Below are 57,671 nucleotides of genomic sequence, written 5' to 3' on the forward strand. Positions count from 1 at the left end.
ACGACAACCGGAATCACAATCCGGGGCTCTACCAACTGAGCTACGCCCACCACAGAGAGTGCAATTACAAACTTCTTAAGTCTACCCGAATACTGACACCTTGTCAGTATTTCCTGCGAACTCACCGATGGCGCGTCCGGCAGGATTCGAACCTGCGACCCACGGCTTAGAAGGCCGTTGCTCTATCCAGCTGAGCTACGGACGCCCGACGAATCGAAGCTTGCAATAGTGGTCGGTGAGACAGGATTTGAACCTGCGACCCCTTGGACCCAAACCAAGTGCGCTACCAAACTGCGCCACTCACCGACTGTGTAAGGCAGTTAATGTTCCCTGCCGTTACGGGGTGCGAATACTATAGCCAACATCCCATCCCGTCAAACACTTTTTTCAATAAAAATTCTGACCGCTCAGATTACGCGCAATCGTCTGTTTTTTTGACCAATCCGCTGATCTTTTAAGCGCATTTTCACTTTGGCAAGGTGTTGTAAGTTGTGAAACAATATAAGGGTTAACGTAATGAAATGAGAAGAACACATTCATGAGTGCCCACCTGATTGATGGCAAAGTCATTGCCAAACAAGTTCGCCAGGACGTAGCAAGCTACGTTGAATCTTTAAAAGAAGCCGGAAAGCGTTGCCCCGGTCTGGCCGTTGTACTGGTAGGCAGTGATGCTGCCTCACAAGTATATGTGTCTAATAAACGTAAAGCCTGTGAAGAAGTCGGGTTTGTTTCCCGTTCTTTTGATTTACCGGCGAGCACCAGTGAAGAAGAATTACTGGCTGTGGTAGATCAACTCAATCAGGATCCTGAAATCGACGGTATTCTTGTGCAATTGCCGCTGCCTGCCGGTCTCAATGCTGAACGTGTACTGGAACGTATTGAGCCGCACAAAGATGTTGACGGCTTCCACCCTTACAATATTGGTCGCCTGGCGCAACGTATCCCTGCTCTGCGTCCTTGTACGCCTAAAGGTATCATGACCATGATTGCTGCCACAAAACGTCCTGTAAAAGGCCTGGACGCGGTTATTGTGGGTGCCAGTAATATCGTTGGTCGTCCTATGAGTCTTGAACTACTGCTTGCCGGCTGCACTGTGACAACCTGCCACAAGTTTACACAGGATTTAAAAGCCCACGTCAGCCGTGCAGACTTGCTGGTTGTGGCTGTGGGTAAACCCAACTTCATTCCCGGTGACTGGATTAAACCCGGTGCGATTGTGATTGATGTGGGTATCAACCGGGTGAACGACGGCTCTCTGGTAGGCGATGTTGATTTTGAAAACGCGAAGACCCGCGCTGGTTGGATCACGCCGGTACCTGGCGGCGTAGGCCCTATGACTGTTGCCAGCCTGATTGAAAACACGCTGGAAGCGTACGTTAAGTACCATTCATGACAGACAATCAGAGGGTGGCTGCCGCCACCCGCGACTGGGTAGAAAAAGTTGTGATAGGCTACAACTTTTGCCCTTTCGCCAAACCCGTTTTCACACCGGACCTGATCCGCTACGAAGTGGATGATTCCGGTAATCCTGCAGACATCCTTGAAACCGTTTATCAGGCCTGCCAGACGTTGCGTGACTCACCGGAAATAGCTACGACACTGGTTATTTTCTATCGCTGTGGTAATGATTTCGACGATTATCTCGACATTCTCGGCATGGCGGAGCGCCTTCTCGACGCATCTGGTTTCAGCGGCGAGTTTCAGCTGGCCAGCTTTCATCCTGATTATCTTTTCGAAGGAGAAGACCCGGATGATGCCAGCCATTACACGAACCGGAGTCCCTGGCCGGTGCTGCACATTATCCGTGAAAAGGATATTGAAGAGGCCATGAAGAACAAGGACGAATCATCCGCAATTTACGAGCGTAATATGCGTAAAGCGGCAAGCCTTGGCAGCCAGCACCTTGCACAGTTGCTGGCATCACTGCGTCAGGGTCAGGGCTGAAGCGTCCGGAATTTCAGATAGCGGATGTCAAATTTTCCAGCCCGGGCAGAAAAGCACGGGCCTGATATTCGGAAAGCTCAAATACCCATTCGGATATCCAGCGTGGTGAGTCCGGGGTATCAATCCACAATTGAAAACGTCCGCGCGGGTCCGGTGCTGAAAGATAAGCCATGACTTCACTGCCATCTTCCAGAGAAAAGATAACCTGACTGATCAGTGATACCTCACTCCACTTATGCTGCAGGAAGGGTTTGACTCCATCAAAGTCAAAGCGCAGCATCTTATCAACTGTCTGACCTACTATGGTTGGATATCTCAGTGCGGCAGTAGCCTCATCATAGCCTGCAATCTGCCAGCCGTCAGCGGTCTCTCCTTCACGGTTTAACTTCAGCAGGGGCTGCCCTTCAATTTCAACATCCACAGCACTGATATCTGAACTGTTAAAAGCGAAAATCTCACGGCTTAACCAGTCGCTGCGCTTTTCCGGTAACGGCAAAGTTTTGTTTACCAGCAGGCTGGTAGACGCTTCAGGCTGCCGCACATATGTACCGCGGTTACCACTGGCCGTCCTGCCCACGAGCAACGAAAAGGCTTCCTTTTCGCCGCCAATCTCAATCAGTAAAGAGCGGGCATCACTATCTCTGACACTTTCAACACCCAGACGGTGATAAAATTCCGGCTGTGATGTTTTAGGCTCCAGCACTTCCAGACTGTTCAGGGCATTAGCAAATTTCGCCAGCTTTTTCATGTCCACCGGAAAGGTCATAATGGTATCCAGGTGAGTTGCAATCCACCTGTCAGTATCTTTCACGGCGGCAAATACCACCCCTTCGTGAGTTTCAATTTTGATCCGCTGAATATCTTTTGCCGCTGTCGCCAGCTCGCTTTGCAATTCATGTTCTGCGGATGCTTCCCGGGAAGTGCGGTCGGAATGACTTTGTAACCAACCGGCAACACCGGCACTGACGGCGACTAGCCCCGATAAAATAAGAACGCGTAAATTCATGACTGAGTTTCTGTCCGGTATGCTTTTCCTGCTCTGCGTTTGAAGATAAACGCCAGTAACCATAACAAGCCCGTCAGCACAGCAGGTGCCAGGGCTATATTCACTATTTTCAGTTTATCGCCAAGACGGTCTATCTCGCGGTCAAGCTGATAGCGCACTTCGCGAAGTTCACGGCGAATTTCGACTCTGCGGGCAATATACTTATCTATTGCCTCCTGCTGCTGACCGGTAAAGACAATGGTACCGCCCTGCCCCTGTTGTCCCTGCAGCTCACGTAATTTTTGCTCCGTCTGGATCAGTTCTTCCTGCAACTGTTCTTCCTGCTCGCGGTATTTACCTTCCGCCGCCGTCTCCAGGGCCTTTACCCTTTCAAAGGGGCGCACATAGGTGCCACGGGAGCGGATACTGATAAGCGCATCGCTGCCGGTGAGGTTTTCAATTGCATTGACAATAAAGTCACCGTTATTCGCAAACGGCGTAAATACCGTATCTCCGAAGAACGCCGTTTGTTGCACCCAGTAACGGTCTGAGAGCATATCTGCGTCTGCCACCAGCACCAGATTCAGATTGTCAGTCTGCCCTTCATAGGTCGCCGCTTTAGCCGGATCTTTCGGTGCACTGAAATATGAGCGGGCTTTTCCACGGTAACGGGCAGCAACGGTGTAGGTTTCGGTGTTACCGCCGAATCCGCGGTGCAACGCCACCGGGTTAAGGGTCTGGGCATAGTTATCTGCATTGGTCAGCCCTGAGTTAACGGATGAACGTATGAGCGTATGCATAGACAAGCCGGCTTTTTTCACCGCTTCCAGCGCACCGAAGGACGCGCCGTTTACAGAGTCCAGATTGGCAGTGATCACATCATTACGATCGAGTTGAGCTGCAGTGAGCCCGAGAATGCCAAAATGCTTCACTATCGCGCCGTTTTCATTTCGCAGATCAAAAGCCAGCTGGGCATCAAGGACGATATTGGTTAAATCCGCCTTGATTCCCCAGGCCTTAAGCAACGGAAACGAAGACGCATTGGCACCCACTTGTTGCAACGAAGAAAGCGCATTTCCTTCGTAATGAGGATCAATAAAGGCCAGGATCCGGCCATTGTGCATAGCAAACTGATCTATGGCATACAGCAGGCCGTCCGACAGCGCTTGCGGATGCGCCAGCAACACCACATCGGTATCTTCCGGTAATCCATCAGCAGTACTGTTCACAATTCGAATGTTATACAACTGCGCCAGTTGCTGATAAAACACCATGGGACCGGTGTATCGCCCGGTCAGAGGATCTTGTCCGCCGGCAACCGGTAAATCAGTGACCAGCGCCAGCGTCAGCGTATCCGGATTACTCAGGCGATAAATCAGTTTACTGATTTCATATTCAAGAAACTGCTCGTTCTTAGGATCAAAGAACGGGATGGTGAACTGATCATCCAGTAAATTCGTGCCGGCAAGACCAAAGTAAATCTGTTCTCCCACATTACCCAGTGCCGCTCCTGTGAGACCGAACTGACTGGCTTTATCTTCGTTTTCCGAAAAAGGTACAGGGTCAACGATTTGCAGTTGAACTTTACCGCCGGACGCCTGTGCATATTCACGCAACAAACTTTCTACTCTGGCGGCATAGTTACGCATTTTTGTCATACCCGTCGTCGCCGAATCGGAGTAGAAGAAGTACAACGTGACCGGCTCATCCAGACTGGTGAGCACATTACGTGTTCCCTCTGACAACGAGAACACCTTGTCTTCTGTCAAATCAATGCGATATTTGCTTAACAATTGATTGTTAATGAAAACCAGCAATACAAACAGCACTGCCAGCAGGCCAAGACTTAATACAGATAACCATTTTTTCTTCATCATGATCACCCGGCCTTGTTCTGTTCAGTGATCACGGCGTTTGCGGTCAGCCACACAAAGATAACCAGCAGAAAATACACCACATCATTCGCAGCCAGCACACCTTTTGACATAGCTTCAAAATGTGTGAGGAAACTGAAAGAAGCAACGGTATCCACCACGAAATTAGGTGCCCAGTTTTTAAAAACATCGACCACGATTTCCGAACCGCTGACCAGAAAGAGAAAACACACCAGCACAGACATAACAAAGGCGATAACCTGATTATGTGTTAACGCAGACATACACTGACTGATGGCTAGAAAAGCGCCGGCCATTAACCAGCTGCCGGTATAAGCGGCAACGATGATTCCGTTATCCGGTGAGCCGAGATAATTAACGGTTAACCACAAGGGCGTGGTCATCAGCAGAGCCAGTCCGAGAATTCCCCAGCAGGCCAGAAATTTACCGGCTACAGCCTGCGTTTCTGACACCGGCAATGTCATTAATAATTCAATGGTGCCGGATTTCCTTTCTTCAGCCCAGCTACGCATGGCAATGGCTGGTACAAGGAACAAATAGAGCCAGGGATGAAAATTAAAAAATGGCAGTAAATCAGCCTGTCCTCTGGCGTAAAAATCTCCCATAAAGAAGGTGAACACGCTGCTCAGCACCAGGAACATTACCAGATAAACATACGCCACCGGTGTAGCAAAAAAGCTGCCGAACTCCCGTCGTGCAATGGTTAAACTTCTCATTACTGCACACGCTCCCCGGTAGTAATTTCACGGAATACATCATCAAGGCGACCGGTTTCAATGGTAAATTTGTCCACCGGCAGCCGGTAATGACTGACATGTTCGGTCACCGGCGTCATCAGCAACTTACCATCTTCAGGGAACAGCGTGACATCGCCGGTTTCGCGGTTAACCACCATTTCATCTACACCCTCAATTTCCGCCAGCCCGGAAATATCGGCTGCATAACTGAAATGCAGTGTGATGGCCTGGTGATAGCGGGAACGGTATTGCAGTTCCGTCGGCGTTCCATCGAACAACAGTTTGCCCTGAGAAATGATCATGGCGCGGTTACACACAGCGCTGACTTCTTCCAGGATGTGTGTGGAAATGATAACAATTTTGTCTTTCGACAACGCCTTAATAAGTTCCCTTACCTGATGTTTCTGATTCGGATCCAGTCCATCTGTAGGTTCATCCAGAATAAGAATATCCGGATCATGCATGATAGCCTGAGCCAGACCAATGCGATGGCGGAACCCTTTTGACAATTTATCTATCTGCCTGTTCAGCACGTCTCCCAACTCTACCTGCTCTATGACATGTTTGAGACGCTTCTGACGATGCTTACCTTTCAGTCCCCGTACACCGGCCACGAAATGTAAAAACTGAAACACTGTCATCTCACCATAAAGCGGTGCGCCTTCAGGCAGATAGCCAATACGCTCCTGCAATGCTTTCGCTTTGCCGGGCATATCCGCGCCGTCTATTTTTATTTTCCCTGATGAAGGGTCCAGAAAACCGGTAAGCATTTTCATGGTAGTGGACTTACCGGCGCCATTTGGCCCCAGAAATCCCACAATCTCGCCGGCTTTTATGGTGAAAGACAGGTTATCGACAGCGACAAGCTGGTTGAACCGTCGGGTCAGATTTTCTACAACTATCATAGCGTTCCGTCTGCTACTGCTGGTAATAAAGGAAAAAGCGGTGGTAAATCGTATCCGGCACCCGCGACGGTAAAACACTTTGCAGTGTCTTCATCGCAGGTCACCGTTCCGGTGCCGTAGTTTGACATATTCAGCAACACCATTCACTGCCTGATTGCTAAACCCGGGAAAAAAGAAACCCCGTTGCACGCAACGGGGTTAAAGGAACTGGGATCCAGGGAGACCGCAAGCTGCCCAGTCAGGCTTGTGGTGGTAAACAACGGAGCATACCTTAGCGGTATTTTATGAGATAATTATGACAATCAACCATTTATTTCAGGTAACCAGGTCGTGAGCTTTACTGAATCTGCCACTATTGAACCTGTTGGCATTATTCACACACCGTTCAGGCAAAAATTTGCTATTCCCCGCCAGCCGAACCTTGCCGGAGCTAAAGGTCAGATTGTCATGCAGACTGACTATGCCAACCCGCAGGCCTTTAAAGGTATAGAGGCGTTCAGTCATGTCTGGTTATTGTTCTATTTCCATGAAACCGCTGCCAGAGGCTGGAAACCCGCCGTCAAAGCGCCACGGCTGGGCGGTAATGCCACATTGGGCGTATTTGCCAGTCGCAGTACGCACCGGCCAAACAGCATTGGTATGTCAGTGGTTAAAAATGACGGTCTGTCAGTGGAAAGCGACCGTGTTGTGCTGAATGTGTCCGGCGTCGATTTACTTGATGGCACACCGGTCATTGATATTAAGCCGTATATTCCTTACGCCGACGCCGTGAATGAGGCAGATGATACGCTCACCTCAAGCTCCCCCATTCCCCGCCGCAATGTCATTTTTACCGCAGAAGCAGACAGACAATGCCACGCGCTTTCTGCCAGATGGCCGGATATCATCCCGCTGACGCAGGATATACTCAGCCAGGATCCCCGCCCCGCTTACCGGCATAAACTGGATGATGATGACAAAGTCTATAAAGTGAGTCTGTACGACGTGGATATCAGCTGGCAAATTATCAATAGTGACGTGGTGGTTTTATCACTCACACCGCTACCTGCCGGACAACGGCAAACTTAACCGGAAAAACGACTTTTGCGGCCTTTTCTATACTGCTAGAATGGCGCCGTTTTTATTTTTCTCTATAGGATGAACCACCGTAATGCGCACGAGCCAATATTTGTTGTCCACGCAAAAAGAAACACCTGCCGATGCTGAAGTTATCAGTCATCAGCTCATGCTGCGGGCAGGCATGATCCGCAAACTGGCTGCCGGTTTGTATACCTGGCTGCCGAGCGGTCTGCGTGTGCTGAACAAAATCGCAGATGTGGTGCGTGATGAAATGAATAAGGCCGGTGCAGTGGAAGTGTTAATGCCGGTGGTTCAGCCTGCTGACTTATGGGAAGAATCCGGTCGCTGGGAAGAATATGGTCCTGAGCTGCTGCGCATCAAAGATCGCCATCAGCGCGACTTTGTTTTAGGCCCGACTCACGAAGAAGTGATTACCGCACTGGTGCGTAACGAAATCAGCAGTTACAAACAATTACCGCTGAACCTGTATCAAATCCAGACAAAATTCCGTGACGAAGTTCGTCCCCGTTTCGGCATTATGCGCGGCCGTGAATTCACCATGAAGGATGCATACAGCTTCCATATGGATGAAGCGTCGCTGCAGGAAACTTACGATAAAATGTATCAGGCTTACAGCAATATCTTTACCCGCCTGGGTCTGGATTTCCGTGCTGTTATTGCCGACTCAGGTTCAATTGGTGGCGCGGTCTCTCACGAGTTCCACGTGCTGGCAGAGTCCGGTGAAGATGACATCGCGTTTTCGACAGAATCTGACTATGCAGCCAATGTGGAAATGGCTCAGGCTGTTGCACCTGCAACGAAAGCCGTGCCGTCAGGTGCTGAGGCAGAAGTTATTGACAAGCCAAAAGGGATCAGTGCAGAAAACTTCCTGAAAGAACAAAACACCGCACTAAAAGTCGTGCTGGTTAAAGGTCAGACTGAAGAAGATGCTCCCGAAAAGTGGGTGGCGCTGGTCTTACGTGACGAACACACTTTAAACGATATCAAAGCAGAGAAACTGCCACAGATTACATCACCGCTGGTTATTGCCTCTGAAGAACAGGCTAAAGACATTTTTGGTTGCTTCCCGTTGTACGCAAATCCACTGGCATCCGGTTTAGACGTTATTGTTGACCACAGCGCAGCGGCAGCAGCAGACTTTGTTTGCGGCGCAGGTGAAAATGGTAAATTCATCATTAATGGAAACTGGACCGGTGATATTCAAAGCGCTGATATCCGCGATGTGGTTGCCGGCGATCCTTCACCCTGCGGAAAAGGCACAATCGAAATCAAACGCGGTATCGAAGTAGGTCACATTTTCCAGTTAGGCGATAAATATTCTAAAGCCATGAACTGTGGTGTACTGGGTGAAACCGGTAAGCATCAAATACTGACTATGGGTTGCTATGGCATTGGTGTGTCACGCATTGTGGCAGCAGCCATTGAGCAGAACCACGACGAAAACGGTATCATCTGGCCTGACCCGGTTGCACCGTTTAAAGTGGCGCTTATCCCGATGAATATGCATAAGTCTCAGCGCATCAAAGACGTTGCAGAGTCGTTGTACGAAACATTGACTGCCGCCGGCATTGAAGTGTTATTTGACGACCGCAAAGAACGCCCGGGCGTCATGTTTAACGACATGGAACTGGTCGGTATTCCCCACAGCATCGTTGTGGGCGAGCGCAATCTGGATAACCGGCAGGTAGAATATAAAAATCGCCGCACCGGCGAAAAAACCTTACTCTCTATAGATAACGCCGGTGAATTTATTGCCGGTCTGTAAAACAGACAGAGATTAACACGGAAATTGCCGGGCTGCTGACGGCCCGGCGGCAATGCTGCAGGAGAAGGCATGCGAGTTACCTTTTATGGTGTCAGAGGGTCTATTCCCACGCCGGGCGCTGATTTCGTGCGTTATGGTGGTAATACGGCCTGTGTTCATGTTCAGTTGTCAGACGGCACAGATATCATTCTGGATGCCGGCACTGGGATCAGGGCGCTGGGAAACGAGCTCATAAAGAAAACAACGCCTGTTCATATCCTGCTTACTCATAATCACTGGGACCATATTCAAGGCTTCCCCTTCTTCGCCCCGATTTACCAGAAAGATCGCGAAATTAAAATCATTCCCGGCATGACTACTCTGCCCGAGCACGACCGGATCCTTACCCAGATGCAAGGCTCCGTGTTTCCCGTACCGGCCAGTGCGCTGGCTTCTGATGTGACGGTAACCCCCGTTCCGGAAGAGATTGACAGCTGGCGGTTAGGCAATGCGACAATTTCCCGGCTGCCTATGAACCACCCGGGAAAAGGCAGTGCTTATACGATCACTGAAAACGGTAAAAAGTTAACCTATCTCACAGATAACGAGCTCTATCCTCCCTATAAAAAAGAAACGGATTTTCTCAGTTTCGTGGACTTTGCCCGCGATGCTGACCTGGTTATCCACGACGCGCAGTATATGCTGTCAGATATGCCGGCTAAATCTGGCTGGGGACACTCTGTGGCTGAGGAAGCGGTGAAACTGGCGATGGCATCTAACGTTAAACAACTGGCATTGTACAGCCACGACCCGGACCGGACAGACGACGACATTGACAAGGTGGTTACTCACTGTCAGGAATACATTGAAATTGCGGAGTCGCCATTAGGTTTATTTGCGGCGGCAGAAGGCCAGACCCTCGATCTGTAAAGGATTATGCGATGAAAATTTGCCGTTACTCAGCTCTGCCCACTCTGTTACTGACAGCAGTATTATGCAAAGGTGCGTATGCGCAGGAGGAAGCGGATAAATCATCCACCGATGCGCAGAAAGATGCCCCAAGTATGCTCAGTTCACGTTTTGAGGCCGATCACCGGGCACTGGATAATTACTTTGCCATCACACAGTACCAGACCAACTATCTTTTACCTGTTACCTATGTGACCAACCCGAACTCCGCCGGTAATCAGGATCTCACTCCTGAAAATGTTGATAACAGCGAAGCCAAGTTTCAGTTAAGTGTAAAACTGCCCCTTTATCTGCGGGGCGATACGGCCGATGGTATGTATTTCGGATTCACCCTGACGTCCTTCTGGCAACTGTATAACAGCGAGGTATCGAAACCCTTTCGGGAAACCAATTATCAGCCTGAAGTGTTTTATCAGCAGGAAGCCGACATTACCCTGCTGGGATACGACTTTAACGCCTTTCAGGTAGGTTTTAATCATATGTCGAACGGACAGAGTGGCGAGCGCTCCCGCAGCTGGAACAGAATTTTTGCCTCGGTACTGTTCAGTGATTTTGATGACGTGTATTACCTGAAAACCTGGTATCGCATCCCCGAAGACACCAAAGTGGACGAAAACGATCCTGCCGGCGACGATAATCCGGACATCAATGATTATTACGGGCGCATGGAATTGGGTTACGGCACCCGTCTTGGCAACTTCAAGGTGCTCGCCCTGTTACGCAATAACCTGAATTTCGGACACAACAGAGGCAGTATTCAGCTAAACCTGACCTATCCCCTTTCAGACCGGTACGAATTGCTGCTGCAATACTTTAACGGTTACGGCGACTCCCTGATTGACTACAACCGTAGCCAGGAACGCATAGGTCTGGGCTTCCAGTTGACCTTCCTGTAGGTGATTTTACCGGATGACACCTGCCGCTTTGAACAGCTGCAGGTGTACATCTACCAGCGCAACGATATCACGCTGATAGCCTCCACCGATCACACAAGCTACCGGCAGCCCTTTTTGCTTACACATATCCAGCACCATTTTGTCTCTGGCCAGAACACCCGGTGTGGTGATATGCAGGTGCCCTAAATCATCATTGATGTGTACGTCGACGCCGGCATCGTAAATAATGAAGTCCGGTGAACACTGTCGAAACGCTAAGTGCAGCGTTTCATCAAGCGTCGTCAGGTACTCATCGTCCCCGGTGCCTTTCGCCAGCCCGATATCAATGTCTGAAGTTTGTTTGCGGTGGGGAAAGTTCTTCTCACCGTGCACTGATACGGTAAACACCGAGTCGTCATGCTCAGCCAGTTTGGCTGTACCGTCCCCCTGATGTACATCAAGATCGATGATCATCACCGTATCGCAATCATCACGGGCCTGTGCCCTCTTCGCTGCCAGATACAAATCGTTAAATAAGCAAAATCCCGAACCGAAATCAGCAAAAGCGTGGTGGTAACCACCGGTAAGATTAAGTGCCAGTCCGTGTTCCTGTGCCAGTGCGGCAGTCAGACAGGTCCCGCTGACAGCGGTGAGGGAACGGCGGATTAATTGCTCTGACCAGGGGAAACCTATTCTGCGCATGGCCTGGTGATCAAGGGTGCCGCCGCAAAGTGCGCTGACATAGTCTTGCTGGTAAATTGACGTCAGATCAGCGGTTGTCAGCGCTTCAGGGATTGTGAAATGGCCGGGCGGCACGCCGCGGGATACCAGCGCATCATGGATCCCCTGATATTTTTCGATGGGAAAGCGATGTCTGACCGGCAGGTCAAGCTGACTGTAAACAGGATGAAAAACTAACGGAGGATAGGGCAAATTCATAAGCGGCTGACTGCGTTTTCTTATACGTTAACATGAGCCGGCCGCTTTGTTGTAGTCCTGTTAATGCGTCAGTGACATCACCACCTGCTTCACATTTCCTTCCATTTCTCTCACGGCATCTGAAATATCGTTTCTGCGTGACAGGGCATGATACTTTTCTGACGATGTCACAGAATTATTGATAACCTGCTCAACCTGTTTAAGCACCGCTTCCTGTTCATCGGCGGCTTCATTCAGTACAACGACGACGCTGGCAGTTTCCTGTATATCTTTCACCACCAGATTCAATGTTTCCAGCGCCGCGGCCGCTTCTCTTGCATTCACATCTGCCAGTGATTTTCCGGATTGCATAGCCACTACCGCACCCTGCGCTTCAGACTCAAAGCTTGAAAGAATGCCGTTGATTTCCCGCGTTGACTGCTGGGTTTTGGCTGCCAGAGCCCGCACTTCGTCGGCAACCACGGCAAATCCTCTGCCATGCTCCCCTGCTCTTGCTGCTTCAATAGCCGCATTCAGAGCCAGCAAGTTGGTCTGATCGGCAATTTCATTGATGACATTAACGACTTTGAGGATGTTATTACTGCGGGATTGCAGGGCATCAACAATGTCACTGGACTGATTTACTGTCTCAGCAAGTTGCCTGAAGCCGTCGTTAGCTTTTGAAAAGGTGGCGTAACAGGCGGCTACATTGGTTTCAGAGCTGTTAGTGGCGACGGCCACCTGGTCGGTAATGGCAACCAGACTCTGTACAATTTCTTTCAGTTTATCGGTACTGCTGTCCAGCGACTGACTGGTCTGGTGCTGCTCTTCTGCGCCGGCCAGAATAGCCTGACTCACATCACTCAGCGTAATAACAGCGTGGGCAACCTGAGACTCAGCCTGTTTGAGTTGTTCAACGGAGCCCCGCAACTTGTCCTGTAACGAGCGTGCAGAATCCGCCAGCGAGCCCAGTTCGTGCCCGCTGCGGTAATCAAGCTTGTAGTCATACCGGCTTTTTGCCAGAGCAGCAATGCAGGCCGCGATTTGCTTAACCGGTTTAATGACCTGTTTACGTAAACGTTGAACTACATACCAGGTAGTCAGTGCCGATAACACCAGTGCAGCGATCAGGATCATCCATAATGTGCGGCGGGTATCCGTTCTCAGGTTTTCAAAAGCATTGAAAGACTGCTCAGCGATGTTTGTTGCCACCGCTTCAAGTAATTCAGCAGGTTTGCGGTCAATGCCTTTCACGTAGGCGTCTGCCACTTTAGCATCGTAACCCGCTGTCACAAACGCGTCGAAACCTTCACGGTACTTTTCTGCCATATGATTATGGGCATCCAGAAATTCACGGATAGTGCTTCTGGCTTCCGCACTTATCGCCTGATTCGTTAATAACTTGCGGAACCCCTCCTGCACGTCAGCTTCCCGTTGCTGAAACCGCTGCCAGTACTTTTCCCTGTTGTCATCGTCATAACCACGCAGCAAGGTGTTTTTCCATTCCTGTACCTGCGTTTTAAAGGTATTCAGGATAGCTGTTACATCACGCTCTGACTGAACCAGACTGTTTTCCAGTTCATCAAAATGGTTGAGTAAGGCAAAAGATTTATACAGTGATGAAGAGTTAAGCATCACTAAGATAATAAGAGCTGCCATCACGGGAGTCATGACAAGCCGGCTGATACTGGAATATTTCAACATGGGAACCTGGTAAAACGCTTTTCGGGTAAATGTAATACTGAATCATTTAGACGAAAGTATTAGATGATGTTTTTATGACAGCAACATGACAGCAGGTTGCGAATGTCAGTTGAGGGAGTATGAAAAAGGGATAGTCAGTATGTGCATTTATACGGAAGGTAGCGGCGAACCGGAACAATTCGCCGCCGGAAGTAATTGAATCTCAAGGTTATTCGGTATCGAACGGTGCCAGTACCAGTTTGCCGATGGCTGAACCACTTTCAAGGATTTGGTGGGCTCTGAACAGATTAGCGGCATTGACCGGGCCCAAATGCTGGCCGAGTGTGGTTTGAAGCTCCCCCGCAGTAAGCATTTTGCTCACATCGCTGAGGATTTCATGTTGTTTAAGAATGTCACTGGTATTGAACAGAGAGCGGGTGTACATGAACTCCCAGTGAAGCGAAATACTCTTGCGCTTTAACAGACCGATATCCAGCGGACCCGGATCGTCAATCAGACCGAACTTGCTTTGCGGCTTCATTAAATCAGCCAGCGCGGCAATATGTGTCTGCGTATGCGTGAGGCTGGCGACATAGTCAACACCCTCTAATGACAATGCTTCGTACTGCGGAGGCAGAGGTTGTGAGTGGTCGAGTACATGATGTGCGCCCATTTTACTCACCCATTCCTTCGTTTCCGGTCTGGATGCCGTGGCAACAACAGTCAGACCGGTAAGTTTACGGGCAAGCTGAATTAGAATGGAACCCACACCGCCGGCAGCACCGGTGACAAGCAGCACTTTATCTTTACTTTCTTCACCCGGAGCAACTTCAAGACGATCGAACAACAGCTCCCACGCCGTCAGTGAAGTCAGTGGCATTGCCGCAGATTCAACATCAGACAGCCCTTCGGGTGCCAGCGCAACAATACGCTCATCTACCAGCTGAAATTCCGCATTGGTACCACTACGGGAAATATCACCGGCATAAAATACCTTATCGCCTTTTTTGAACAACGACGCATCGCTGCCTGTGGATTCAACGATACCCACCGCGTCCCATCCGAGGATTTTTACCTCATCAGCCGGAGGAGACACACTACGACGAATTTTGGTGTCTACCGGATTCACTGAAACGGCAAGCACTCTCACCAGCAGATCTCTTCCTGCCGGCACAGGAGTTGCCATATTGATTGCCTGAATTGCGTTTTCAGTCAGCGTTTCAGACGCCTGCTTATAACCATATGCGCGCATGTTTTATCCCTTTGTTCAGCAAACTGCTCTACATGAATGTGCTACACGATAACGCTTCCTGACACGCAGACGCCAGAGGAAAATCGTCGCAGTTGCTCAATAACGGGATAACATGACTCTTAATTAAAGTTAACAAATTGTTAATTCACAAATGATAAAAACAGATTGAAGTAATCGGTTTATCCAATTTTCTCTTATCACAAATCTGAATCATATTCTTATGGCCTGAAGTGTGACCAGAAACTATTCAATAAGGATAAACACATGAAAATGAAACTCTTACCCGTTGTCGCAGCTATCGCCATGGCATTATCGCCAAATGCGTACTCTGCCACTATGGATCAAAATGCGAAAGTAGTGGGCGAAGCCCCGAAGGGCAATAAATTCTGGTGGCCGGAACAACTGGACCTGTCCCAGTTACGTGCCCACGGTGTTGCATCAAACCCTTACGGCGAAAACTTTAATTACGTAAAAGCATTTGAATCACTGGATTTAAATGCCGTTAAAGCCGATATCCGCGAAGTGCTTACCTCTTCACAACCCTGGTGGCCTGCAGACTATGGTCATTACGGTCCGTTCTTTATCCGTATGGCATGGCACGCAGCCGGTACTTACCGGACTGTTGACGGACGCGGCGGTGCCGGTGGTGGTCAGCAACGTTTCGACCCGCTGAACAGCTGGCCGGATAACGCTAACCTGGATAAAGCACGTCGTTTACTGTGGCCAATCAAACAGAAATACGGCCGTAACATTTCATGGGGTGATTTAATGGCCCTTACCGGTAACGTGGCACTGGAAGACATGGGCTTTAAAACCTATGGTTTTGCTGGCGGACGTGTGGACGACTGGGAACCGGATCATGTTTACTGGGGCCCGGAAGAAGAAATGCTTACCGATCAGCGCCGGGACGAGAAAGGCAACCTGAAAGGTCCTCTGGCTGCGGTAGAAATGGGTCTGATTTACGTCAATCCGGTTGGACCTCACGGCAAGCCTGATCCGATTGCTGCTGCCCACGACATCCGTATGTCTTTCGGCCGCATGGCTATGAATGATGAAGAAATCGTAGCGCTTATCGCGGGTGGTCACACTTTTGGTAAAGCTCACGGAGCCAAAAAAGCAGACTGTCTGGGTAAAGAACCTGCTGCCGGTGATCTGGAAGACCAGGGCTTTGGCTGGAAAAACAGCTGTGGCAAAGGTAATGCAGAAGACACGATGACCAGCGGACTGGAAGGTGCCTGGACGGTGACGCCGACGCAGTGGACAACAAATTATCTGGATAACCTGTTTGGTTTCGAATGGAAACAAACAAAGAGCCCTGCCGGCGCTATTCAGTGGATCCCTACTGCAGAATCCGCGGCGAACATGGTTCCTGACGCCCACGTTCAGGGTAAGCGTCACGCTCCCATCATGTTTACCACTGACCTTGCGCTGAAAGAAGATCCTGAATTCCGTAAGATTGCGAAGCGCTTCCAGCAGAATCCGGAAGACTTTGAACTGGCTTTCGGTAAAGCCTGGTTCAAACTGAATCACCGTGATCTTGGACCGAAAGCCCGTTATCTGGGTGCTGAAATCCCGGCTGACGACCTTATCTGGCAGGATCCGATTCCTCAAGTTGACCACAAGCTGGTTTCAGACAAACAAGCTAAACAACTGAAGAAGGACATTCTGAAGTCAGGTCTGTCTGTACAGGAATTAGTGCGTGTCGCCTGGGCGGCTGCAGCCAGCTACCGTGATACAGATATGCGCGGTGGTGTAAACGGTGCCCGTATTGCTCTTGCTCCGCAAAAGGACTGGGCAATTAATAATCCGGCAGAAGTACAAAAAGTGCTGGGCAAGCTGAAAGACATTCAGGCCGGTTTCAATAAGAAATCGAAGAAGGTCAAAATTTCTCTGGCCGACATGATTGTACTGGCAGGTGCCGCAGGTGTTGAACAGGCAGCGAAAGACGCCGGTGTTGACGTGACCGTTCCGTTCATTCCGGGTCGTATGGATGCCACACAGGAAATGACAGATGTTGAGTCGTTCGCGGTACTGGAACCGACTGCTGATGCTTTCCGTAACTACTGGGCTGAAAGTAACTACCGCTCACCGGCTGTGATGATGGTCGATAAGGCAGACATGCTGTCACTGAGTGTGCCTGAAATGACAGTTCTGCTGGGCGGAATGCGTGCCATGAACGCGAACGCTGACGGTTCAGCACATGGTGTACTGACAGGCAACCCCGGTCAGCTGACAAACGATTTCTTCGTTAATCTGCTGGATATGTCTACAGAGTGGAAAAAGTCAGAAGATGACGTAGCCATTTATGTAGGTACAGATCGTACTTCAGGCGAACAGAAATGGACTGCCACACCGGTTGACCTGATCTTCGGTTCTAACACTGAATTACGGGCCATTGCCGAAGTGTACGGCTCTGAAGATGCGAAAGAGAAGTTTGTTACCGACTTCGTAGATGCATGGGTAAAAGTAATGCGCAACGATCGCTTTGATCTGAAACGCAGCTAATTCCCGCCCTCTATATACCTCGTTAAACCATGCCCCCGCTTAAGGGGGCATTTTTATTTCCCCCGCTTATGAATGAACCTGTCAGCAGGTCTTTTCGTAAAACCTCCGGCAATCTGCACAATCAGGCAATCATTAAAGAGCATCAGGCATGCACACCCCTGGTGTTTTTACTTAAAATTTCCGTTATCAGGATATGCCTGAGCATGTAACGACAAATGAGGCTATAGTTATGAAAACAATTGGATATGCGGCTCACTCGTCAGACGCCCACATGGTTCCTTATCATTTCGAAAGACGGAATCTGCGCGACAATGACGTAGCCATCGAAATTCTTTATAGCGGCGTTTGCCACTCTGATCTTCACACCGTAAACGGCGACTGGGGCGACCAGCCTTATCCGTTAGTACCGGGACACGAAATCGTCGGTAAAGTCATAGAAGTTGGCGCAGACGTTAAAAACTACAAAGTGGGCCAGCACGTAGCTGTAGGCTGTATGGTCGACAGCTGTCAGTCCTGCGACCAGTGTGACCACGGTGAAGAGCAATTTTGTCGCAATGGTATGACGCCCACTTACGGCGCACCGGACCGCATCAGCGGTGAAATTACTCAGGGCGGGTACTCAAAGCACATTGTTGTGCGCGAAGAATTCGTTCTGAATGTACCTGAATCATTAGACCTGGCCCGTACTGCACCTATTCTTTGTGCTGGTATCACCACTTTTTCTCCTCTGCGTACCTGGGGCGTTAAAGAAGGCAGCCGCGTAGGCGTAATTGGCCTGGGTGGTCTGGGTCATATGGCGGTTAAACTGGCAGTGGCCATGGGCGCAGAAGTAACCGTTCTCAGCCGTTCTGACTCCAAAGCAAGTGAAGCGAAGAAGCTTGGCGCAACCGGTATTCTGGTTTCTAAAGATGAAGAAGCAATGAAAAAGGCGGCCAGCTCCTTCGACCTCATCATTGATACCGTTCCGGTAAAACACGACCTGGACCCGTACACACCGCTGCTGGATGTTGACGGCACCATCGTCATTGTTGGTCAGGTTGGCCCCATGGAAGACTTAATGTCTGTCCCTCTGGTTTTCGGCCGCCGCCGCGTAGCAGGCTCTCTGATTGGCGGTATCAGGGAAACTCAGGAAGTACTGGATTTCTGTGCTGAGCACAACATTCACCCTGAATGTGTGATGATTAAAGCTGATGAAGTGAATGAAGCATTCGCAAGCCTGGCAAAAGGTGACGTAGCCCACCGTTACGTGATTGATATGTCGAGTCTGGAAGTGTAAACCTTCGGACAGTCAAAAATAAGAAAGCCCGCAAAATGCGGGCTTTTCTGTTTAGCTACGCTTTCTTCGGGTAAAGAAGCCAGCCATAGCCAGAGTAATCAATATCAGAGTGCCGGGTTCAGAAACACTTACCGGACCTGTCGCTCCATTCAACAAGTAGTTAATACTATTGGAGAGGAGAATATTACCATCAGATACATCATAGGTATCGAACAAGCCACTTAACAGTAATGAATTGCCACTATTTCCCTCGACAACTGCACAACCTGAACCCAACGTCCCCAGACATTGAGATGATGAGGATGCTATCCAGCTACTGGAAAAAATACCCCAGCCCGGGTTTGCCAGCATAAGCGGTGAAGACAGACCCGCAAAAATGGGGTGTGAGTCAATCGCAATATTTGTCCCGTTTGTACCTGAACGACCTGAAGCTCCCAATAATGCAGATAAACCTGAATTATCAAGCCAGGTTGTACCTAATATAGAGCCCCCGTTACCCAGATAAGTATCAAGACCTGAAATACTGCTGAAAATATCGTTATTCTGTTCGCCAAGGATTACCAGATCCCAGCTTTGTGAAGCAAGCTGAGTATTGAAGTCTGTCACCGACGTTACAGTTGTCGTTTGAACGTCCAAACCAGATAATGTTAGTGCGCCAGGTACAGACGATGTGGCAATAGTGTCATCTTCAAAATAAAGAACAGACGCAATTGATACTGATGTATGACCTAAAATCAAAGCAATTAATAATAGTGATTTTTGTATATTTAGTTTCATTTTCCACTTCCTGTATTTATCAAAACCTCAGTTTTGCCTAACAAGATTTGAGCCAAAAAAATAACCCCTAAATTTCAGTCAGATAGATAATTGTTAATATTTAGTTGCAAAATAAACTGACAGTTAAAAATGCGATAATTGATAATTTAGAGACGAGAGCCCTAAATTTAAGAACAAAAAAGCCCTGCATTTGCAGGGCTATACATTATTTGAACGATGTCATTAAGACTAATGAGAGAACTTATTCCCACTCAATGGTTGCAGGCGGCTTACCAGAAATATCGTAAACCACGCGGGAAATGCCGTCGATTTCGTTGATGATACGGTTAGACACCTTACCTAAGAAATCGTATGGCAGGTGCGCCCAGTGTGCGGTCATGAAATCAATGGTTTCAACCGCACGCAGCGATACGACCCAGTCGTATTTACGGGCATCACCCATTACGCCAACAGAACGTACCGGCAGGAATACGGTGAATGCCTGGCTGACTTTGTGGTACAGATCAGCAGCGTGCAGTTCTTCGATAAAGATAGCATCAGCACGACGCAGCAGGTCACAGTATTCTTTCTTGATTTCGCCCAGTACGCGTACGCCCAGACCAGGGCCAGGGAACGGATGACGGTACAGCATGTCGTATGGCAGGCCGAGCTCCAGACCAATCTTACGTACCTCGTCTTTAAACAGCTCGCGTAATGGCTCGACCAGACCCATCTTCATGTCTTCTGGCAGACCACCCACGTTGTGATGCGATTTGATAACGTGGGCTTTACCGGTAGCAGAACCGGCTGATTCAATAACGTCAGGGTAAATTGTGCCCTGTGCCAGCCACTTGGCGTTAGTCAGCTTGGATGCTTCCTCATCGAATACCGCAACGAACTCGTTACCGATAATCTTACGTTTTTTCTCTGGATCCGCTTCGCCTTCAAGACGGGCGAGGAAGCGGTCTTCCGCATCCACCTTAATGATGTTCAGACCAAAGTGATCGCCGAACATGTCCATTACCTGCTGGCCTTCGTTTAAACGCAGCAGACCGTTGTCTACGAATACACAAGTCAGCTTGTCACCGATAGCACGGTGAATAAGCATGGCAACCACAGATGAATCCACACCGCCTGACAGGCCGAGGATCACTTCGTCATCACCCACTTTTTCTTTGATACGCTCAATGGCATCTTCGATGATGGCGCCCGGTGTCCATAGCTTCTCACAGCCACAGATGTCCATCACGAAATGAGTCAGCAAACGCTGGCCCTGACGGGTGTGGGTCACTTCCGGGTGGAACTGTACACCGTAGAAACGTTTTTCTTCGTTGTACATAGCCGCATGCGGACAAGATGGTGTCTGCGCGATGGTTTCGAAACCTTCCGGAATCGTCGCCACTTTATCGCCGTGACTCATCCATACGTCCAGCAGTGCGTTGCCGTTTTCGCCGATGTGGTCTTCAATCTGTGCCAACAGGTCGGTAGCTTTTAATACTTCAACCTGCGCATAACCGAACTCACGCTTGTTAGAGCCCTGTACGCTACCGCCAAGCTGTTCCGCCATGGTCTGCATGCCGTAACATACGCCAAGCACCGGTACACCGGCTTCAAATACGTACTCCGGGGCACGGGGCGAGTTCAGTTCAGTGACCGACTCCGGGCCGCCCGACAGAATGATACCGTCCGGGTTGAATCCGCGAATTTGCTCTTCGGTCACGTCCCAGGCCCACAGCTCACAGTAAACACCGATTTCACGTACGCGACGTGCAATCAGTTGCGTGTACTGGGAACCGAAGTCCAGAATAAGTATGCGCTGGCTATGAATATTGGTGGTCATGTTTTTACCCGTTAAATAAAACAGAAAGGCTGGTAGAGATACCAGCCTGACAAAATACTAGTTTAGCGGCGATTAGCCCAAACGGTAGTTTGGCGCTTCTTTGGTGATACTCACATCGTGTACGTGAGACTCGCCCATGCCCGCTGACGTTACGCGCACAAACTGTGCTTTGGTGTTCAGCGTAGGAATATCTTCACAGCCAGTCAGACCCATGGCTGAGCGCAGGCCGCCCATTTGCTGATGGATGATGGTCGCAATTGGGCCTTTATATGCTACGCGGCCTTCGATACCTTCCGGTACCAGCTTCTCAGCATTATCTGATGCCTGGAAGTAACGGTCAGAAGAACCGTGACGCTGATTCATCGCACCCAGCGAGCCCATTCCACGGTAAGACTTGTAGTAACGGCCCTGATACAGTTCAACTTCACCCGGCGCTTCTTCAGTACCGGCCAGCATACTACCCACCATTACGCAGCTTGCACCGGCTGCCAGTGCTTTAGCGATGTCACCGGAGAAACGGATACCGCCGTCTGCGATAACAGGAATACCTGTACCTTCAAGGGCATCAACCGCATCAGCGATGGCAGTGATTTGAGGTACACCACAACCGGTAACAATACGGGTTGTACAGATAGAACCAGGACCAATCCCTACTTTAACACCATCAACACCGGCATCAGCCAGTGCTTTCGCACCCGCTGCTGTTGCCACGTTACCGGCAATGATTTGTAAGTCAGGATACGCACCACGAATACGGGCAACCTGATCGATTACGCCCTGTGAGTGACCGTGTGAAGTATCGATAAGCAGTACGTCAACGCCTGCCTCAACCAGACCGGCAATACGCTCGTCAGTACCGGCACCTACGCCAACGGCTGCGCCAACACGCAGACGACCCAGTGAGTCTTTACATGCGTTTGGTTTGCTTTCCGCTTTCTGGAAATCTTTAACGGTAATAAGACCGGTCAGTTTGAAGGCATCGTCAACGACCAGAATTTTCTCGATACGGTTTGCGTGCATCAGATCCAGTACTTCTTTAGAGTCTGCACCTTCTTTTACTGTTACCAGCTTATCTTTCGGAGTCATAACCTGACTAACCGGTAAATCAAGACGGTTCTGGAAGCGCATATCACGTCCGGTGACGATACCGATGAGGTTGTTATCTTTATCAGTCACAGGGAAACCGGAATAACCCAGTTTCTTGCTCATCGCGAGTACTTCGCCGATAGCCGTGGTCTGTTCTACGGTTACAGGGTCTGAAACCACACCGCTTTCGTATTTTTTCACTTCACGTACGTGATTTGCCTGCTCTGCCGGCTCCATGTTTTTGTGAATAAAGCCGATGCCGCCTTCCTGGGCAAGGGCAATCGCCAGACGCGCTTCCGTAACAGTATCCATAGATGCAGATACCATAGGGATATTCAGCGACACGCCGCGAGTCAGTTTAGTATGGAGGTTTGCTGTATGAGGAAGGACAGTAGAGTGCCCCGGTACCAGCAGTACATCATCAAAAGTAAGAGCTTCTTGAATGATTCTGAGCATGCAATAACACCTGAATAAGTGGAGAGTTAATTGCGGCGCAATTGTAGTGTTTTTTCTAAATCAGGTAAACTCTAATTGTCCTAAACCTGATGATTTTTTATTTATGCTGTTTAATTCCCCTTCTACATCCCGTCAAATTCTCACTGTGACCAAGCTGAACAGGCTGGCAAGGACCGTACTGGAAGGCGAAATCGGCCTTGTCTGGTTGTCTGCAGAAATCTCTAATTTCGTCGCGGCCTCCTCTGGACACTGGTATTTCACCCTGAAAGACAACAAGGCCCAGGTACGGGCGGCCATGTTCAAGGGGTCGAACCGCTATGTAAAACAGCGACCGAAGGAAGGCGACAAAGTGTTAGTGCGCGCTTCTGTGGGCTTGTATGAGCCACGGGGCGACTATCAACTGGTTATTGAACATCTTGAAGCTGACGGTGACGGCGCGCTGAAACAAGCCTTTGAGGCCCTGAAACTGAAATTACAGCGCGACGGCTTGTTTGACGCCGATGCGAAGCGCCCTGTCCCTCAGGTAATTAATAAAATCGGTGTGGTCACCTCTTCGGCCGGTGCTGCCTTGCACGATGTTCTCACCGTGCTGAAACGCCGCAGCCCGGCAACAGAAGTCATCGTGTATCCCACCCTGGTACAAGGCGAACAGGCCCCTGCACAAATTATCCATGCGCTGGAAACTGCGTACCATCGCGATGAAGTCGATGTCATACTGCTCACCCGGGGTGGCGGATCGCTGGAAGACTTATGGTGCTTTAATGATGAGGCGCTGGCCCATTGTATTTCTGCATCACCGGTGCCGGTGGTGAGTGCGGTGGGTCACGAAGTGGATGTAACCATTGCCGACTTTGTGGCAGACGTGCGCGCCCCTACTCCGTCAGCAGGTGCTGAGCTGTTAAGCCGGGATCAGAGTGAACGCCTGGCGTTTGTTCAGCAAAAAGCGACAGCACTTAACCGTGCCTGGCAACAACAGTTCAGACAACAGCAACACCAGCTCGCCGTATTACAGCAGCGCCTGAAAGCGGTGCATCCGGAGCGACGCTTGCAAAGTCAGTCACAGTCTCTGGATCGCGCAGCACTGGCCCTGAGTCATGCTATGGAGTCACGGATCGCAGGTTATGCCACCAGGCTGAATAACCTGCTGCGCAGGCTGGACAGACAAAACCCCGCAAACCGGGTGGTCCGCCTGCAAGACCGTTGCAGTCAGCTCGACAGCGCGCTGAAAAAATCGGTGCAGCGCCTGCTTGAAAGTAAAAACAGGCAATTGCAGGGTCAGGCACAATTACTGAATTCAGTGAGCCCGCTCCAAACACTCACACGTGGCTACAGCATCACTTTTGCTGACGATAAGCCAATACTGTCATCAACGGAAGTCAGTGAGGGGGATGAAATCACCACCCGCCTTGCCAGTGGCGAAATTATCAGTAAGGTGACCACTGTGAAGAAAAGTCTGTGAAAAGACACTTGAGCACGGGCCGGGGTTAAGTCACACTAGCCCTCCCCTAATCCTTCCCGATATCAGGAATCTTTGTGAATAAGGTTTGCAGTCTGTTGCCACTGGTTTTGATAACCGGTTGTCAGCAAGTGCCAGAAAAACCCGCGCCCGCGCCTTCGTTTTTACCCAAATATCATGTTGCGGCTCCCGTAGCACTGTTTTCCACCTGGCCCGGGGAAACCATGAGTGCCCGCTGCCAACAGGTCAATGCCACTGATAGTTGTATTGAAGATGCTATTGCCGGGAATGAATTTGCCGCTATTCTCAAAGAAAAGAACTGGTTTGATGATGTACTGACAGAGTCAGATGCCGCTGACTATGAAATCCTCATAGCATCGTTATCAGCACAGGTTGCTGATAACGATAGTGACGGCGTTTCACTCCACTCAGCTACAGCAGGCTTATGGCCGGCAAACACCACGCCGCATTATTTTACTGAATTCACCGTGCAATGGCGTGGGGTGGAAATAGACTCTCAACGATTTGAAACTTACTCAAAAACGGAAAAGCCTGTCACTGAACTTGCATCAGAAATACTGGACACCTGGTGGCTGGCGTCGCTGCGAAAATCTGTTTTCTCTGCTGAATACCTTTTCACCGCGCTGGGTGCCAGCGACTACAATTCAGAGCTGGTCCTGCCTCAATCCATCGGCGAATTTATCCTTCAGGATACCCAGCATTATCCTGATCCGTTTAAAGGTATTATCAGCCGTTACAGCCACCCTGAATTTGATGACGCACTGATAGATATTACTGTCGGACCGGTGCTGATGGACTTATCCATGCCTGAATCCCAAAGGCTACAGGCAGCACTGGAAGAAAATCTGAAAGAAGCGACACAGATGTCGGCCGCACAGGGACTCACGCTGATCACAGACAGTCCGGTATCAGCTTTCACGGTAAATTCGGCTTCACAACGCTTTAATGGTTACCGTATGGCCGTGCATGCAGAAAATGAACCCGGTGAGCCATTATTCGCGACGACTTATGTTTTTGAAATGAAAGATAAGCTGGTGACATTGTCCACCACATTTCCACCCAGAATAGCTGATAATCTGGTGTCAGCGGCGCTGCCGGCGATTGAAGTACCGGGTGAATCCGCGCTGATGAAAACCATCAGAGGTATGTCATCAGCGCAATAAGGACGGGGCTTACTTCTTGCTTTTGTGGAATGCCATCATACGCTTACGTTTGCGCTGCTGCGCCAGCGTAAGCTGATTCTTCTTACCTTCAAACGGGTTCGCCCCTTCACGGAACTCTATTTTAATAGGCGTTCCCATCACTTTCAGTGACTTACGGTAATAGTTCATCAGATAACGTTTATAAGACCCCGGCAGATCGTCGACCTGGTTGCCGTGGATCACGATAACCGGCGGGTTATAACCACCGGCGTGGGCGTATTTCATTTTCACACGGCGACCACGAACCATTGGAGGCTGGTGCTCTGCCTGAGCCATTTCCATGATTTGGGTAAGCATAGCCGTGCCCACGCGCTGGGTAGCACTGTCATAAGCCTCAATCACTGACTCAAACAAATTACCCACACCGGAGCCGTGCAGAGCCGATATAAAATGCAAACGGGCAAAGTCAATGAACCCGAGACGACGGTCAAGCTCCCGCTTGATATCATCTTTAATGTCTGTGCTCAGACCGTCCCATTTATTCACTGCGACCACCAGAGAACGGCCGGAATTCAGAATGTAACCCAATAAGCTGAGATCCTGATCCGCAATCCCTTCACGGGCATCAATCACCATTAACACAACGTTGGCTTCTTCTATAGCCTGTAATGTTTTAACAATAGAGAATTTTTCAACTGCATCAGCAACGCGCTTACGGCGGCGCACACCGGCTGTATCAATAAGGATATACTCCCGCCCGTCGCGCTCAAGAGGAATGTAGACACTGTCACGGGTAGTACCCGGCATATCGAACACAACCACTCGGTCTTCACCCAGAATACGGTTGGTCAGCGTGGATTTACCCACATTGGGTTTGCCTACAATAGCCAGTTTAATCGGGAGGTTCTTCAGCCTTTCTAACTGCTGCTCAGCGTCCAGTTCTTCATGAACCTCTTTTGGCTGCACCTGCATGTCCGGAAATTCTTCCGCCAGAGGTGTCAGCGCCTGTTCCAGTAACAGAGAAACGCCACGGCCGTGAGCGGCAGCAATCTGGTGGATGGTGCCAAGACCAAGAGTATAGAAATCAGCGCTTTCACTGTCGCCGTCGATGCCGTCGACTTTGTTGGCAACCACAAACAGCTTCTTGTTCACTTTACGTAAGTGTTCTGCAATGCCGATATCCGCAGGTAACAAGCCTGCACGGGCATCAACGAGGAACAGAACCACATCTGCTTCATCAATAGCACGCAGCGACTGATGCGCCATTTCTGCATCAATCCCTTCTTCATCGCCGGTGATACCGCCGGTATCTACAACAATGAATTGCTTTTGCTCCCAGGTCGCCTGCCCGTATTTCCGGTCCCGGGTCAAACCGGGAAAGTCTGCAACCAGTGCATCACGGGTGTTGGTTAATCGGTTAAACAATGTAGATTTACCCACATTCGGGCGACCCACGAGGGCAACAACAGGCAACATGCTTGAAGTCCTAAAATAAACTGGTTTAAAAATGCAGTAGCCGCGGAACTCGCGGCTACTGAATGAATCGGGCGATTATACCCTATATTAGCAGGCGCCGTCAGCTAAACCGGAACGGCGCGAAAAAGAGATTGGATGGCGTAATACTTAAGGGACTGAAAACGAAGCAACATCACCTTCACGGGTAACGGCAATGACCGCGTTACCGGTATAAACAGGGGCTGCGAATACTGATTCATCTTCATCGTCGCCGCCCAGGTCGTACCGGGCGACAATTTTTCCGTCTTCTTTATTGATCCAGTGCAGCAAGCCCCACTTATCACCCACAACCAGATAGTCGCCGGCTGGCTCAGCTGCCGTCAGTACGCGCTTTTTCAAGCCGCTCTGCGACCACAGTTCAACACCGTTACGGCGGTCCAGTGCATACACGTGAGAGTTATTATCGACTACGTACAGTGTATTACCGTCCATCGTCACATTACGGTAGGAGGCATATTCACGCTTCCAGATAACCCGCCCTGATCGTAACTCAACCGCTGCCAGTGTACCGTTGTAAGAAATAGCGTAAATAGTGCCGCCATACATTAAAGGCGCAGAATCCACATCAACGATACGTTCAAGTTCAGTCGCACCGCTGGGCGCAGTGATCGGTGTTTCCCAGGCAATCAGTCCGGAATCCAGAATGTTCACCTGAATCTTACCCGTAGGCGTACCCAGAATCACACCACCGTTACTGACAGCAGGCGTAGAAATGCCGCGAAGGGTCAATGGCGGTACATCACCAACCTGTTCCCAGACCTGCTCACCGGTTTCAACGTCCAGCGCATAAAGAATACCTGAGCCAGTGTTAACGATAACCAGATTGTCGCCGGTAACCGGTGAAGCAAGAATTTCACCATTAACGGTTTGCGTCCAGTTTACCTCACCGGTTTCAGCATTCAGTGACATCAGTACGCCATCTTCAGTACCAACGAAAACACGGCTTCCGTCAACAGACAACCCGCCGATCTTGGCAGATGCACCGCTTTTCCAAAGATTGCTTACAGAGGAGAACATGCCCTCATCTTTGAAGATAGCAAAGTTCTGTTCCCACAGTGTTTCACCACTTTCAGGATCCAGTGCCGCTACCGTGCCATGACGGTCGGCAACATATAATTTCTCATTGGCATACACAGGGCGCAGGTGTGAGAAATAGCTGTCGATTCCCTCACCCACTTCTGCTTCCCAGTTCACTGTGGGTACAAACTGTGCGTCCAGTGGCGCGAGTCTGCGGATTTCTAACTCTTCGTCATCGACAAACCAGTCTGAAATAGTTGTACATCCTGACAGCGATACTGACAGCGCCAGCGCCAGTCCGGCAGCCCGTGTAATCCGGCCTGTACGGCCACACGTTTTCGTTAACAAATCCGATACCTCTATTATAGTTATTCGCTTGCCAGAACTGGCAGATTGTCCAGCTTCATTTCCAGCAGAACATTACCGCTGGCGGCTTCTAACGCTTCAGTGTAAGCCATGCGTGCCGCGTCATATTTTTCCTGCGCCACATAGACATCGCCTTCGATTTCTTTCACGTTGCCATCAAACGCACTGTCATTAACCGCTTTAAGCGTAGACAGCGCGGCATCGTCATTACCCTGTTCCAGTTGAATACGGGCAAGACGCAGTGAAGCAATGGTTGCCAGGTGCGCATCTGCTGCCTGGTCTTTTACTGCTGTGAGTGCTTTCACAGCCGCATCATAATCGTTGTTGCTTACGGCTTGTTGCGCAGCAACCAGACCACCGATAGTGGCATAACCACTACTTTCTGTTTTACCCAGAAAACTGTCCAGCTTCCCGGCGTTGCCATCAGCTTCAATAGATTCGACTGCCACCTGATAGTCCGCAGAGGCCTGTTCTTTTGCTGTGCGCTGGGCATCAGAATAATAACGCCAGCCCCACAGGCCTCCCAGACCTAATACAGCACCAATCAAAATGGCCGCGCCATTGTCTTTCCAAAACTTTTTAATCGCTTCGACTTGTTGTTCTTCTGTGGCGAAATGTTCCATGTACTTAACCTCTAAATCGACTTCTTTCTGCCGGCTGCCCGCCGGCAGCACTTAATCCACTAACTCTGACAACATACCGGCCAGTTCAGCCAGTGCTACCGTCTTTTGTTCACCGTCAGAACGCAGCGGTTTCACTGTCGCTACTTTATTCTCAGCTTCTTCGCTGCCAAGTAACACAGCATAACCTGCACCGGTCTTATCAGCACGCTTCAACTGTTTCTTAAAGTTGCCGCCGCCGCAATGCATCATAACCCGCATGGAAGGACAACTGTCCCGCAGCAGCTCCGCCACTTCAAGGGCATAGGCATCAGCGCCCATTGAGGTAACGTACACATCAGCAGCAATATTATCCTGTTCAGTGGCCTGCAAGGTAGTTAACAGCAATACCAGCCGCTCCATACCCATAGCAAAGCCCACTGCCGGCGTGGCTTTGCCACCCAACTGCTCAACCAGACCGTCGTAACGGCCACCGGCACACACTGTGCCCTGAGCGCCCAGACTGTCTGTTACCCACTCAAAAACAGTGCGGTTGTAGTAGTCGAGCCCGCGTACCAGTCGTGGATTAACCTCGTATTGGATGCCCGCCTGCGATAATCGTTCACATAAATTTGAAAAATGTGTTTTGGATTCTTCGTCCAGGTGATCAAGCAGTGATGGCGCATCCTGAATCGCCGCCTGCACATCGGGATTTTTACTGTCCAGTACACGCAGAGGATTGGTTTCAATACGGCGGAGAGAGTCTTCATCGAGCTGGTCAGCACGTGCCCGCAGATATTCAGTCAACGCTTCACGGTACAAGCGACGGGCCTCATTAGAGCCCAGAGAGTTAATTTGCAGGGTCACCTGATCACTGATGCCAAATGCTTTCCAGATGCGGGCACTCAGCAGGATCACTTCAACATCGATATCCGGTCCGTCGAGACCATAGGTCTCTACACCAAACTGGTGAAACTGACGGTAACGGCCCTTTTGCGGACGCTCGTGACGGAACATGGGTCCCATGTACCACAGTCGTTGCTGCTGGTTATATAACAAACCATGTTCATTACCAGCGCGAACTGTGCTCGCCGTGCCTTCGGGACGCAGTGTCAGGCTGTCGCCGTTTCTGTCTTCGAAGGTATACATTTCTTTTTCAACGATATCAGTCACTTCACCGATAGAGCGTTTAAATAAATCGGTACTCTCTACAATAGGAGTACGGATTTCCTGATAACCGTAACTGGCTACCACCTGACGCAGGGTGGACTCCACTCGCTGCCACGTACCGGACACTTCCGGCAGGCAGTCGTTCATTCCACGGATTGCCTGAATTGTCTTAGCCACCTGAAATTCTCATTTACCTGAAACTTAAAAGCCCCGCATTATAGGGGCTTTAGTATTAAACAACAATGTTACTTCCCTGACGGCGGAGCGGCGCATTTGTTATCTCATTGTGCCGCATTTCGCCCCACAGGTTTTACGATTCTTTTACCGAGACCGGAATCTTGTTTGCTTCATCCAGACGGGACGCTTTTGCACGGATACGACGCTCGAGCTGATCCACCAGGTCATCGTTAGCCAGGCGCTCACGCTGACGTTTACCGTCTTCGTAGAAACCGCTCATATTGCGCGCGCCGGTCAGACCTAAATCAGACACCTCAGCCTCACCGGGTCCGTTAACAACGCAACCGATTATGGACACATCCATGGGCGTTAAAATATCTTCCACACGCTGTTCCAGTGCGTTCACCGTACCGATGACATCAAACTCCTGACGGGAGCAACTCGGACAGGCAATAAAATTGATGCCTCTTGAGCGTATACGCAGCGACTTAAGGATATCAAAACCTACTTTGATTTCTTCAACCGGGTCAGCGGCCAGAGAAACACGCAGGGTATCTCCGATCCCTTCAGCTAGTAACATACCCAGACCTACCGCACTTTTCACGGCACCGGCACGTTGTCCGCCGGCTTCTGTAATACCCAGATGCAGCGGCTGATCAATTTGCTGAGCCAGCAAGCGGTATGCACCGACTGCCAGGAATACATCGGAGGCTTTCACACTGACCTTAAACTGGTCGAAGTTAAGCTTGTCCAGAATATCAACGTGGCGCATGGCTGACTCAACCAGCGCTTCAGGAGTAGGCTCGCCGTACTTTTCCTGCAGGTCCCGCTCCAGTGAACCACCGTTCACACCGATACGGATAGGAATATTTTTGTCTCTGGCGCAGTCCACCACAGATTTAACCCGTTCCATGTTGCCAATGTTGCCGGGGTTAATACGCAGGCAATCTACACCATATTCCGCCACTTTCAGGGCAATGCGGTAATCAAAATGGATATCTGCCACCAAAGGCACTGAGACTTGTGCACGGATAGCTTTAAATGCTTCTGCCGCTTCCATCGTAGGTACAGAGACCCGCACGATTTCACCGCCCACCGCGACGATACGTTTGATTTGAGCCACAGTAGCATCGACATCCGTTGTCGGCGTATTTGTCATAGACTGTACAGCAATGGGTGCGCCATCACCGACAGGTACGCTTCCCACATTAATGCGCGTAGATTTACGACGTTTGACGGGGCTTTCAGTAAACATGATTAGTCCTGCATTGGTAACGTGAAGCGGGCGATTCTGCCAACCTGAAACGCGGAAATATCAACGGCTTCATCGTCATAGGTAATACTCACACCATCAGGTGCACCTAAAGTTACTTTAAACGGCGGCTGGCCACTCACAGGCATCACCCGTCCGGAGGCTTTCACACCATAAGCGATAGCTTCGCCAGTGGCATCTTCGATATTAATCCAGCAATCTTCGGCGAAGGTAAGTACCAGCTCCACAGTAGCCGCGCCGGTAATATCAGTTGTTTCTGCATTGTCACCGGCTGCGGAGGCATCATCAACGCCGGTCATGTCGGTGCTGCTTTCCTCCGGTGCGCTTTCTGCGACATCTGATACGTCAGCTTCAGGTTGGTCACCTTCAGGCTGAATGTCAGCCTGCAAAGGCGCTGTATCCTCAGGGTTCGTGTCCGCAGCAGCAGATTCAATTGCGGAGTCTGAAGCTTCCTCAGTGACTGAAAGTGACGGCTGTGCAGATTCACTCACAGCAGGGTCTGCTGCTTGCGGGGATTCTGAGCGGGTTGTTGCAGCTTCTTTTTCAGCGGAGGGTTCAGAGAACGTCAAACCGTCAGACTGCTGATACCACCAGGCCACCAGCGCCACCACCAGTAACAGCAACATGATCCAGGTGACCATCATCCAGCGATCGTCATGGGCCTGCTTTGCTACGCGCTTTGAGAAACTCTGTAAACGTGCCGGCGGTCTGGTGACAGTATGCAGCCGGTTAAAACTGTCGATGACCGGCGCTTCCTGAATGCCCAGTTGTCTGGCATACATGCGGACATAGCCTTTCTGGAACGTTGCCGACATTGCTTCGTCCAGATGATCATTTTCGATATCCACGACATTTTTCAGTTTCAAAAACAGTTTATCAGCCATTTGTTGCTGACTTAATCCGGCTTTCTCCCGCGCATCCCGCAACATTTCGCCGGGAGTGGGAGCCGTGTTCTGTTCATCAACCGGGTTTTCGTTTGTGCTCATTGAATACCTTGTGGGTGTTATTTTTCGGGCGAAAGACGTAAACGCATACCTACCTCGATATCACCGGGATCGGCGAGTTTATTCCAGGCCTGTAAGCGCGACATTTTAATGTTGTATTTCAGTGAAATGCGATACAAATTTTCGCCCGGTTTCACTTCATGATAGCGGGTTTGCGGGTCTTCCAGTACCGGTAAATCAGGTTGCGGTTCATTCTGACCAGCAGCAGCTGCATTTTGTACCGGAGCAGGCTCTTTGCTGACCGGAGCGCTTTCAGGGCTGACCACCTTTTGTGCTTTAGCCTGAGCTTCTGCCTTCGGTTTTACCCGGCGCACTATTTGCGCAGAGGCATTGGCTTTGCGGATAATACTTTCCCGGTAGGCCTTTGCTTCCTCACTCTGAGGATACATAGTGACCAGCATTTCGCCGTATCCCTGCGCGGTCTCAGCATCGCCTTTCCCTTCAGCAATAGCGATAGCCAGCGTCACAGATTCGGGGCTCACACGGGAAACACGCTCATAACGACGCATAACAGATTCAGCCTCGTCCCATTGTCCGGTTTCAACGTAAAGCTGAGTCAGCATGAAGAGGCTTTTGGAACGGCCGGGCTGATGGTTCAGCGCATTTGTAAGATAGCCGATGGCTTCTTCACGCTTGCCCTGGTCAGCGGCACAGATAGCCATATTTTCGTAAGTTTGCGCTGAATTTGCGTATTGCAGGTTATTCAGTGCTTTGCTGTAAAAGTCATTAGCTTTGTCATATTTTTTCTGCTGACAAAGAAAAGCACCGTAGCTGTTGGCAATTTCGGCATTGCGGGGCGCCAGATCCAGAGCATTCTCGTAAGACTGTTCAGCTCTGCCCCACTCTTCCACGGTCTGGTAATAGTATGCCAGCGAATAATGCGCGTCAGCATACCTGGGAGCGAATTCCAGCGCTTTGTCCAGATTCACTTTGGCTTGCTGGTAATTGCCGTTTTTAAGGTAAGTCAGGCCCAGAGAAATTCGGGTCTTTGCGGCCTGTTCCATATCAAAATCATCGCCAGAATACCCGTTTTGCTGGCTCTGGCTTACACATCCTGTCAGTGCAATAACGAGAGCAAGTACGCCTAATCGCATGAAGCTCCTACCTCTTAATTAATTCCTTACTGCGCCATTTTTACTGAAATTGCTTCACCTTTCATCTGTTTCTTTAACATTCGTTTCGTACGGTCGACCACATCGCCTACTAACTGACCACATGCAGCATCAATATCGTCGCCACGGGTTTTCCGCACAACCACTGTCAGGCCGTAGCCCATCAGCACTTTGGCAAAGCGGTCAATACGGGAATTGCTTGAGCACAGGTAAGGTGAACCCGGATACGGATTAAACGGGATAAGGTTAATTTTGCACGGTGTTTCTTTAAGCACTTTTGCCAATTGGTGTGCCTGGTCGGTACTGTCATTTATGTTCGAGAGCATAACGTATTCTACGGTTACCTTGCCCTGATTCGCGCGGGACTTACTGAGATAACGGCGTACACCGGCAAGAAACGTCTCAATATTGTATTTCTTATTAATAGGAACGATTTCATTGCGAAGTTCATCTGTCGGAGCGTGCAGAGAAATAGCCAGCGCTACGTCAATCTGATCGCCCAGCATATCCAGCGCAGGAACGACGCCTGATGTACTCAGCGTGACACGGCGTTTTGACAGACCAAAACCAAAGTCATCCAGCATTAAATCCATAGCAGGTACGACATTCTTAAGATTCAGCAATGGCTCACCCATGCCCATCATTACCACATTGGTAATGGGTCGCTTAGATGTATCTTTCGACAGGCCCAGGAAGGTTGCCACACGCCATACCTGACCGATAATTTCGCTGACAGACAGATTACGGTTGAAGCCTTGCTGCGCCGTGGAACAGAAAGTACATTCCAGCGCACAGCCAACTTGCGAAGAAACGCAAAGGGTGGCCCGTTCTGCTTCAGGGATCCACACTGACTCGACTTCCTGTCCGCCTTCCAGCGCCAGAGCAAACTTAATTGTGCCGTCGCTGGCTTCCTGGTAGTAAGCAATTTCAGGCGCAACAACTTCTGCATTTTCCAGCAATTTAGCCCGCAGGTTTTTATTAAGATTACTCATCTCATTAAAATCGCTGACACCTTGCTGATAAATCCATTTCATCACCTGGTCAGCACGGAAAGGCTTCTCGCCAATGTCAGCGAAAAATTCCCGCAAAGCTGCGCGGTTCAGATTTAAAAGGTTTGTCTTTGCCATAAGTCGTCGATGACCCCGAATTCTGTCTTAATCATATTCATAACGTGCAGCGGTCCGGCCCCGTAAAATGCAAAGATACATGCCGTGCGGGGTGCGAATAAAATGTCTTCCGTGAGAGCTTGCCGGTGACGGCGGAAGAAACCGCCTGAAAGGGCCCGCAGGAACGGGCGGTAACAGCGAAAATTCGCTTTACCGGCACTGCATTGACTGCACAAATTTTAGCCGCGCATTCTATCATAGGGAAACCGGCTTAGAAAGCGGTGAAATCTGAGTTTTCACGATAAACATGCGGTTCAGCGGGACTGCTAATATTGTCCGCTCACGCCGGTGTTGCTAGAGTAGGAATGAAGCCGGTTTTCAAAGGAACCTGTGTTCCTCAATGAAGCCTCTCACCGGTTACAACAATAACCCGGAAAACAAACCGGGACATCAATGGAGAACCTAATGCGAAAGTCACTAATGGCAACAGCGATAGCTGCCGCACTGGCACTGACCGCCTGCAGCCCTGCCAAAGAAGAATCCCACTCTGCCACAGCATCTGCTGAGGAGAAAACTGTGCAAGCTGAAAACGTGCTGTTAAAGCCCAGTACGCTGGACTATCAGGCGCCGGATTTCGATAAAATCGAGACTGCTAATTATGAACCCGCTTTTGAACTTGGCATGGAAGAGCATACTGCTGAGATAGATGCCATTGCAGGTAATGAAGCTCCGGCCACGTTTGAAAATACCATTCTGGCAATGGAAAAAAGCGGTGAGTTGCTGACCCGCGTTGCTACCATTTTCTTTAACTTATCCAGTATCATTTCTGATAAAGAAATTCAGCGTATTGAAGCTGAAATGTCTCCGCGCCTCACTGCGCACAGTGACAGCATTCATCTGAACAGCAAGCTGTTTGAACGGGTAAAAACCGTTTATGAGAATAAAGACAGCCTGAACAAAGAAGATAAGCGTCTGACGGAAAAAACCTACGAGCAGTTTGTCCGCGCCGGTGCCAACCTGACTGAAGAGCAGAAAGCGAAGGTACGTGGCATTAATGAGCAGATCACAAAGCTGCAAACTCAGTTCTCGCAGAATATTCTGGCCTCTTTTAAAAACGACACCATCATCGTTACTGATGAATCTGAACTGGCCGGTCTTTCTGACAGCGACAAAGCGAGCCTGAAGTCAGCGGCAGAAGGTGCGGATAAAGACGGCTATATGATCAGCCTGGTTAACACCACCCGCCAACCCATTCTGACCAGCCTGGAAAACCGTGAGCTGCGTAAGAAAATCTGGGAAAAATCAGCGAACCGTGCGATGGATGTCAACGGCCCGATTATTCTGGAACTGACACACCTGCGTGCTGAGAAAGCAGCATTACTTGGTTACCCTAACTGGGCCTCCTATGCCATTGAAAACCAGATGGCGAAGAAACCTGAAAATGTCTTTAAAATCCTGGACGACCTGGCACCGCAGGCAGTGGAAAAAGCCAAAGAAGAAGCGGCTGCCATTGAAGAAGTCATGCACGCTGATGGCGTAACAGGTGATGTACAGCCGTGGGACTGGGCGTATTATGCTGAGAAAGTCCGTAAAGCAAAATACGATCTGGACGACAGTGAAGTTAAACCTTACTTCGAACTGAACTCCGTGCTGGAAAACGGCCTGTTCTTTGCGATGGAAAAGCTGTACGGCATTACCTTTAAAGAGCGTACTGATTTACCTGTGTATGTCGATGATGCCCGTCTGTTTGAAGTCTTCAATGAAGATGGTTCTAACATTGGTTTATTCTATTTCGACCCTTACGCCCGTGAAGGCAAGAGCGGTGGTGCGTGGATGAGTGAATTCGTTACCCAGTCGTTCATGAATGGTACTAAGCCTGTTGTCTACAACGAGCTTAATATTGTTAAGCCGGCGCCGGGTGAACCCACTTTACTGTCATTCGACGAGACCACTACCCTGTTCCATGAATTCGGTCACGCAGATCACGGTCTGTTCTCGCTGGTAAAATATCCAAGCCTGGCCGGCACGAACACGGCCCGCGACTTCGTTGAATTCCCGTCTCAGTTTAATGAAGACTGGGCTATCGATCCTGCAGTACTGGCAAACTACGCCAAACATTACAAAACCGGAGAACCCATTCCTCAGGCTCTGCTGGATAAAGTAATGAAAGCTGTCAGCTTCAACCAGGGCTTCAACACAGTGGAATATCTGGCTGCCGCTCTGCTGGATATGGAATGGCACATGATTGGCGCGGATGAGGAAGTCAAAGATGTGGCTGCTTTTGAAAAAGCAGCTCTGGAGAAGCACGGCATTGATTATGCGCCGGTACCTCCCCGCTACAAATCCGCCTATTTCAGTCACACCTTCGCCGGTGGTTATTCAGCCGGTTATTATGCTTACCTGTGGACAGAAGTGCTTGCAGCAGATGCCTTTGCCCATATGGCAGAAAATGGTGGCCTGACCCGTGAAAACGGCGATCTGTTCCGCAAAGAAATTCTGTCTAAAGGCAACAGTGAAGATTTGATGGAGAACTACGTTGAGTTCCGTGGTCAGGAACCTACAGTAGATGCGCTGATGAAACGTCGCGGCTTAACCGACTAAGCAACGGCATGAAACAGACACAGCGATAACTTTGTTGTGTCTGCTTTTCAGACACTGCGTTGCAGACACAAAAAAGGAGAGCCGGGGGCTCTCCTTTTTTTACGCAATCGTTAAAAATTAACGGGTGCGCGGGCAGATTTCTTCGTCAGAGAAGAAGTATGCAATTTCACGAGCAGCAGATTCCGGTGCATCAGAACCGTGTACCGCGTTTTCGTCGATAGACGCAGCGTAATCAGAACGCAGAGTACCCGCAGCAGCATCAGCCGGGTTAGTCGCGCCCATGATTTCACGGTTTTTAACAACCGCATTTTCGCCTTCAAGTACCTGAACCATTACCGGACCAGAAGTCATGAAGTCTACCAGCGCGCCGAAGAAAGGACGCTCTTTGTGTTCTGCGTAGAAACCTTCAGCCTGTTCTTTGCTCAGGTGCAGCATTTTAGATGCTACGATGCGCAGACCAGCAGTTTCAAAACGGTTGTAAATTGCACCGATTACGTTTTTAGCTACCGCATCAGGCTTGATAATAGAAAATGTACGCTCAAGAGCCATTCTTCTGTCTCCAATGAATCATTAAAATTTTGGCCGCGAATTATAGGCAATTCCAGACCAGTTGACCAGAGGGAATCGTCAATCACTTCCCTGCCATTTGACGCAGCCGGAAAGTGTAGTCATACAGTGATGACGATTTTATGACAATACGCTCAGAAAATCAGTTAACTGAACGTTTGGCCAGTGCCTGAATTTTCGCAACAATAGCTCTTAAGCCGTTACCCCGTGTGGGGGTAATATGACGCTCAAGATCGAGTTCTGCAAAGTACGCATCAACATCAAAATCCAGGATCTGACGGGGCGTTTTGTTATTATACGCCGCCATGACCAGGGCCAGTAATCCCTGAACAATCACTGCATCACTGTCTACAGAAAATTTAACCAGACCATTTTCAACCCGTGACTCAAGCCACACGCTGCTCTGGCAGCCTTTAACCAGTTTATCCGGCGTTTTCTCATCGTCCGGCAACCCGGGGATAGACTTTCCCAGATCGATAATGTACTGATAACGTTGTTCCCAGTCATCAAAAAAGGCCAGATCATCAATAATTTCCTGGCTACCGGGGAGTGACATTGTCATGTTGAAAACCTTTTCTTAGAAAAACAAACCGGCTTCGAGCTGTGCTTCTTCGCTCATTTTATCGCGGGACCAGGGAGGATCAAACACCAGTTCAACGTGCACTGAGTCAACGTGGGGCACCATACCGATGCGATATTCCACGTCGCCTACCAGTACCGGTCCCATGCCGCAGCCGGGCGCAGTCAGGGTCATGTCTACAGCAACAGATTTTTTATCCTGGTCCACAGACACTTTATATATCAGCCCCAGAGACACCAGATTAATCGGGATTTCCGGATCATAAATCGTTTCCAGCGCGTCCCACACCTGTTGCTCATCGATATTGCCGTCTGCCGGTGCATCAAAATTCAGTACCATCGGTTTACGGCCAATGGCATCAGCATCAGTCCCGTCGATACGATACATATTACCACGCCAGGTGATGGTGTAATTGCCACCCAGTTCCTGAGTGATAGAGACGAACTCCCCGCCGGGAATGGTAGAAATTTGCCCGGCCGGAACAAGGCGTGCTTTGCAGTCACGTTCCGTGACTACCATTTTTTGTGCTTTAGCCAAAACGTATTAACCGATATTGAAGCTTTCGCCGCAGCCACATTCGTCCACGACATTAGGATTGTTGTACTTGATTACGCCATTGATCCCTTCCTGAACGTAATCAATTTCGGTATTTCTGACAAACTTCACCGCATCTTTCGCTACCGCCACCGTAAGGGCATCGCTGGCAGAAACCAGTTCGTCATCTGCTTCAGGCGCATCGGCCAGATCCAGCACATAAGCGTAACCGGTGCAGCCGCTGACCTTAGTAGACAGGCGGATAACGCTGCCTGGTCTGGATGCGACTTTTTTCTCAAAGTGCTTTACCGCACTGTCGGTCAGAGAAATAACGGTAGTAGAGGGTATAAACGTTTCTACGGACATGTTGCCTCCTTATCAAGCAAGCATCATATGAGCCTTGCGAAGCGCACTGAACAGAACGTCCACTTCATCAAGGGTGTTATAAATAGAAAATGATGCGCGGGCCGTGCCGGGAATATTAAACTTCTTCATCAGCGGCTGCGCACAGTTATCACCGGTACGGATAGCAACGCCCTGCTGATCAAGAATGTAACCCACATCAGCCGGGTGAATGCCGTCAAGAATAAAGCTCATTACACCCATTTTAGCCGGTGCAGTACCAACAATTCGCATGCCATCAAAGGCTTCAGCCTGTTCATGAGCACTGGCCAGCAATGCCTTTTCATGGGCCTGTACTGCATGGGTATCCAACGCTGAGAACCAGTTAACCGCAGCGGCAAGACCTACAGCACCGGCAATATTCGGCGTTCCGGCTTCAAGACGGTTAGGCAGTTCGCCCCAGGTCGCATCCTGATAGGTCACATCGGCAATCATTTCACCGCCGGTCAGCCATACCGGCCAGTCCTGCAATACGTTTGCCCGTCCCCACAGCACACCGGTGCCGGTAGGGCCAAATAGCTTGTGGCCGGAAAACGCATAGAAGTCGCAGCCAATATCCTGCACATCAACACCGCCATGAGCAATGCCCTGAGCGCCGTCGACTAACACCAGCGCCCCGTGCTCTTTCGCTTTCGCCGTGAGCAGTTTCACCGGATTCAGCGTACCCAACGCATTGGATACATGGGGAAAAGCCACCAGGCGGGTATTGGTGTTCAGCAGCGCAGTAAAGGCGTCTGTATCCAGCTCACCGGAATCAAAGATGGGCGCAACTTTTAATGTGGCACCGGACACCTTACAGGCTTGCTGCCAGGTCACGAGGTTCGCGTGGTGTTCCATTTCAGTAACCACAACTTCATCACCGGCTTTCAGCAACTGACCCAGGCCTTTCGCAACCAGATTAATGGCTTCGGTAGTACCGGCTGTCCAGATCACTTCTTTACGGTCATTCGCGTTAATAAACGCGGCCACGTCGTCACGGGCTTTTTCAAAGCGTCGTGTGGCTTCATCGGATAGCGCATGAGCACCACGGTGCACGTTGGCATTCGTAGTGGTGTAGAAATCCATAATGGCATCCAGCACTGCCTGTGGCTTCTGTGTGGTTGCTGCATTATCCAGATAGACCAGCGGTTTGCCGTTCACCTTGCGGCTGAGGATCGGAAATTGCGCCCTCAGGGCCTGCACGTCCAGACTCATTTTACCTCCATAGAGGCAAAACGTTCGCTGAGTTTGGGCAGCAACCAGTCAGCAATGGCTTCTTTCGGAATTTGGGTGACCAGTTCCTGAATAAAGCCGAAATTCAGCATGACCAGCGCCTTACTGCGGGGAATACCGCGGCTCAGCATATAATACAGTGCCGTATCATCGATTTCTGCAACCGTAGCGCCGTGAGCACATTTCACGTCATCCGCATAAATTTCAAGCTCAGGCTTGGTATTAATCAGCGAGCGGCGTGATAGTAACAGGTTACGGTTATTCAGTTCTGCCAGGGTTTTCTGGGCATCGCGGTGTATATGGATACGACCGTTAAATACAGCGCGGGCACCGTCACCTACAATACCGCGGGCATTTTCTTCTGATGTACCGTTAGGAACGGCGTGCTCCAGAGTAGTATGCAGGTCGAACAGTTCACCTTCCGCCAGCAGATAAATGGCGTTCATTTTCGCATTAGCGTGCTCACCGGCATGCCAAACGTCGATATCAAGACGGCTTAATTCGCTGCCATAGCCAACCAGTGTGCTGTTCAGGCTGGCTTCTTCACCGAGCTTAAAGTGACTGCCACCGATTTGTTTCGCTTTACCGGTAAACAGGGCAAAACGATAATGTTCCAGCTGCGCATGATCTGCAATGCTGTATTCAGCAAATGCCGTCGTCAGGCTGTCAGCCGTGCCTTCACCGTGTTCAATAACAGTCAACCTGGCCGCTTCACCCAAACGCACCAGTACGCGGGTATGGGCATCGCCTGCCAGAGTGCTGAGGTTCAAAACCCGCACAACCGGTTTGATTTTTGCCCCTGCAGCGACATCGATGAACACGCCTTGTTTAGACACGGCGTCGTTTACCAGTCCGAAGGTGTGACGAGCAGGTTTAATCTTCGCAAAAATACTTTTGATAGCCGCCTGTTCGTCGTCACCGGCTTTTTTCAGTGACTTGATTTTCAGACCTTTAGGCAATGACAGTTCACTGATGTCAGTCACCAGCTTGCCGTCAGCGAATACCAGATCGATAGTATCCAGCTTATCAATCTGCGGCACAGCAGGTTCTTCTGTCACCTTCGCTTTGATTGCTTTACGTTTCTCAACGCTGGTCAGCGGGGTAAAACGCCATTGCTCGGCACGCTTACCCGGCCAGCCCTGCTCCTGCAGCGCTGCCAGTGACTTTTTACGTTGTGAAGAAAGGAAGTCAGAAACATCCTGAGCGTTGTCAATGACTTGTTCCAGCCATTGGCTCATGCTTCACTCTCCTCGTATTTTTTACCTAAGAAAGCGTAACCGTTTTTCTCAACTTCCAGCGCCAGTGACGCATCGCCGCTCTTGACGATTTTGCCGTCGGCCAGAATGTGTACGAAGTCCGGTTTGATGTAGTCCAGCAGACGCTGATAGTGGGTTACCACGATGAAACTGCGCTTGTCGTCGCGCTGGCTGTTTACGCCGTCAGCGACAACCTGCAACGCGTCAACGTCCAGACCGGAGTCTGATTCGTCGAGAATACACAGCGACGGCTCAAGCAGAATCATTTGCATGATTTCGTTACGCTTTTTCTCACCACCGGAGAAGCCTTCGTTTACGCCGCGCTTAAGGAAATCCAGCGGCAGTTGAACCTGTTTGCAGGCTTCTTTCGCTTTTTTAAGGAATTCTGCGGCAGTCAGCGGCTCTTCACCACGTTGTTCGCGCATGGCATTCACCGATTCCTTCATGAATTCCATGTTGGAAACGCCCGGAATTTCTACCGGGTACTGAAATGCCAGGAACAGGCCTTCGCGGGCACGTTCTTCTACGTCTAAATCCAGTAAGTCTTTACCGTTCAGTTCTACCGTACCGTCAGACACTTCGTAGCCGTCACGGCCAGACAGTACATAGCCCAGCGTGGATTTACCCGCACCGTTAGGGCCCATGATAGCGTGTACTTCACCCGGACCAATCTCCAGATCCAGACCTTTAATGATGGTCTTTTCTTCGACGCTGGCATGTAGATTAGAAATTTTTAGCATTATTACCCCACTGAACCTTCAAGACTAATTTCGAGCAGCTTGCCAGCTTCAACGGCAAATTCCATTGGTAGCTCTTTGAATACTTCTTTACAGAAACCGTTTACGATCATCGACACGGCCTTTTCCGCGTCCAGACCACGTTGCTGGCATAAGAATAACTGCTCATCGCTCACTTTCGACGTTGTCGCTTCGTGCTCTACGATGGCGGTAGGGTTTCTGCTTTCAATATACGGGAATGTGTGTGCACCGCACTGATCGCCGATTAACAGCGAGTCACATTCGGTAAAGTTACGGGCACCGTCTGCACGGGGGCCCATCTGCACCAGACCACGGTACGCATTATTGCTCTTACCTGCGGAGATCCCTTTCGAGATAATGGTGGAGCGGGTATTTTTACCCAGGTGAATCATTTTCGTACCGGTATCAGCCTGCTGACGTCCACGGGTCAGCGCTACAGAGTAGAATTCCCCCACGCTGTTATCACCTTTAAGTACACAGGAAGGATACTTCCAGGTAACTGAAGAACCGGTCTCAACCTGAGTCCAGGAAATCTTGGCATTGGTGTGACAAATACCGCGTTTGGTTACGAAGTTATAAATACCGCCTTTACCGTCTTCGTCACCCGGATACCAGTTCTGCACCGTTGAGTACTTAATTTGTGCGTCATCCATGGCGACCAGTTCAACAACCGCTGCGTGCAGCTGGTTCTCGTCGCGCTGAGGTGCAGTACAGCCTTCAAGATACGATACGTAACTGCCTTCTTCGGCAACAATCAGTGTACGCTCAAACTGACCGGTATTTTGTTCATTAATACGGAAATAGGTCGACAGTTCCATCGGGCAACGAACGCCTTTTGGAATAAATACGAATGAACCATCGGTGAACACCGCACCATTCAGTGCAGCATAGAAGTTGTCTGTACGCGGTACCACGGAGCCAAGGTACTTCTTAATGAGCTCAGGATACTTGTGGACAGCTTCAGAAATCGGGCAAAAGATAACACCGGCCTCTTCCAGCTTTTCACGGAATGTGGTCACAACGGACACAGAATCGAATACCGCATCGACAGCAACACCCGCCAGCATTTCCTGCTCGTGCAGAGGAATACCCAGTTTCTCGTAGGTACGCAGCAGTTCAGGGTCAACCTCGTCAAGCGACTTAGGTTTGTCCTTCATACTCTTCGGTGCGGAATAGTAAGAAATAGCCTGGAAGTCCACTTTAGGATACTCCACATGGGCCCACTCCGGTTCTTCCATTTGCAGCCATGCGTTGTAGGCTTTTAAACGCCATTCAAGCATCCACTCCGGCTCACCTTTCATTTCTGAAATGCGTCGGATAACGGATTCGTCCAGTCCACTTTCGAAGGTTTCCGATTCGATTTCAGAATAGAAACCGGCATCGTACTTACGCGATAGTGCCTGATCGATCTGTTCACTCATTATTGGATCTCACCTGTTTGCCTGAAATTGCGGGTCCATTTCATTACAAAGCCATGTCGGTCTTGCTTTGCATCACTGAAAACAAAACATTGTTTGTCAGCCGGACCAGCGCGATAAATCGGTTAAATTGTATAATACCTGAGTAAACCACTCAAGAATTGCTCCGGGCGCTATACGCTGACAGACCGCTGATGCCGCGCCGGAAAAAGCGTGCGCATCATGCCCGAAACAGGCCGTCAGTTCAATGTTTACGCGGTTGTGATATGGCCAACCGCCCGGTCGTTTGTGCTTGCTACTGTGCGCTGCGAAGTGTGGTAACCACACTGCTTACCTTGCTGATCACGTATTCAATGTCAGCCTGTGTGGTATAACGTCCAACCGTAAAGCGGATCCCGCTGTGCGCCAGTTCCGCACTCATGCCCAGTGCAGCCAGTACATAAGACGGCTCAAGGCTGGCAGATGTACATGCAGAACCTGATGATACGGCAATATCATTCAGTGCCATCATTAAGCTTTCGCCATCTACGCCACCAAAGCTGACATTCAGATTTCCCGGCAAGCGCTGCTCTGCGTGACCATTAAGATATACGTTGTCTAACTGGCTGATGCCCTGCCACAGCTGGTCACGTAAACCACGTATCCGCTGACTTTCCTCAGCCATTCCGGCCTCAGCCAGAGCAAAGGCTTCACCCATTCCAACTATCTGGTGAACAGGCAGTGTGCCGGAACGCATGCCCCGCTCATGGCCTCCGCCATGAATTTGAGCGGAGATTTTCGCTTTAGGGCGACGACGCACATACAACGCGCCAATACCTTTCGGACCATATATTTTGTGTGCTGACACTGACAGCAAATCAATATCAAGTTCACTGAGATCCAGCGGCAGCTTTCCGGCAGATTGTGCAGCATCCACATGAAACAGTATGTCTCTTTCGCGACATAGCTTACCGATGGCTGCAATATCCTGAATCACACCGATTTCATTGTTCGCATGCATTACGCTCACCAGAATGGTATCGTCCCGCATAGCGCCGGCAATCTGTTCAGGGGTAATGAGACCATCGCTGTCCACAGCCAGTACCGTAACTTCAAAGCCTCTTTCAGCCAGTGCATCGCAGGTATCCAGCACGGCTTTATGTTCAGTGTTAACGGTAATGATATGCCTGCCCTTGCTCAGGTTAGCTTCAGCAGCACCTTTTATCGCCAGGTTGTTGGATTCAGTGGCTCCCGAGGTAAAAACAATTTCTCTGGGATCGCAATTGAATACATCAGCAATCTGATTACGGGCGATATCTACCGCCTCTTCAGCAACCCAGCCGTAGCGATACGTACGGGAGGCAGGATTTCCAAAGTTTCCGTCCATGGTTAAGCACGCCATCATTTTCTCTGCCACACGGGGATCAACCGGTGTGGTGGCGGCATAATCTAAATAAACGGGTTGTGTTCGGGCTTGAGTCATGACAACTGAATGCTAACCTTGATGTCGTCCAGAGGTTTAATGATGGATGTTTGCTTGTCCTGGCGGCCGGCCACTTCCTGCACTTCACGCTGAGACATCAGTTCACCCAACGTAATGGAATCCAGAAACACGCTGATACGGTCGCTCAGATCCTGCCAGAGGCTGTGAGTCAGGCAACGTTCACCGCCCTGACAATCAGCCTGTCCCTGGCAGCGGGTAGCATCAACGGATTCATCAACGGCGCGGATGACTTCACCCACAGCAATTCGCATGGCATCGCGGCCCAGCAAATAACCGCCGCCCGGACCACGTACACTGTCGACCAGCTTCTCTTTACGAAGTCTGGAGAACAGTTGCTCTAAATATGATAATGAAATTTCCTGACGCTCGGAAATGTCAGCCAGCGGCACGGGACCGCGGGTTGAATGCAACGCAACATCCAGCATAGCTGTAACGGCGTAGCGCCCTTTTGACGTTAATTTCATGACTTTCTCCCAGCCTTTTTCAGGCGGGAATTGTTACATTCCCGACTAAAATGGTCAAGTATTTAACCTGGTAAATTAGTCAGGTATTATCTATCAGCTTAATCAGATTTTCGGGTCAAAATCGTCCTGCACTTCACCCTGTTGAGGCACCACAGGATCAATCCCGGTATCAGCGAAGTCTTCAGCTTTAATGGCATGCAGATTGTCAGTACACACATCACCGCCCATTGCGCGGATTACGCCGCAAAGTTCTTCCACCTTATTGTCCATCTGGTGAATATGCTCAAGCATAACGCCCATGGCATTGGCAACCGGGTCGGGATTGTCAGTAGAAACGGCGTAGGCATCAAAACCGTATTTCTCGGCAATCTGGTGACGACGGGTAACTTGCGGATCATCTGATGCAGTTTTTTGGGTTTTGACGATGCGTCCGGGAATGCCCACCACCGTTGCTCCGGCCGGTGTATCCTTGACAACAACCGAGTTAGAGCCGATTTTTGCCCCTTCAGCAATCACGATGGGGCCAAGCACTTTCGCACCGGCACCGACGACCACGTTTTTCTCCAGGGTAGGATGACGTTTTCCGGCCTTCCAGCTTGTACCACCCAGCGTTACACCATGATACAAAGTGACGTCATCACCAATAACCGCCGTTTCACCAATGACCACACCCATGCCATGGTCGATGAATACTCGTCTGCCAAGTGTGGCGCCCGGGTGAATTTCGATACCTGTTAACCAGCGGCTGAACGTAGACAACGTGCGCGCCAGCCATTTTAAGTCGTGTTTCCACAGTTTATGACTGATCCTGTGCAGCCAGATAGCATGCAGGCCGGGGTAATTGGTCAGTACTTCAAAGGTATTCCTTGCCGCAGGGTCACGGTGAAAGACGCCTTTTATATCTTCTTTTATTCGCGGAAACACAGTACACCCCTCACTTTACGGCTTTGTCGATGGACGACAAAATGCCGCGCAGAATATTCAGTTCCTGACTTTCCGGACGGGCACGGTTAAACAGACGGCGTAATTTGGTCATCACCATGCCCGGATGGTTCTTAACAATAAAGTTTGTACCGGTACGGGTTTGTTCGAGGTGCTGGTAAAAACGTTCCAGATCTTCGTTTAACGGGTAGTCATTTTCAGTGGGCGGGAACGCATCTTTCTCCAGCCACGCCATGCGCACTTCATAGCATAATGTCTGTACTGCGGCGGCAAGATTCAGTGAGCTGTATTCCGGATTAGCGGGAATGCACACATGGAAATGGCATTGCTGCAATTCTTCATTCGTCAGGCCATTATTCTCACGGCCAAAAACCAGTGCCACCGGATAATCCGGCACTTCTTCAATCAGTTTACGACCGCAGCTGCGGGGTTCCAGCATTGGCCAGGAGTGAGTTCTTGAACGTGCAGAAGTCCCTACGACCAGTCCGCAGTCAGCAACCGCTTCCTGAAGCGTGGCTACAGTTTTCGCATTTGCCAGCACATCACCTGCGCCGGCAGCTAATGCACTGGCGTGGCCATCCGGCGCACTCACAGGATCAACCAGATACAGGTTACTCAGGCCCATGGTTTTCATCGCCCTTGCGGTTGAACCAATATTGCCTGTGTGGGATGTATTAACCAGTACTATCCGGATGTTGTCGAGCATGCGTGTTACCTTCACCTGTTTCGCGGGTGGCGGATAATAGCACAATAGCTTTCTGGATGGCTATTTACCCCGCCCTGCCGGGGCCGTTTTTTCGCCGCCGGCCATTGCATATTTTAGCGGCTCTGTTAAACTTCGCGCGCTTTCAACGTGTATGGTCAATTTCCGTACAACGTTTACTATGATCTTTTACAATTGGTGGTTTACTTATGCATCCTATGCTGAATATTGCGGTGCGCGCTGCGCGTGTTGCCGGAACAATCATTGTGCGCGGTTTTGAGAATCGTGCTGACCTGACGAAAGAAGTGAAAGGCGCCAATGACTACGTAACGCAAATCGACAAAGAAGCCGAAAAGGCGATTATCAACAAAATTCAGCAGTCTTACCCGGATCACAGCTTTCTGGGTGAAGAAAGTGGCGAAACCCACGGTAAGGATTCAGATTTTCAGTGGGTTATTGATCCACTGGACGGAACCACCAACTTTGTAAAAGGTATCCCCCATTTCTGTGTTTCCATTGCTCTTCTGCACAAAGGTCGTCTTGACCAGGCTGTTGTTTTTGATCCAATCCGCAGTGAAATTTTCACCGCCAGCCGTGGTCAGGGTGCCCAGTTGAACGGCTACCGTATCCGTGTAACCAAACCCCGCGATCTCACTGAAACTGTTCTGGCTACTGCCCTGCCGTTTAAAAACAAAGCACAATTTGGTGAGTATGCCCTAGGCCTTAACAAAATCTTCCACGAATGTGGCGATATCCGCCGCGCTGGCAGTGCAGCGTTGGATCTGGCTTACGTTGCAGCCGGCCGTGTAGACGGTTACTGGGAACGTGGTATTAAGGCATGGGACATTGCAGCAGGTGAACTGCTGGTGCGTGAAGCAGGCGGCCTGGTAACTGATTTTAAAGGTAACAACGACCCGCTTTACAAAGGTGAAATCGTAGCCGGCAGCCCGAAAGTGGTTCAGGGCCTGGTAAAGCATCTGAAATAAGAAGCATCTGAATCAAGAAGCACACTTCCACGGAAGTTAAAATGCTTTCAAAGGCCAGCGCAAACCCGCTGGCCTTTTTTGTTATTGCTGCCCTGAAAAGGTGCTGTAACTTTTAACGGCTGTCCACATTCCACCCTATACAAACCGTCATTTAATAAAGCCAAACAGGTCATAAAAAAGGCCGCTTATAAAGCGACCTTCTTCAATATCGTACTCCCGTATTTGTTTACGGAAGCGGGTCCATATCGGCACCTTCTTTCTCTACCTGCGGAGGCATCAGATCTTCTTTACTGATCCCCAGTGCCAGAGCAACTGAACTGGCGATGTAGATTGAAGAATATGTACCGACAGCAATACCGAACAGCAGTGCAGTGGCAAATCCGTGGATTAGCGCACCACCTTTATAGAAGAGCGCAATCAGTACCAGCACGGTAGTTAGAGAGGTGATGATGGTCCGGTTTAAAGTTTGTGACAGAGAAATGTTCACGATCTCAACCGGTTCACCCTTACGGATTTTGCGGAAGTTTTCACGGATACGGTCGCACACAACGATGGTATCGTTCAGCGAGTAACCGATAACCGCCAGCACAGCGGCCAGTACTGTCAGATCAAATTCGATTTGCAGTACAGAAAACAAACCCAGTGTAAGAATAACGTCGTGTACCAGCGCGGCCACAGAACCCAGTGCAAAGCGCCATTCGAACCGCATGGCAACGTACACAAGAATACACAGCAGTGCCACCAGCATGGCGAGACCGCCCTGCTCTGTCAGTTCATCACCCACCTGCGGACCAACGAACTCAATACGACGCATGTCTACGGTTTCACCGTCAGCACGCAGTGCAGCAAGTACCTGGTCGCCAATGGCAGAGGCTTTTACACCATCCCGGGGCGCGATGCGGATAAGCACATCCTGACTGCTTCCAAAGTTTTGCACAACGGCATCAGCAAAATCTGCTCCGGCCAGCTCAGAACGAATTTTCTCAAGATCAGCGGATTCTTCATAACCCACTTCAATGAGTGTTCCGCCTGTGAAGTCCAGACCCCAGTTCAGACTGTTCATGCCCAGCGACACCAGTGAGCCGAGGATAAGCACAGTTGACAGGATCATGGTTGCTACACGCAACCGCATAAAGTTAACCGTATGGTTCAAAGATAAAAATTGCATAGTAACGGTTCCTTATATCGGCAGCGAAGTGACGCGGCGGCCGCCCCAGATTGCATTGGTGATCACACGGGTCACCAGAATAGCGGTGAACATGGATGTCGCAATACCAATCATCAGCGTGATGGAGAAGCCTTTAATCGGACCAGTACCCACAGCAAACAGGATCATACCGGCAATAAAGGTAGTCACGTTTGCATCCAGGATGGTAGAAAACGCACTGTCATAGCCCATATGAATGGCTTGCTGAGGACTGCGTCCGTCACGAAGTTCTTCGCGAATACGCTCGAAAATCAGTACGTTGGCGTCTACCGCCATACCAACGGTCAATACAATACCCGCCATACCCGGTAAGGTCAGGGTCGCGCCGGGGATCATAGACATCACACCGATGATGATCACCAGGTTGCTCACCAGAGCCACATTGGCAATCAGGCCAAACGCTTTGTAGTAAACAATCATGAAAATCAGAACCGCTGCCAGACCCCAAACGATGGCCTGCATACCCATTGCGATGTTTTCTGCTCCCAGACTTGGGCCAACGGTACGTTCTTCAACAATTTGAATGGGGGCAATCAATGCTCCGGCACGAAGCAGTAAAGACAGGTCACGGGCTTCTTTCGGAGAATCCAGACCGGTAATACGGAAGCTGCTGCCCAACTGCGCACGAATCGTTGCGATACTGATCACTTCTTCATGCTTTTCGAAAATCAGTTTACCGGCGTCATTACGTTCACCGGTCGACTTGTACTCGATGAAAACCGTCGCCATGGGCTTGCCGATATTGCTGCGGGTAGAACGGGACATCTTGTTACCACCCTCGGAATCCAGCGAGATGTTTACCTGCGGGATACCGTATTCATCAACGCCGCTGTTTGCGTCAGTAATGTGGTTACCGGTAAGCATGATGCGTTTTTCAAGCAACTGAGGACGGCCGCTCTGGTCGTTAATCAGTTGAGACCCGGCCGGCACACGGCCATTAACAGCATCAGCAACGTCGTGGTCTAAGTCCACCATGCGGAATTCCAGCGTTGCAGTGGCATTCAAAATTTCTTTTGCCCGTGCGGTATCCTGAATACCCGGTAACTGCACCACAATCCGGTCTGCGCCCTGTTTCTGAACAACAGGCTCAGCAACACCTAACTGGTTTACACGGTTACGGATGATGGTGATGTTTTGTTTTACTGCGTTATCACGGATTTCAGATAATTTGGCCTCAGAGAAAGCGGCGCGTAATTTCATGCCTTCCACTTCTTCAAAGCTCAGGTCACGATTCTGGTTGCGCAGGAAGAACTCTGCTTTTTCCAGCGTCTCCTGATCACGGAACGTGATATCCAGATAATCATCATGCTGAGACACGGTACGGTAGCGCAGACCTTCTTCACGCAGAGAGGTTCTGAAACCGTTTTCTGCATCTTCCAGAGATTTCTTGATTGCCTCGCTCATATCCACTTCCATCAGAAAGTGAACACCGCCACGCAAATCCAGACCCAGCTTCATGGGAGAACCACCCAGGTTTTCCAGCCATTCCGGCGTATCCGGCGCCAGGTTCATAGCGACGTAATAATCCGTACCCAGTTCTTTTTCGAGTAATTCACGGGCGCGAAGCTGAGCATCACTGCTGTTCAGGCGAACCAGGATTTGCTCGTTTTCGAATTCGGTTTTCTTAACACTGATATTGTTGGCTTTCAGTGCATCCTGAACGCGGGTAACCAGTTGTTCATCAACTTTGGCATCGCGTCCGGCAGAAATCTGCACGGCGTTATCTTCACCGTAAATGTTGGGAAGTGCATATAATGCACAGAGGCCAATAATAAAAATGACCACCAGCACTTTCCAGATCGAGTTTTTATTTAACACAGGAACTTCCTTTTACCAGAGAGCCGGGAAAATCCCGGCTCTGGCAGCATAGCTTAAATCGATTTCATCGTGCCTTTTGGCAGCACTGCAGAAACAGAGGTTTTCTGGATGACGATATTGGTTTCATCGTTTAACGCAATTTCAATAAAGTCTTTTTCTTCAGATACCTTAGTGATGCGTCCTACCAGGCCACCCTGGGTGAGAATTTCATCTCCTTTGCCCAGTGAAGAGACCAGGTTTTTATGCTCTTTAACACGCTTGGCTTGCGGGCGGTAAAGCAGGAAGTAGAAGATAAGACCGAATACACCCAGCATAATGAGCATTTCGAAACCGCCACCCTGTGGTTGACCACCGGCGGATTGCGCGTAAGCGTTAGAAATAAACAAGCTCATAATTTCCTCATTTTTTAAATGTTGTTGTTATAGTGCCGGAACCGGCAAACCTTTTTGTGCGTAAAATTCTTTTACGAATCCGTCTAAATCATCTGCGTCAATGGCATCACGCAAACCTTGCATGACACGCTGGTAATACCGCAGGTTGTGAATCGTATTCAGACGGGCGCCCAGGATCTCATTACATTTGTCCAAATGATGGAGATATGAGCGTGAATAGTTTTTACAAGTGTAACAATCGCAGTTTTCGTCCAGTGGTGACGTATCGTTGCGATGTTTGGCGTTGCGGATTTTTACCACACCTTCAGTGACAAACAGATGACCGTTGCGGGCGTTCCGTGTTGGCATTACGCAGTCAAACATATCAATGCCGCGACGAACGGACTCCACTAAATCTTCCGGTTTACCCACCCCCATCAGATAACGGGGCTTGTCCTGCGGAATTTTAGGTGCCGTGTGTTCAATAATGCGGATCATGTCCTCTTTGGGCTCACCCACAGACAAACCGCCAATGGCGTAACCATCAAAGCCAATCTCTTCAAGGCCGGCCAGCGATACGTCACGAAGACCTTCATACATACCGCCCTGCACAATACCAAACAATGCCGACGGATTATCGCCGTGGGCTTCTTTACTGCGTTTGGCCCAGCGCAAAGAAAGCTCCATAGAGATCCGCGCTTCCTGTTCCGTTGCCGGATAAGGAGTACATTCATCAAAGATCATGACGATATCAGAGCCGAGATCCCGCTGCACTTCCATGGATTTTTCAGGTGTCAGCAAGATTTTTTCACCATTGATCGGTGAACGGAAGGTCACGCCTTCTTCGGTGATCTTGCGCAAGTCGCCAAGACTGAACACCTGGAAACCACCGGAGTCGGTAAGGATTGGCTTATCCCAGTGCATAAAATCATGAAGATCACCGTGTTGCTTTATGATACCGGTGCCCGGACGCAACATCAGATGGAAAGTATTGCCCAGGCAAATGTGCGCGCCGCTGTCCTTCAGCTCTTCAGGGGTCATCCCTTTTACGGTACCGTAGGTGCCTACAGGCATAAAAGCCGGTGTTTCTACCACGCCTCTGTCGAATACCAGACGGCCGCGTCTGGCTTTGCCATCGGTTTTAAGTAGTTCAAATTGCATTAAAAACTGTATCCCGAAATCACCAGCGGGCGATACGCAGCTGGCGTAAATAAAAAATTTGGCGGCGATTATACCAGTTTCAGCGTACAGATCATGCTCTGCAGCGCGGTAACCCTGAAATTAAACGCAACCCTGCTCTTTATACCGGCTGGCTTTGCGCTTTTTCAATGAACATGCTGTCGCCGTAACTGAAGAAACGGTATTCATTTGCAATGGCATCCTGATAGGCTTTCATGACATGTTCTCTGCCGGCAAATGCACTGATCAACATCATCAGTGTGGACTCCGGCAAATGAAAGTTCGTGAACATGGCATCCACGACTTTAAAATTGAATCCCGGGTAGATGAAAATATCAGTATCATCAAAGAAAGGCCGGATCAGATCATCACCGGCGGCTTTTGCAGCCGACTCCAGCGAACGCACCGAAGTGGTACCCACGGCAATAACCCGTTTACCTGCAGCTTTAGTAGCCACTACGGCGTCTGTCACATTCTGCGGCACTTCGGCATACTCCGAGTGCATAACGTGTTCCTGAATATTGTCAACACGCACCGGCTGAAATGTGCCGGCCCCGACGTGCAGAGTAACAAACGCCAGATTCACACCTTTAGCCCGCAGGGCGGTCAGCATGTCGTCGTCAAAATGTAATCCGGCTGTCGGTGCAGCCACTGCGCCGGGCTTCTGATTATAAACAGTCTGGTAACGCTCTTTATCACTGCTTTCATCAGCACGGTCTATGTAAGGAGGCAGCGGCATATGGCCATATTGCTCAAGTTGAGAAAGTACTGAAGCCGCATCATCAAAATGAATGAGAAATAGCGCGCCTTCCCTGCCCGTCACGGTGACGTGCACCTTTTCTTCCAGCAACAACTGAGTACCGGGTTTGGGCGCCTTACTGGCACGCACGTGGGCCAGTACCTGATTATTATCTAAGATCCGCTCCACCAGCACTTCCACCTGGCCGCCGGAGGCTTTTTTACCTCTCAGCCGCGCAGGAATTACCCGGGTATTATTGAATACCAGCAAGTCACCTTCATCTACCAGAGACAGCATCTCAGCGAACTGCTGATGTTTAACTGAACCGGTATTCCCATCCAGGCACAGAAGACGGCTGGCACGACGTTTTTCTGTAGGATATTTGGCAATCAAATGCTCTGGCAGCTCGAAACTAAAATCAGATAACTTCATTTTTCACTTCAAAATCAGTAAATTAAAACTCGTAAATATACGCACGTATATTTTTAAATAACTATATATATACCGAAATACGCATAAACATTATACAGCGCGGACTTAAACGCTTAAGATACGTACAGATAGTGATGATGTTCTCCCAAACAGATCCTATTCTGACCCGGTAGCTTTACCGGGTTTTTTTTATCTGTTTCACAGGATTACCTTAATCCCCGATTACCCGGGTAGACGTCTCAGTCATCATCCATATCGTTAAGAATGTCACCAACGGCCTGCATAGCAAGTGGCCGGGCATTTAGCACCATCATGATCTGCAAAAACAAATCCGCTCCCATAATACCTTTATTCACTTTGTTTCGCAGGTTATCTGCACTCTGCTCCACCCCAATTTCGGCTAACCGGTCACTAAGTGCCTGATATTTAACACCTCTCACCGACATTTCTGACTTTACCAGCCTTGCCACCGCTTGCCGCCAATTATTTTTCGCCATCAGAAAACCACCATTTGTGAGTTATTTTTTACAAAAACACACTTTTTTACACATAAGAGAGGTATTGATTATTGACTACTTTGCCCCAACCTGTCTACACTGAACCCCGTGAATGTTGTCGTGCACTTTAAAAGTCGTTTACAGTGTTGTCGACATTTTCGCTTCAATCGTAAAGGAGAGACGTTATGACGTGGGATCTGGAAAAGCTTGAATCCCTCTTGCAAGAACACGACGACTTTGTCATCACCCGTGAAGAAGGCTGCCTTCTCATTGCTAATCAGGATGGCATTGATGCCTGGCTGGCACTGAGTGGCGAGCAAATCCTGGTGGAAAGTCTGTTATTCCCGGCTTCCGATGTAAAAGACAAGCCGGCTTTGGATCATGAGATTCTGTCAACGCACATGGTATTTCCGCTGACGACAGTAGGTATTTCTACCATTGGTGGTGATGAATACTACACAGCTTTTGGCGCACTGAGTGCCCAGTCAAAGCCTGAAAGTATCGTGATCGAAGTTGAAACCTTGTTTCAAAACGTAGCGTCTTTCTTAGATGCCTACGAAACGCATTTAAAATAACCTGACAGGAGAAGCGAATGTCTGTTTGGAAAAAATTAGTAACAGCTGTGAAAGGTGGTGCCACTGAAGCTGCGCAAGCCGTAGCCGACAGTCAGGCAATCAGAATTCTTGAGCAGGAGATCCGTGAAGCGAAAGAAGAGTTACGTAAATCTGACCACGCCCGCACGCAAATCCTGGCGAAATGCAAATTATCGCAACAGAAAGTAGACAGCTTCAGCGCGTCTATTGCTGAGTACGAAGCCCATGCCCGCAAAGCGGTTGAAACAGACCGTCAACTGGCACTGGATTGTGCACAGAAAGTGTCTGATTTAAAAGCGGAACAGGAGCAGGAACAACAGTACCTGGACCAGTTCAAACAATCCGAGAAGCAACTGGCACAAAATATTCAGCAGGCCAAAGCAAACCTGCGCCGCCTGGAACAACAGGTGGATATGGTAAAGGCCACAGAAAGCGTGCAAAAAGCGCAGGTGGCGGTATCTTCGCGCCACATGGGTGCTAATAGCAAAATGAAGACCGCGACAGAATCCTTATCGCGGATTCAGGAAAAACAAAAACTTCGCACCGCTGAGTTGCAGGCTGCCGAAGAGCTGGCGGCTGAAGAGTCCACCAGCGATCTGGAAAAACGCCTGTCTGAGGCAGGTATCAAAGGCGGAAAATCATCTGCAGATGATGAACTGAGCCGGATTCTGGGTAAGTAATTAATGTTAAGGGGGCTGACATGCCCCCTTACTTTTTGTGACTTGCACCGGAAATTGCTTTTACGTCATACTGCTTAGCTCAGAAATAATCATCAGGGACGCATCCATACACCATGGCTTCATGGACCCACATTCGTAAACTCATGCTGCGGTATTTTTCCGAATCCCGCTGGTACACCATTGTCACCATCACCTTTATCTACGGCTTACTTGCATGGTTGATGCTGTCTGCGGCCGGAGAAGAAGCGCTGACCAGCCATGCAGACTTTTTTTACTGGATGGCTGTTACCGCCTCAACTGTCGGTTATGGCGATCTGTCACCGGTCACACCGGCAGGTAAAATTATCGTATCGCTGTATGTAATTCCGGTGGGATTGAGTATTTTCGCGATGGTAGTGGGCCGCATTGCGGCATGGGTGAGCCATCACTGGCAAAGAGGACTGTTAGGAATGAAACCATTACATGTTGAAAATCACATTCTGGTTATCGGCTGGAATGAAAACAAAACTCTGCTGTTGCTGGATTTATTGCTTAAAGAGCGGGAAGCCCTGCCGGATAAACCGGAAATCGTGCTGTGTGTAAAAGCAGATATTCACAACCCCATGCCGGACAAAATTGAATTTGTGAAAGTTGATTCATTCAACCGCGACGAAGATATGGACAAGGCCTGCGTCGCCACCGCAAGAACCATTCTCATGGACAACCCGCAGGATGACGTGACGTTAACCACAGCCCTTTATTGCACTAACCGCAATCCGGATGCCCACAAAGTCGCGTACTTTACTGACGACACGCTTGTTCCTCTGCTGCAGATGCATTGCCCGAAAGTTGAGTGTACACCCTCAGTGGCCGTTGAAATGCTGGCGAAAGCGGCTTTTGATCCCGGTTCCAGTATGTTGCATCACGATTTAATCAGCGTTGACGACGGACAGGCGCAGTTTTCGACTCAGGTTCCGGCGGATATCCAGTCTCTTGCCGTAGAGCATGTGTTTAATAATTTTAAGCGTGAATATAACGCGATTCTCATCGGCTACGCCCCCGGCGGCGTGTATAAAAATATGGTTCTCAACCCTGATTTCTCACATACCATTAGTGGCGGTGACAAAGTGTTTTACATCGCCGGCAGCCGGTTGAACGATATTAACTGGCAGACATTAGGAGCGTAATCAATGTTTGGCAAATTGTTTGGCAGAAGTAAGAAAGACACAGAGAAAGCAAAACCCAAATCTCCTGAAATCATGGGATTGTATCTGGGCGGTTCATTTGAACTGGATGATCTGAAACTTAAGCTGCTGGAACCGCAACTTACCATCGAAGGCGCGGCCCGTTCCCAACTGATTCAGGCGGTGGGAGAAGCCCCGCTGGACAGTGGTGGTACTTTGCTG

52 protein-coding genes and 2 tRNA genes (1 of these 54 running past the window's edge) are annotated in these 57,671 nt (G+C 49.8%); 16 read left to right on the forward strand and 38 right to left on the reverse strand.

From position 1 onward, the window contains the following. Nucleotides 1-128: 128 nt before the first annotated feature. Both AC4PME_RS03115 and AC4PME_RS03120 read right to left on the reverse strand, forming a co-directional pair. Nucleotides 129-205: transfer RNA gene (locus AC4PME_RS03115), tRNA-Arg, on the reverse strand. Nucleotides 206-229: 24 nt separating this feature from the next. Then, nucleotides 230-306, reverse strand: a tRNA-Pro gene (locus AC4PME_RS03120). 232 nt (nt 307-538) lie between these two features. On the opposite strand from AC4PME_RS03120, the gene folD reads away from it, so the two are divergent. Both folD and AC4PME_RS03130 read left to right on the forward strand, forming a co-directional pair. Then, on the forward strand, nt 539-1,393 hold the full coding sequence (gene folD / locus AC4PME_RS03125; protein WP_119501988.1) for a bifunctional methylenetetrahydrofolate dehydrogenase/methenyltetrahydrofolate cyclohydrolase FolD: 855 nt from the start codon (nt 539-541) through the stop codon (nt 1,391-1,393). Beyond that, on the forward strand, nt 1,390-1,944 hold the full coding sequence (locus tag AC4PME_RS03130; protein ID WP_491044902.1) for a DUF1415 domain-containing protein: 555 nt from the start codon (nt 1,390-1,392) through the stop codon (nt 1,942-1,944). The genes folD and AC4PME_RS03130 overlap by 4 nt, the downstream gene beginning before the upstream one ends. Nucleotides 1,945-1,957: 13 nt before the next feature. Here AC4PME_RS03130 and AC4PME_RS03135 read toward each other — a convergent pair whose 3' ends face one another. From AC4PME_RS03135 to AC4PME_RS03150, 4 genes are read right to left on the reverse strand one after another with little or no spacing between them, the layout of a single operon-like run. Next, a complete protein-coding gene (locus AC4PME_RS03135) occupies nt 1,958-2,950 on the reverse strand; it encodes a DUF4340 domain-containing protein (RefSeq protein WP_491044903.1) in 993 nt (330 codons plus the stop codon). Next, nucleotides 2,947-4,806 carry a GldG family protein gene (locus AC4PME_RS03140; protein WP_491044904.1) on the reverse strand — a complete coding sequence of 620 codons (1,860 nt, stop codon included), beginning with the start codon at nt 4,804-4,806 and terminating at the stop codon, nt 2,947-2,949. Before AC4PME_RS03140 ends, AC4PME_RS03135 begins: the two co-directional genes overlap by 4 nt. 2 nt (nt 4,807-4,808) lie before the next feature. Then, nucleotides 4,809-5,540 carry an ABC transporter permease subunit gene (locus tag AC4PME_RS03145; RefSeq protein WP_119501991.1) on the reverse strand — a complete coding sequence of 244 codons (732 nt, stop codon included), beginning with the start codon at nt 5,538-5,540 and terminating at the stop codon, nt 4,809-4,811. Next, nucleotides 5,540-6,466 carry an ABC transporter ATP-binding protein gene (locus AC4PME_RS03150; RefSeq protein ID WP_491044905.1) on the reverse strand — a complete coding sequence of 309 codons (927 nt, stop codon included), beginning with the start codon at nt 6,464-6,466 and terminating at the stop codon, nt 5,540-5,542. Before AC4PME_RS03150 ends, AC4PME_RS03145 begins: the two co-directional genes overlap by 1 nt. Nucleotides 6,467-6,796: 330 nt before the next feature. Here AC4PME_RS03150 and tsaA point away from each other — a divergent pair, with 330 nt between their 5' ends. From tsaA to AC4PME_RS03170, 4 genes are all read left to right on the forward strand, one after another. After that, on the forward strand, nt 6,797-7,534 hold the full coding sequence (gene tsaA, locus AC4PME_RS03155; RefSeq protein ID WP_491044906.1) for a tRNA (N6-threonylcarbamoyladenosine(37)-N6)-methyltransferase TrmO: 738 nt from the start codon (nt 6,797-6,799) through the stop codon (nt 7,532-7,534). Nucleotides 7,535-7,616: 82 nt separating this feature from the next. After that, on the forward strand, nt 7,617-9,311 hold the full coding sequence (locus tag AC4PME_RS03160) for a proline--tRNA ligase (protein ID WP_491044907.1): 1,695 nt from the start codon (nt 7,617-7,619) through the stop codon (nt 9,309-9,311). A 69-nt stretch (nt 9,312-9,380) separates the two neighbouring features. Next, a complete protein-coding gene (locus tag AC4PME_RS03165) occupies nt 9,381-10,220 on the forward strand; it encodes an MBL fold metallo-hydrolase (protein ID WP_491044908.1) in 840 nt (279 codons plus the stop codon). Nucleotides 10,221-10,231: 11 nt separating this feature from the next. Next, nucleotides 10,232-11,155: a phospholipase A gene (locus tag AC4PME_RS03170; RefSeq protein ID WP_491044909.1), complete on the forward strand. Its 924-nt coding sequence runs from the start codon at nt 10,232-10,234 to the stop codon at nt 11,153-11,155. A gap of 6 nt (nt 11,156-11,161) precedes the next feature. Here AC4PME_RS03170 and AC4PME_RS03175 read toward each other — a convergent pair whose 3' ends face one another. From AC4PME_RS03175 to AC4PME_RS03185, 3 genes are all read right to left on the reverse strand, one after another. After that, nucleotides 11,162-12,073, reverse strand: coding sequence for a histone deacetylase family protein (locus AC4PME_RS03175; protein WP_491044910.1), 912 nt, complete (start codon nt 12,071-12,073; stop codon nt 11,162-11,164). Between the two features lie 60 nt (nt 12,074-12,133). Beyond that, nucleotides 12,134-13,756, reverse strand: a complete 1,623-nt coding sequence (locus AC4PME_RS03180) for a methyl-accepting chemotaxis protein (RefSeq protein ID WP_491044911.1) — start codon at nt 13,754-13,756, stop codon at nt 12,134-12,136. 208 nt (nt 13,757-13,964) lie between these two features. After that, complete coding sequence (locus tag AC4PME_RS03185; protein ID WP_491044912.1) at nt 13,965-14,987, reverse strand: zinc-binding alcohol dehydrogenase family protein; 1,023 nt, start codon at nt 14,985-14,987, stop codon at nt 13,965-13,967. Between the two features lie 264 nt (nt 14,988-15,251). Here AC4PME_RS03185 and katG point away from each other — a divergent pair, with 264 nt between their 5' ends. Then, a complete protein-coding gene (gene katG, locus AC4PME_RS03190) occupies nt 15,252-17,492 on the forward strand; it encodes a catalase/peroxidase HPI (protein WP_491044913.1) in 2,241 nt (746 codons plus the stop codon). Nucleotides 17,493-17,721: 229 nt separating this feature from the next. Beyond that, nucleotides 17,722-18,768 (forward strand): NAD(P)-dependent alcohol dehydrogenase, encoded by a 1,047-nt coding sequence (locus AC4PME_RS03195; protein WP_491044914.1) that lies wholly within the window; start codon nt 17,722-17,724, stop codon nt 18,766-18,768. A gap of 51 nt (nt 18,769-18,819) precedes the next feature. Here AC4PME_RS03195 and AC4PME_RS03200 read toward each other — a convergent pair whose 3' ends face one another. The 3 genes from AC4PME_RS03200 to guaB form a co-directional block, all read right to left on the reverse strand. Beyond that, the gene (locus AC4PME_RS03200; protein WP_119502002.1) at nt 18,820-19,545 is read right to left on the reverse strand and encodes a PEP-CTERM sorting domain-containing protein; all 726 of its coding nucleotides are present in this window, start codon (nt 19,543-19,545) and stop codon (nt 18,820-18,822) included. Between the two features lie 241 nt (nt 19,546-19,786). Next, nucleotides 19,787-21,364 (reverse strand): glutamine-hydrolyzing GMP synthase, encoded by a 1,578-nt coding sequence (guaA, locus tag AC4PME_RS03205; RefSeq protein WP_491044915.1) that lies wholly within the window; start codon nt 21,362-21,364, stop codon nt 19,787-19,789. Nucleotides 21,365-21,436: 72 nt separating this feature from the next. Beyond that, a complete protein-coding gene (gene guaB / locus AC4PME_RS03210) occupies nt 21,437-22,906 on the reverse strand; it encodes an IMP dehydrogenase (RefSeq protein WP_491044916.1) in 1,470 nt (489 codons plus the stop codon). A 103-nt stretch (nt 22,907-23,009) separates the two neighbouring features. Between guaB and xseA the strand changes: the two genes are divergently transcribed. Both xseA and AC4PME_RS03220 read left to right on the forward strand, forming a co-directional pair. Continuing rightward, on the forward strand, nt 23,010-24,365 hold the full coding sequence (gene xseA, locus AC4PME_RS03215) for an exodeoxyribonuclease VII large subunit (RefSeq protein WP_491044917.1): 1,356 nt from the start codon (nt 23,010-23,012) through the stop codon (nt 24,363-24,365). 74 nt (nt 24,366-24,439) lie between these two features. Continuing rightward, a complete protein-coding gene (locus AC4PME_RS03220) occupies nt 24,440-25,546 on the forward strand; it encodes a hypothetical protein (RefSeq protein WP_491044918.1) in 1,107 nt (368 codons plus the stop codon). 9 nt (nt 25,547-25,555) lie between these two features. On the opposite strand, the gene der is transcribed toward AC4PME_RS03220, so the two are convergent. The 8 genes from der to rlmN all read right to left on the reverse strand — a co-directional run bounded on the left by der (nt 25,556) and on the right by rlmN (nt 34,885). Beyond that, complete coding sequence (gene der, locus AC4PME_RS03225) at nt 25,556-27,001, reverse strand: ribosome biogenesis GTPase Der (protein ID WP_119502006.1); 1,446 nt, start codon at nt 26,999-27,001, stop codon at nt 25,556-25,558. A 147-nt stretch (nt 27,002-27,148) separates the two neighbouring features. Further along, nucleotides 27,149-28,405: an outer membrane protein assembly factor BamB gene (gene bamB, locus AC4PME_RS03230; RefSeq protein WP_119502007.1), complete on the reverse strand. Its 1,257-nt coding sequence runs from the start codon at nt 28,403-28,405 to the stop codon at nt 27,149-27,151. A gap of 20 nt (nt 28,406-28,425) precedes the next feature. Further along, nucleotides 28,426-29,046, reverse strand: a complete 621-nt coding sequence (locus AC4PME_RS03235; RefSeq protein ID WP_491044919.1) for a YfgM family protein — start codon at nt 29,044-29,046, stop codon at nt 28,426-28,428. A 51-nt stretch (nt 29,047-29,097) separates the two neighbouring features. Beyond that, entirely contained in the window at nt 29,098-30,369 is a 1,272-nt protein-coding gene (hisS, locus tag AC4PME_RS03240; RefSeq protein ID WP_491044920.1) for a histidine--tRNA ligase, read from the reverse strand. 133 nt (nt 30,370-30,502) lie between these two features. Continuing rightward, complete coding sequence (gene ispG, locus AC4PME_RS03245) at nt 30,503-31,624, reverse strand: flavodoxin-dependent (E)-4-hydroxy-3-methylbut-2-enyl-diphosphate synthase (protein WP_119502009.1); 1,122 nt, start codon at nt 31,622-31,624, stop codon at nt 30,503-30,505. Nucleotides 31,625-31,626: 2 nt separating this feature from the next. Further along, nucleotides 31,627-32,628, reverse strand: coding sequence for a RodZ domain-containing protein (locus tag AC4PME_RS03250; protein ID WP_491044921.1), 1,002 nt, complete (start codon nt 32,626-32,628; stop codon nt 31,627-31,629). A gap of 17 nt (nt 32,629-32,645) precedes the next feature. After that, on the reverse strand, nt 32,646-33,740 hold the full coding sequence (gene pilW, locus AC4PME_RS03255) for a type IV pilus biogenesis/stability protein PilW (protein WP_491044922.1): 1,095 nt from the start codon (nt 33,738-33,740) through the stop codon (nt 32,646-32,648). A gap of 26 nt (nt 33,741-33,766) precedes the next feature. Continuing rightward, the gene (gene rlmN / locus AC4PME_RS03260; RefSeq protein WP_119502012.1) at nt 33,767-34,885 is read right to left on the reverse strand and encodes a dual-specificity RNA methyltransferase RlmN; all 1,119 of its coding nucleotides are present in this window, start codon (nt 34,883-34,885) and stop codon (nt 33,767-33,769) included. 444 nt (nt 34,886-35,329) lie between these two features. Here rlmN and AC4PME_RS03265 point away from each other — a divergent pair, with 444 nt between their 5' ends. After that, nucleotides 35,330-37,465, forward strand: coding sequence for a M3 family metallopeptidase (locus tag AC4PME_RS03265; protein WP_491044923.1), 2,136 nt, complete (start codon nt 35,330-35,332; stop codon nt 37,463-37,465). A gap of 117 nt (nt 37,466-37,582) precedes the next feature. Here AC4PME_RS03265 and ndk read toward each other — a convergent pair whose 3' ends face one another. The 12 genes from ndk to trmJ all read right to left on the reverse strand — a co-directional run bounded on the left by ndk (nt 37,583) and on the right by trmJ (nt 47,787). Beyond that, complete coding sequence (gene ndk / locus AC4PME_RS03270; protein ID WP_070125710.1) at nt 37,583-38,014, reverse strand: nucleoside-diphosphate kinase; 432 nt, start codon at nt 38,012-38,014, stop codon at nt 37,583-37,585. 160 nt (nt 38,015-38,174) lie between these two features. After that, nucleotides 38,175-38,588: a SufE family protein gene (locus AC4PME_RS03275; RefSeq protein WP_119503435.1), complete on the reverse strand. Its 414-nt coding sequence runs from the start codon at nt 38,586-38,588 to the stop codon at nt 38,175-38,177. Between the two features lie 21 nt (nt 38,589-38,609). Then, a complete protein-coding gene (gene sufT, locus AC4PME_RS03280) occupies nt 38,610-39,131 on the reverse strand; it encodes a putative Fe-S cluster assembly protein SufT (RefSeq protein ID WP_303573035.1) in 522 nt (173 codons plus the stop codon). Between the two features lie 24 nt (nt 39,132-39,155). Next, nucleotides 39,156-39,512 (reverse strand): HesB/IscA family protein, encoded by a 357-nt coding sequence (locus tag AC4PME_RS03285; RefSeq protein WP_474842616.1) that lies wholly within the window; start codon nt 39,510-39,512, stop codon nt 39,156-39,158. A gap of 12 nt (nt 39,513-39,524) precedes the next feature. After that, nucleotides 39,525-40,742: an aminotransferase class V-fold PLP-dependent enzyme gene (locus AC4PME_RS03290; protein ID WP_491044924.1), complete on the reverse strand. Its 1,218-nt coding sequence runs from the start codon at nt 40,740-40,742 to the stop codon at nt 39,525-39,527. Then, complete coding sequence (gene sufD / locus AC4PME_RS03295; RefSeq protein WP_491044925.1) at nt 40,739-41,998, reverse strand: Fe-S cluster assembly protein SufD; 1,260 nt, start codon at nt 41,996-41,998, stop codon at nt 40,739-40,741. Before sufD ends, AC4PME_RS03290 begins: the two co-directional genes overlap by 4 nt. Continuing rightward, complete coding sequence (gene sufC / locus AC4PME_RS03300) at nt 41,995-42,756, reverse strand: Fe-S cluster assembly ATPase SufC (protein ID WP_119502019.1); 762 nt, start codon at nt 42,754-42,756, stop codon at nt 41,995-41,997. The genes sufD and sufC overlap by 4 nt, the downstream gene beginning before the upstream one ends. A gap of 2 nt (nt 42,757-42,758) precedes the next feature. Next, a complete protein-coding gene (gene sufB / locus AC4PME_RS03305; RefSeq protein ID WP_303573030.1) occupies nt 42,759-44,195 on the reverse strand; it encodes a Fe-S cluster assembly protein SufB in 1,437 nt (478 codons plus the stop codon). A gap of 292 nt (nt 44,196-44,487) precedes the next feature. Beyond that, a complete protein-coding gene (locus tag AC4PME_RS03310; protein ID WP_491044926.1) occupies nt 44,488-45,654 on the reverse strand; it encodes an IscS subfamily cysteine desulfurase in 1,167 nt (388 codons plus the stop codon). Beyond that, nucleotides 45,651-46,139 (reverse strand): Fe-S cluster assembly transcriptional regulator IscR, encoded by a 489-nt coding sequence (gene iscR, locus AC4PME_RS03315; RefSeq protein WP_490708682.1) that lies wholly within the window; start codon nt 46,137-46,139, stop codon nt 45,651-45,653. Before iscR ends, AC4PME_RS03310 begins: the two co-directional genes overlap by 4 nt. A gap of 102 nt (nt 46,140-46,241) precedes the next feature. Then, nucleotides 46,242-47,063 (reverse strand): serine O-acetyltransferase, encoded by an 822-nt coding sequence (gene cysE / locus AC4PME_RS03320; protein WP_474847874.1) that lies wholly within the window; start codon nt 47,061-47,063, stop codon nt 46,242-46,244. A gap of 10 nt (nt 47,064-47,073) precedes the next feature. Further along, a complete protein-coding gene (trmJ, locus tag AC4PME_RS03325) occupies nt 47,074-47,787 on the reverse strand; it encodes a tRNA (cytosine(32)/uridine(32)-2'-O)-methyltransferase TrmJ (RefSeq protein ID WP_491529493.1) in 714 nt (237 codons plus the stop codon). A 206-nt stretch (nt 47,788-47,993) separates the two neighbouring features. On the opposite strand from trmJ, the gene suhB reads away from it, so the two are divergent. Further along, nucleotides 47,994-48,770, forward strand: coding sequence for an inositol-1-monophosphatase (gene suhB / locus AC4PME_RS03330; protein ID WP_119502025.1), 777 nt, complete (start codon nt 47,994-47,996; stop codon nt 48,768-48,770). 226 nt (nt 48,771-48,996) lie between these two features. On the opposite strand, the gene secF is transcribed toward suhB, so the two are convergent. From secF to AC4PME_RS03360, 6 genes are all read right to left on the reverse strand, one after another. Then, a complete protein-coding gene (gene secF / locus AC4PME_RS03335; protein WP_491044927.1) occupies nt 48,997-49,938 on the reverse strand; it encodes a protein translocase subunit SecF in 942 nt (313 codons plus the stop codon). Nucleotides 49,939-49,950: 12 nt separating this feature from the next. Further along, the gene (gene secD, locus AC4PME_RS03340; protein ID WP_119502027.1) at nt 49,951-51,795 is read right to left on the reverse strand and encodes a protein translocase subunit SecD; all 1,845 of its coding nucleotides are present in this window, start codon (nt 51,793-51,795) and stop codon (nt 49,951-49,953) included. Nucleotides 51,796-51,848: 53 nt separating this feature from the next. Continuing rightward, entirely contained in the window at nt 51,849-52,187 is a 339-nt protein-coding gene (yajC, locus tag AC4PME_RS03345; RefSeq protein ID WP_119502028.1) for a preprotein translocase subunit YajC, read from the reverse strand. A 27-nt stretch (nt 52,188-52,214) separates the two neighbouring features. Next, nucleotides 52,215-53,327, reverse strand: a complete 1,113-nt coding sequence (gene tgt, locus AC4PME_RS03350; RefSeq protein WP_119502029.1) for a tRNA guanosine(34) transglycosylase Tgt — start codon at nt 53,325-53,327, stop codon at nt 52,215-52,217. 139 nt (nt 53,328-53,466) lie between these two features. Then, the gene (gene queA / locus AC4PME_RS03355; RefSeq protein ID WP_119502030.1) at nt 53,467-54,516 is read right to left on the reverse strand and encodes a tRNA preQ1(34) S-adenosylmethionine ribosyltransferase-isomerase QueA; all 1,050 of its coding nucleotides are present in this window, start codon (nt 54,514-54,516) and stop codon (nt 53,467-53,469) included. A gap of 239 nt (nt 54,517-54,755) precedes the next feature. Continuing rightward, nucleotides 54,756-55,013, reverse strand: coding sequence for a DUF6471 domain-containing protein (locus AC4PME_RS03360; protein WP_119502031.1), 258 nt, complete (start codon nt 55,011-55,013; stop codon nt 54,756-54,758). Between the two features lie 185 nt (nt 55,014-55,198). Between AC4PME_RS03360 and AC4PME_RS03365 the strand changes: the two genes are divergently transcribed. From AC4PME_RS03365 to AC4PME_RS03380, 4 genes are all read left to right on the forward strand, one after another. Then, on the forward strand, nt 55,199-55,588 hold the full coding sequence (locus tag AC4PME_RS03365) for a DUF2170 family protein (RefSeq protein WP_119502032.1): 390 nt from the start codon (nt 55,199-55,201) through the stop codon (nt 55,586-55,588). Between the two features lie 17 nt (nt 55,589-55,605). Further along, entirely contained in the window at nt 55,606-56,286 is a 681-nt protein-coding gene (locus tag AC4PME_RS03370; RefSeq protein WP_119502033.1) for a PspA/IM30 family protein, read from the forward strand. 113 nt (nt 56,287-56,399) lie between these two features. Then, nucleotides 56,400-57,452: a potassium channel family protein gene (locus AC4PME_RS03375; RefSeq protein WP_491044928.1), complete on the forward strand. Its 1,053-nt coding sequence runs from the start codon at nt 56,400-56,402 to the stop codon at nt 57,450-57,452. 3 nt (nt 57,453-57,455) lie between these two features. Further along, nucleotides 57,456-57,671 carry the start of a YjfK family protein gene (locus AC4PME_RS03380; protein ID WP_491044929.1) on the forward strand. It continues 441 nt past the right edge of the window, so the window shows 216 of its 657 coding nt (coding positions 1-216); it begins with the start codon at nt 57,456-57,458; its stop codon lies beyond the right edge, outside the window.

The organism is Alteromonas sp., assembly GCF_984505615.1.

Excerpts from the sequence above, each read along its gene's own strand:
- secF (WP_491044927.1), bottom strand. The coding sequence starts at position 49,938 with ATGCAATTTTTATCTTTGAACCATACGGTTAACTTTATGCGGTTGCGT.
- AC4PME_RS03145 (WP_119501991.1), bottom strand. The coding sequence starts at position 5,540 with ATGAGAAGTTTAACCATTGCACGACGGGAGTTCGGCAGCTTTTTTGCT.
- AC4PME_RS03375 (WP_491044928.1), top strand. The coding sequence starts at position 56,400 with ATGGCTTCATGGACCCACATTCGTAAACTCATGCTGCGGTATTTTTCC.
- AC4PME_RS03275 (WP_119503435.1), bottom strand. The coding sequence starts at position 38,588 with ATGTCACTCCCCGGTAGCCAGGAAATTATTGATGATCTGGCCTTTTTT.
- guaA (WP_491044915.1), bottom strand. The coding sequence starts at position 21,364 with ATGACCACCAATATTCATAGCCAGCGCATACTTATTCTGGACTTCGGT.
- sufC (WP_119502019.1), bottom strand. The coding sequence starts at position 42,756 with ATGCTAAAAATTTCTAATCTACATGCCAGCGTCGAAGAAAAGACCATC.
- sufT (WP_303573035.1), bottom strand. The coding sequence starts at position 39,131 with ATGGTAGTCACGGAACGTGACTGCAAAGCACGCCTTGTTCCGGCCGGG.
- AC4PME_RS03195 (WP_491044914.1), top strand. The coding sequence starts at position 17,722 with ATGAAAACAATTGGATATGCGGCTCACTCGTCAGACGCCCACATGGTT.
- AC4PME_RS03130 (WP_491044902.1), top strand. The coding sequence starts at position 1,390 with ATGACAGACAATCAGAGGGTGGCTGCCGCCACCCGCGACTGGGTAGAA.
- AC4PME_RS03265 (WP_491044923.1), top strand. The coding sequence starts at position 35,330 with ATGCGAAAGTCACTAATGGCAACAGCGATAGCTGCCGCACTGGCACTG.
- tgt (WP_119502029.1), bottom strand. The coding sequence starts at position 53,327 with ATGCAATTTGAACTACTTAAAACCGATGGCAAAGCCAGACGCGGCCGT.
- AC4PME_RS03235 (WP_491044919.1), bottom strand. The coding sequence starts at position 29,046 with ATGGAACATTTCGCCACAGAAGAACAACAAGTCGAAGCGATTAAAAAG.
- AC4PME_RS03165 (WP_491044908.1), top strand. The coding sequence starts at position 9,381 with ATGCGAGTTACCTTTTATGGTGTCAGAGGGTCTATTCCCACGCCGGGC.
- AC4PME_RS03170 (WP_491044909.1), top strand. The coding sequence starts at position 10,232 with ATGAAAATTTGCCGTTACTCAGCTCTGCCCACTCTGTTACTGACAGCA.
- ispG (WP_119502009.1), bottom strand. The coding sequence starts at position 31,624 with ATGTTTACTGAAAGCCCCGTCAAACGTCGTAAATCTACGCGCATTAAT.
- AC4PME_RS03175 (WP_491044910.1), bottom strand. The coding sequence starts at position 12,073 with ATGAATTTGCCCTATCCTCCGTTAGTTTTTCATCCTGTTTACAGTCAG.
- sufB (WP_303573030.1), bottom strand. The coding sequence starts at position 44,195 with ATGAGTGAACAGATCGATCAGGCACTATCGCGTAAGTACGATGCCGGT.
- AC4PME_RS03360 (WP_119502031.1), bottom strand. The coding sequence starts at position 55,013 with ATGGCGAAAAATAATTGGCGGCAAGCGGTGGCAAGGCTGGTAAAGTCA.
- trmJ (WP_491529493.1), bottom strand. The coding sequence starts at position 47,787 with ATGCTCGACAACATCCGGATAGTACTGGTTAATACATCCCACACAGGC.
- sufD (WP_491044925.1), bottom strand. The coding sequence starts at position 41,998 with ATGAGCCAATGGCTGGAACAAGTCATTGACAACGCTCAGGATGTTTCT.
- AC4PME_RS03140 (WP_491044904.1), bottom strand. The coding sequence starts at position 4,806 with ATGATGAAGAAAAAATGGTTATCTGTATTAAGTCTTGGCCTGCTGGCA.
- yajC (WP_119502028.1), bottom strand. The coding sequence starts at position 52,187 with ATGAGCTTGTTTATTTCTAACGCTTACGCGCAATCCGCCGGTGGTCAA.
- katG (WP_491044913.1), top strand. The coding sequence starts at position 15,252 with ATGAAAATGAAACTCTTACCCGTTGTCGCAGCTATCGCCATGGCATTA.
- pilW (WP_491044922.1), bottom strand. The coding sequence starts at position 33,740 with ATGCGATTAGGCGTACTTGCTCTCGTTATTGCACTGACAGGATGTGTA.
- AC4PME_RS03290 (WP_491044924.1), bottom strand. The coding sequence starts at position 40,742 with ATGAGTCTGGACGTGCAGGCCCTGAGGGCGCAATTTCCGATCCTCAGC.
- xseA (WP_491044917.1), top strand. The coding sequence starts at position 23,010 with ATGCTGTTTAATTCCCCTTCTACATCCCGTCAAATTCTCACTGTGACC.
- AC4PME_RS03135 (WP_491044903.1), bottom strand. The coding sequence starts at position 2,950 with ATGAATTTACGCGTTCTTATTTTATCGGGGCTAGTCGCCGTCAGTGCC.
- AC4PME_RS03285 (WP_474842616.1), bottom strand. The coding sequence starts at position 39,512 with ATGTCCGTAGAAACGTTTATACCCTCTACTACCGTTATTTCTCTGACC.
- AC4PME_RS03160 (WP_491044907.1), top strand. The coding sequence starts at position 7,617 with ATGCGCACGAGCCAATATTTGTTGTCCACGCAAAAAGAAACACCTGCC.
- folD (WP_119501988.1), top strand. The coding sequence starts at position 539 with ATGAGTGCCCACCTGATTGATGGCAAAGTCATTGCCAAACAAGTTCGC.
- rlmN (WP_119502012.1), bottom strand. The coding sequence starts at position 34,885 with ATGGCAAAGACAAACCTTTTAAATCTGAACCGCGCAGCTTTGCGGGAA.
- AC4PME_RS03365 (WP_119502032.1), top strand. The coding sequence starts at position 55,199 with ATGACGTGGGATCTGGAAAAGCTTGAATCCCTCTTGCAAGAACACGAC.
- AC4PME_RS03180 (WP_491044911.1), bottom strand. The coding sequence starts at position 13,756 with ATGTTGAAATATTCCAGTATCAGCCGGCTTGTCATGACTCCCGTGATG.
- iscR (WP_490708682.1), bottom strand. The coding sequence starts at position 46,139 with ATGAAATTAACGTCAAAAGGGCGCTACGCCGTTACAGCTATGCTGGAT.
- AC4PME_RS03310 (WP_491044926.1), bottom strand. The coding sequence starts at position 45,654 with ATGACTCAAGCCCGAACACAACCCGTTTATTTAGATTATGCCGCCACC.
- der (WP_119502006.1), bottom strand. The coding sequence starts at position 27,001 with ATGTTGCCTGTTGTTGCCCTCGTGGGTCGCCCGAATGTGGGTAAATCT.
- AC4PME_RS03250 (WP_491044921.1), bottom strand. The coding sequence starts at position 32,628 with ATGAGCACAAACGAAAACCCGGTTGATGAACAGAACACGGCTCCCACT.
- queA (WP_119502030.1), bottom strand. The coding sequence starts at position 54,516 with ATGAAGTTATCTGATTTTAGTTTCGAGCTGCCAGAGCATTTGATTGCC.
- AC4PME_RS03200 (WP_119502002.1), bottom strand. The coding sequence starts at position 19,545 with ATGAAACTAAATATACAAAAATCACTATTATTAATTGCTTTGATTTTA.
- ndk (WP_070125710.1), bottom strand. The coding sequence starts at position 38,014 with ATGGCTCTTGAGCGTACATTTTCTATTATCAAGCCTGATGCGGTAGCT.
- suhB (WP_119502025.1), top strand. The coding sequence starts at position 47,994 with ATGCATCCTATGCTGAATATTGCGGTGCGCGCTGCGCGTGTTGCCGGA.
- AC4PME_RS03150 (WP_491044905.1), bottom strand. The coding sequence starts at position 6,466 with ATGATAGTTGTAGAAAATCTGACCCGACGGTTCAACCAGCTTGTCGCT.
- guaB (WP_491044916.1), bottom strand. The coding sequence starts at position 22,906 with ATGCTCAGAATCATTCAAGAAGCTCTTACTTTTGATGATGTACTGCTG.
- AC4PME_RS03185 (WP_491044912.1), bottom strand. The coding sequence starts at position 14,987 with ATGCGCGCATATGGTTATAAGCAGGCGTCTGAAACGCTGACTGAAAAC.
- AC4PME_RS03370 (WP_119502033.1), top strand. The coding sequence starts at position 55,606 with ATGTCTGTTTGGAAAAAATTAGTAACAGCTGTGAAAGGTGGTGCCACT.